At 68.6% G+C, this 57671-nt stretch carries 57 protein-coding genes and 1 pseudogene (2 of these 58 running past the window's edge); 17 read left to right on the forward strand and 41 right to left on the reverse strand.

Translation table 11 applies throughout. The features are described from left to right. The 9 genes from A5767_RS02505 to A5767_RS02545 all read right to left on the reverse strand — a co-directional run. On the reverse strand, positions 1-778 hold the 5' portion of the coding sequence (locus A5767_RS02505; protein ID WP_064851574.1) for an ATP-binding cassette domain-containing protein. The gene continues 200 nt to the left of window position 1, outside the view; only the first 778 of its 978 coding nucleotides appear in the window; it begins with the start codon at positions 776-778; the stop codon falls past the left edge of the window. Positions 779-872: 94 nt separating this feature from the next. Beyond that, entirely contained in the window at positions 873-1709 is an 837-nt protein-coding gene (locus tag A5767_RS02510) for a mycofactocin-coupled SDR family oxidoreductase (protein WP_197483187.1), read from the reverse strand. A 115-nt stretch (positions 1710-1824) separates the two neighbouring features. After that, the gene (locus A5767_RS02515; protein ID WP_064851576.1) at positions 1825-3231 is read right to left on the reverse strand and encodes a DUF2252 domain-containing protein; all 1407 of its coding nucleotides are present in this window, start codon (positions 3229-3231) and stop codon (positions 1825-1827) included. 79 nt (positions 3232-3310) lie between these two features. After that, complete coding sequence (locus tag A5767_RS02520) at positions 3311-4480, reverse strand: lipid-transfer protein (RefSeq protein ID WP_064256762.1); 1170 nt, start codon at positions 4478-4480, stop codon at positions 3311-3313. Next, complete coding sequence (locus A5767_RS02525; RefSeq protein WP_064256761.1) at positions 4477-4881, reverse strand: MaoC family dehydratase; 405 nt, start codon at positions 4879-4881, stop codon at positions 4477-4479. Before A5767_RS02525 ends, A5767_RS02520 begins: the two co-directional genes overlap by 4 nt. Then, the gene (locus A5767_RS02530; protein ID WP_064851577.1) at positions 4878-5897 is read right to left on the reverse strand and encodes a bifunctional MaoC family dehydratase N-terminal/OB-fold nucleic acid binding domain-containing protein; all 1020 of its coding nucleotides are present in this window, start codon (positions 5895-5897) and stop codon (positions 4878-4880) included. The genes A5767_RS02525 and A5767_RS02530 overlap by 4 nt, the downstream gene beginning before the upstream one ends. Before the next feature lie 44 nt (positions 5898-5941). After that, entirely contained in the window at positions 5942-7093 is a 1152-nt protein-coding gene (locus A5767_RS02535; protein WP_006550465.1) for an acyl-CoA dehydrogenase family protein, read from the reverse strand. Further along, the gene (locus A5767_RS02540) at positions 7078-8121 is read right to left on the reverse strand and encodes an acyl-CoA dehydrogenase family protein (protein WP_064851578.1); all 1044 of its coding nucleotides are present in this window, start codon (positions 8119-8121) and stop codon (positions 7078-7080) included. The genes A5767_RS02535 and A5767_RS02540 overlap by 16 nt, the downstream gene beginning before the upstream one ends. A 67-nt stretch (positions 8122-8188) precedes the next feature. Beyond that, positions 8189-10336, reverse strand: coding sequence for an acyl-CoA dehydrogenase (locus tag A5767_RS02545; protein ID WP_064851579.1), 2148 nt, complete (start codon positions 10334-10336; stop codon positions 8189-8191). An 89-nt stretch (positions 10337-10425) separates the two neighbouring features. Here A5767_RS02545 and kstR point away from each other — a divergent pair, with 89 nt between their 5' ends. Both kstR and otsB read left to right on the forward strand, forming a co-directional pair. Beyond that, positions 10426-11085 carry a cholesterol catabolism transcriptional regulator KstR gene (gene kstR, locus A5767_RS02550; protein ID WP_006550468.1) on the forward strand — a complete coding sequence of 220 codons (660 nt, stop codon included), beginning with the start codon at positions 10426-10428 and terminating at the stop codon, positions 11083-11085. 161 nt (positions 11086-11246) lie between these two features. Continuing rightward, complete coding sequence (otsB, locus tag A5767_RS02555) at positions 11247-13823, forward strand: trehalose-phosphatase (RefSeq protein WP_037217223.1); 2577 nt, start codon at positions 11247-11249, stop codon at positions 13821-13823. A 21-nt stretch (positions 13824-13844) separates the two neighbouring features. On the opposite strand, the gene A5767_RS02560 is transcribed toward otsB, so the two are convergent. Beyond that, positions 13845-14951: a LacI family DNA-binding transcriptional regulator gene (locus A5767_RS02560; protein ID WP_033096920.1), complete on the reverse strand. Its 1107-nt coding sequence runs from the start codon at positions 14949-14951 to the stop codon at positions 13845-13847. 169 nt (positions 14952-15120) lie between these two features. Here A5767_RS02560 and A5767_RS02565 point away from each other — a divergent pair, with 169 nt between their 5' ends. The 6 genes and pseudogenes from A5767_RS02565 to A5767_RS02590 all read left to right on the forward strand — a co-directional run bounded on the left by A5767_RS02565 (position 15121) and on the right by A5767_RS02590 (position 20305). Next, positions 15121-16182, forward strand: a complete 1062-nt coding sequence (locus tag A5767_RS02565) for a metal ABC transporter solute-binding protein, Zn/Mn family (RefSeq protein ID WP_064256757.1) — start codon at positions 15121-15123, stop codon at positions 16180-16182. A gap of 26 nt (positions 16183-16208) precedes the next feature. Beyond that, the gene (locus A5767_RS02570; protein WP_006550472.1) at positions 16209-17072 is read left to right on the forward strand and encodes a metal ABC transporter ATP-binding protein; all 864 of its coding nucleotides are present in this window, start codon (positions 16209-16211) and stop codon (positions 17070-17072) included. Beyond that, on the forward strand, positions 17069-17953 hold the full coding sequence (locus A5767_RS02575) for a metal ABC transporter permease (RefSeq protein WP_006550474.1): 885 nt from the start codon (positions 17069-17071) through the stop codon (positions 17951-17953). Before A5767_RS02570 ends, A5767_RS02575 begins: the two co-directional genes overlap by 4 nt. 119 nt (positions 17954-18072) lie before the next feature. After that, positions 18073-18842: pseudogene (locus A5767_RS23615) on the forward strand (hypothetical protein); the annotation flags it as partial. 70 nt (positions 18843-18912) lie between these two features. Then, positions 18913-19671 (forward strand): LamB/YcsF family protein, encoded by a 759-nt coding sequence (locus A5767_RS02585; RefSeq protein ID WP_019290174.1) that lies wholly within the window; start codon positions 18913-18915, stop codon positions 19669-19671. A gap of 25 nt (positions 19672-19696) precedes the next feature. Next, positions 19697-20305 carry a 5-oxoprolinase subunit B family protein gene (locus A5767_RS02590; RefSeq protein ID WP_006550478.1) on the forward strand — a complete coding sequence of 203 codons (609 nt, stop codon included), beginning with the start codon at positions 19697-19699 and terminating at the stop codon, positions 20303-20305. A gap of 30 nt (positions 20306-20335) precedes the next feature. On the opposite strand, the gene mgtE is transcribed toward A5767_RS02590, so the two are convergent. Next, positions 20336-21688 (reverse strand): magnesium transporter, encoded by a 1353-nt coding sequence (mgtE, locus tag A5767_RS02595; RefSeq protein ID WP_024102862.1) that lies wholly within the window; start codon positions 21686-21688, stop codon positions 20336-20338. A gap of 86 nt (positions 21689-21774) precedes the next feature. Here mgtE and A5767_RS02600 point away from each other — a divergent pair, with 86 nt between their 5' ends. Continuing rightward, positions 21775-22647, forward strand: coding sequence for a biotin-dependent carboxyltransferase family protein (locus A5767_RS02600; RefSeq protein ID WP_064851580.1), 873 nt, complete (start codon positions 21775-21777; stop codon positions 22645-22647). Between the two features lie 17 nt (positions 22648-22664). On the opposite strand, the gene A5767_RS02605 is transcribed toward A5767_RS02600, so the two are convergent. The 6 genes from A5767_RS02605 to carD are packed head-to-tail and all read right to left on the reverse strand — an operon-like array spanning position 22665 to position 27830. Then, entirely contained in the window at positions 22665-23708 is a 1044-nt protein-coding gene (locus A5767_RS02605; protein ID WP_033096924.1) for an alpha/beta hydrolase, read from the reverse strand. 44 nt (positions 23709-23752) lie between these two features. Beyond that, positions 23753-24721 carry a 23S rRNA (guanosine(2251)-2'-O)-methyltransferase RlmB gene (gene rlmB / locus A5767_RS02610; RefSeq protein ID WP_006550482.1) on the reverse strand — a complete coding sequence of 323 codons (969 nt, stop codon included), beginning with the start codon at positions 24719-24721 and terminating at the stop codon, positions 23753-23755. Further along, positions 24721-26115 carry a cysteine--tRNA ligase gene (cysS, locus tag A5767_RS02615; protein WP_006550483.1) on the reverse strand — a complete coding sequence of 465 codons (1395 nt, stop codon included), beginning with the start codon at positions 26113-26115 and terminating at the stop codon, positions 24721-24723. Before cysS ends, rlmB begins: the two co-directional genes overlap by 1 nt. Positions 26116-26126: 11 nt before the next feature. Continuing rightward, entirely contained in the window at positions 26127-26603 is a 477-nt protein-coding gene (gene ispF / locus A5767_RS02620) for a 2-C-methyl-D-erythritol 2,4-cyclodiphosphate synthase (protein ID WP_064851599.1), read from the reverse strand. Positions 26604-26608: 5 nt separating this feature from the next. Next, complete coding sequence (gene ispD / locus A5767_RS02625; RefSeq protein ID WP_039583832.1) at positions 26609-27316, reverse strand: 2-C-methyl-D-erythritol 4-phosphate cytidylyltransferase; 708 nt, start codon at positions 27314-27316, stop codon at positions 26609-26611. A 25-nt stretch (positions 27317-27341) separates the two neighbouring features. After that, entirely contained in the window at positions 27342-27830 is a 489-nt protein-coding gene (gene carD / locus A5767_RS02630) for an RNA polymerase-binding transcription factor CarD (protein ID WP_006550486.1), read from the reverse strand. A 276-nt stretch (positions 27831-28106) separates the two neighbouring features. On the opposite strand from carD, the gene A5767_RS02635 reads away from it, so the two are divergent. From A5767_RS02635 to dinB, 3 genes are all read left to right on the forward strand, one after another. Beyond that, positions 28107-28739, forward strand: coding sequence for a hypothetical protein (locus A5767_RS02635; RefSeq protein ID WP_024102857.1), 633 nt, complete (start codon positions 28107-28109; stop codon positions 28737-28739). A 91-nt stretch (positions 28740-28830) separates the two neighbouring features. Next, complete coding sequence (gene radA, locus A5767_RS02640) at positions 28831-30222, forward strand: DNA repair protein RadA (protein WP_006550487.1); 1392 nt, start codon at positions 28831-28833, stop codon at positions 30220-30222. Positions 30223-30279: 57 nt separating this feature from the next. Beyond that, positions 30280-31536, forward strand: coding sequence for a DNA polymerase IV (gene dinB / locus A5767_RS02645; RefSeq protein WP_019290182.1), 1257 nt, complete (start codon positions 30280-30282; stop codon positions 31534-31536). 26 nt (positions 31537-31562) lie between these two features. On the opposite strand, the gene A5767_RS02650 is transcribed toward dinB, so the two are convergent. After that, complete coding sequence (locus A5767_RS02650; RefSeq protein WP_006550489.1) at positions 31563-32126, reverse strand: PaaI family thioesterase; 564 nt, start codon at positions 32124-32126, stop codon at positions 31563-31565. A gap of 93 nt (positions 32127-32219) precedes the next feature. Here A5767_RS02650 and disA point away from each other — a divergent pair, with 93 nt between their 5' ends. Further along, positions 32220-33302 (forward strand): DNA integrity scanning diadenylate cyclase DisA, encoded by a 1083-nt coding sequence (gene disA, locus A5767_RS02655; protein ID WP_006550490.1) that lies wholly within the window; start codon positions 32220-32222, stop codon positions 33300-33302. Positions 33303-33325: 23 nt separating this feature from the next. Here disA and A5767_RS02660 read toward each other — a convergent pair whose 3' ends face one another. Further along, a complete protein-coding gene (locus tag A5767_RS02660) occupies positions 33326-34072 on the reverse strand; it encodes a hypothetical protein (RefSeq protein ID WP_006550491.1) in 747 nt (248 codons plus the stop codon). A 101-nt stretch (positions 34073-34173) separates the two neighbouring features. Then, positions 34174-34803, reverse strand: a complete 630-nt coding sequence (locus A5767_RS02665) for a carbonic anhydrase (protein ID WP_019290184.1) — start codon at positions 34801-34803, stop codon at positions 34174-34176. Between the two features lie 93 nt (positions 34804-34896). Here A5767_RS02665 and A5767_RS02670 point away from each other — a divergent pair, with 93 nt between their 5' ends. Then, positions 34897-35781 carry an A/G-specific adenine glycosylase gene (locus A5767_RS02670; protein ID WP_019290185.1) on the forward strand — a complete coding sequence of 295 codons (885 nt, stop codon included), beginning with the start codon at positions 34897-34899 and terminating at the stop codon, positions 35779-35781. A 45-nt stretch (positions 35782-35826) separates the two neighbouring features. Here A5767_RS02670 and A5767_RS02675 read toward each other — a convergent pair whose 3' ends face one another. Then, positions 35827-36585, reverse strand: a complete 759-nt coding sequence (locus A5767_RS02675) for an alpha/beta fold hydrolase (protein WP_006550494.1) — start codon at positions 36583-36585, stop codon at positions 35827-35829. 33 nt (positions 36586-36618) lie between these two features. Between A5767_RS02675 and A5767_RS02680 the strand changes: the two genes are divergently transcribed. Both A5767_RS02680 and A5767_RS02685 read left to right on the forward strand, forming a co-directional pair. Continuing rightward, complete coding sequence (locus tag A5767_RS02680) at positions 36619-36924, forward strand: antibiotic biosynthesis monooxygenase family protein (RefSeq protein ID WP_006550495.1); 306 nt, start codon at positions 36619-36621, stop codon at positions 36922-36924. A gap of 1 nt (position 36925) precedes the next feature. Beyond that, a complete protein-coding gene (locus tag A5767_RS02685; RefSeq protein WP_006550496.1) occupies positions 36926-37456 on the forward strand; it encodes a DUF1990 family protein in 531 nt (176 codons plus the stop codon). Here the strand turns inward: A5767_RS02685 and A5767_RS02690 are convergent. The 3 genes from A5767_RS02690 to A5767_RS02705 form a co-directional block, all read right to left on the reverse strand. After that, the gene (locus tag A5767_RS02690) at positions 37446-38132 is read right to left on the reverse strand and encodes a DsbA family oxidoreductase (RefSeq protein WP_064851581.1); all 687 of its coding nucleotides are present in this window, start codon (positions 38130-38132) and stop codon (positions 37446-37448) included. The genes A5767_RS02685 and A5767_RS02690 overlap by 11 nt on opposite strands. 59 nt (positions 38133-38191) lie before the next feature. Further along, positions 38192-38632 (reverse strand): OsmC family protein, encoded by a 441-nt coding sequence (locus A5767_RS02695; protein WP_064851582.1) that lies wholly within the window; start codon positions 38630-38632, stop codon positions 38192-38194. A gap of 287 nt (positions 38633-38919) precedes the next feature. Next, positions 38920-39348: a hypothetical protein gene (locus A5767_RS02705; protein WP_019290190.1), complete on the reverse strand. Its 429-nt coding sequence runs from the start codon at positions 39346-39348 to the stop codon at positions 38920-38922. Between the two features lie 119 nt (positions 39349-39467). Here A5767_RS02705 and A5767_RS02710 point away from each other — a divergent pair, with 119 nt between their 5' ends. After that, the gene (locus tag A5767_RS02710) at positions 39468-40094 is read left to right on the forward strand and encodes a TetR/AcrR family transcriptional regulator (protein WP_024102849.1); all 627 of its coding nucleotides are present in this window, start codon (positions 39468-39470) and stop codon (positions 40092-40094) included. Between the two features lie 62 nt (positions 40095-40156). On the opposite strand, the gene A5767_RS02715 is transcribed toward A5767_RS02710, so the two are convergent. The 17 genes from A5767_RS02715 to ftsH form a co-directional block, all read right to left on the reverse strand. Then, positions 40157-40801, reverse strand: coding sequence for an MBL fold metallo-hydrolase (locus tag A5767_RS02715; RefSeq protein WP_064851583.1), 645 nt, complete (start codon positions 40799-40801; stop codon positions 40157-40159). 180 nt (positions 40802-40981) lie between these two features. After that, the gene (locus tag A5767_RS02720; RefSeq protein ID WP_064851584.1) at positions 40982-43525 is read right to left on the reverse strand and encodes an ATP-dependent Clp protease ATP-binding subunit; all 2544 of its coding nucleotides are present in this window, start codon (positions 43523-43525) and stop codon (positions 40982-40984) included. Between the two features lie 270 nt (positions 43526-43795). Next, entirely contained in the window at positions 43796-45226 is a 1431-nt protein-coding gene (locus tag A5767_RS02725) for a phospholipase D-like domain-containing protein (RefSeq protein WP_039584532.1), read from the reverse strand. Positions 45227-45375: 149 nt separating this feature from the next. Beyond that, a complete protein-coding gene (locus A5767_RS02730; protein WP_006550504.1) occupies positions 45376-45735 on the reverse strand; it encodes a histone-like nucleoid-structuring protein Lsr2 in 360 nt (119 codons plus the stop codon). 95 nt (positions 45736-45830) lie between these two features. After that, positions 45831-47297: a lysine--tRNA ligase gene (gene lysS, locus A5767_RS02735; RefSeq protein WP_232333457.1), complete on the reverse strand. Its 1467-nt coding sequence runs from the start codon at positions 47295-47297 to the stop codon at positions 45831-45833. Positions 47298-47395: 98 nt separating this feature from the next. Next, the gene (locus A5767_RS02740; protein ID WP_064851585.1) at positions 47396-47881 is read right to left on the reverse strand and encodes a rhodanese-like domain-containing protein; all 486 of its coding nucleotides are present in this window, start codon (positions 47879-47881) and stop codon (positions 47396-47398) included. A gap of 93 nt (positions 47882-47974) precedes the next feature. Further along, entirely contained in the window at positions 47975-48808 is an 834-nt protein-coding gene (locus tag A5767_RS02745) for a type III pantothenate kinase (protein WP_064256742.1), read from the reverse strand. 2 nt (positions 48809-48810) lie between these two features. Beyond that, entirely contained in the window at positions 48811-49248 is a 438-nt protein-coding gene (gene panD / locus A5767_RS02750) for an aspartate 1-decarboxylase (protein WP_006550510.1), read from the reverse strand. 44 nt (positions 49249-49292) lie between these two features. Continuing rightward, entirely contained in the window at positions 49293-50231 is a 939-nt protein-coding gene (gene panC, locus A5767_RS02755) for a pantoate--beta-alanine ligase (protein ID WP_064851586.1), read from the reverse strand. Beyond that, positions 50224-51159: a Rossmann-like and DUF2520 domain-containing protein gene (locus tag A5767_RS02760; RefSeq protein WP_064851587.1), complete on the reverse strand. Its 936-nt coding sequence runs from the start codon at positions 51157-51159 to the stop codon at positions 50224-50226. Before A5767_RS02760 ends, panC begins: the two co-directional genes overlap by 8 nt. A gap of 159 nt (positions 51160-51318) precedes the next feature. Continuing rightward, the gene (locus tag A5767_RS02765; protein WP_231913101.1) at positions 51319-52440 is read right to left on the reverse strand and encodes a DUF6779 domain-containing protein; all 1122 of its coding nucleotides are present in this window, start codon (positions 52438-52440) and stop codon (positions 51319-51321) included. A gap of 74 nt (positions 52441-52514) precedes the next feature. Next, the gene (locus A5767_RS02770; RefSeq protein ID WP_019290198.1) at positions 52515-52991 is read right to left on the reverse strand and encodes a DUF3180 domain-containing protein; all 477 of its coding nucleotides are present in this window, start codon (positions 52989-52991) and stop codon (positions 52515-52517) included. After that, positions 52985-53527 (reverse strand): 2-amino-4-hydroxy-6-hydroxymethyldihydropteridine diphosphokinase, encoded by a 543-nt coding sequence (gene folK, locus A5767_RS02775; protein ID WP_006550515.1) that lies wholly within the window; start codon positions 53525-53527, stop codon positions 52985-52987. Before folK ends, A5767_RS02770 begins: the two co-directional genes overlap by 7 nt. Then, on the reverse strand, positions 53527-53907 hold the full coding sequence (folB, locus tag A5767_RS02780; RefSeq protein WP_006550516.1) for a dihydroneopterin aldolase: 381 nt from the start codon (positions 53905-53907) through the stop codon (positions 53527-53529). Before folB ends, folK begins: the two co-directional genes overlap by 1 nt. After that, positions 53904-54725 (reverse strand): dihydropteroate synthase, encoded by an 822-nt coding sequence (gene folP / locus A5767_RS02785; RefSeq protein WP_170318478.1) that lies wholly within the window; start codon positions 54723-54725, stop codon positions 53904-53906. The genes folB and folP overlap by 4 nt, the downstream gene beginning before the upstream one ends. A 32-nt stretch (positions 54726-54757) precedes the next feature. Continuing rightward, a complete protein-coding gene (gene folE, locus A5767_RS02790; protein ID WP_006550518.1) occupies positions 54758-55423 on the reverse strand; it encodes a GTP cyclohydrolase I FolE in 666 nt (221 codons plus the stop codon). A 70-nt stretch (positions 55424-55493) separates the two neighbouring features. Next, a protein-coding gene (gene ftsH / locus A5767_RS02795; RefSeq protein WP_064851589.1) for an ATP-dependent zinc metalloprotease FtsH crosses the window boundary here: on the reverse strand, positions 55494-57671 show its 3' portion. 417 nt of this gene lie beyond the right edge of the window; only the last 2178 of its 2595 coding nucleotides appear in the window; its start codon lies beyond the right edge, outside the window; the stop codon is at positions 55494-55496.

The following is a 57671-nucleotide window of genomic DNA, read 5'->3' on the forward strand; positions in this document are numbered from 1 at the left end:
GCTCGACCCTGACCTCCCCGGACGCCACCGATTCGAGCTCGCGAACCGCGCGGTCGCGCTGATCGGTGTCGGTCACGGCGAGTTCGATGCGTTCGCCACCGACGCGGCTCTTGAGCTCGTCGGCCGTGCCGCGGGCGATGACCGCGCCCCGATCGATCACGACGATGTCGTCGGCGAGGCGTTCGGCCTCGTCCATGTACTGCGTCGTCAGCAGCAGCGTCGTGCCGCGTTGCACGAGGGTGTCGATGACGTCCCACAACCCGAGGCGGGCCCGCGGATCGAGACCCGTCGTGGGTTCGTCGAGGAACAGCACCGGAGGATCGGCGACGAGCGCACCGGCGAGGTCGAGGCGGCGTCGCATACCGCCCGAATAACCCTTGACCGGGCGATCGCCCGCTTCTTCGAGATCGAACTGTTCGAGCAACTCGCGTGCCCGGAGGCGACTGCGTTTGGCGCCGAGGTGGTACAGCCGGCCGACCATCTCGAGGTTCTCGAAGCCTGTGAGATATTCGTCGACCGCCGCGTACTGCCCCGATGCTCCGATCCTGGAGCGGAGCTTTCGCGCCTCGGTGAGGACGTCGTATCCCGCCACTTCGGCGCGACCGGCATCGGGGACGAGCAGTGTCGTCAACACCCGCACCGTGGTGGTCTTTCCGGCCCCATTGGGCCCGAGCAGCGCGGTGACCGTCCCCTCCGGCACTCGCAGATCTACCCCGTCGAGCGCTCTGAGCTGCCCGTATGTCTTGATCAGTCCTTCTGCAACTATGGCGTCGGCCATCAGTTTCTCCCCTGACTGTGGTGGTGAGCACAGTGTGCACGAAGAGACCGACACGGTTCGACGGGTTTTCTCATCGCTCCGCCGGGAGGATCGCTCAGCCCGTCACCCGGGCGGCGTTGCCGGCGTCGATCGGCAGCACGGTGCCGGAGATGTGTGCGGACGCCTCGTCGGCGAAGAACAGAACCGCACGGGTGACCTCGGCCGGGTCGAGCCACGGCACCGGTTGTGCGTGCAGGGAGGTGAACACCGGAGCGACATCGTCGGCGGTCGGATATTCGAGGTCGGGCCGCAGCATCCCGTAGAGCGCGTCGTTGTGGATCATCGGCGTGGAGATGTTGCCCGGGGCGACGGCGTTGACGGTGATGCCGTTCTGCGCGAGGTCCAGGGCCGCGCTCTTCGTCAGGCCGATCACGCCCCACTTCGACGCCGCATACGCGGCCATGTTGGTGTTGCCCGCTCGGCCGAGCATCGACGACACCGTGACGATACGACCGTAGCCGCGTTCGATCATCCCCGGCGTGACCGCGGCGACGGTGTTGAACACCCCGGTGAGATTGGACGCGATCGCTTCGTCCCACATCTCCTGCGGCATGCGGTACACCGGTGCCGCGACCGACACCCCGGCATTGGCGACCCCGATGTCGATCCGCCCGAGTTCGGCGTGGGCACGAGCCACCAGCGCGTCCATCGCCGGACGGTCGGCGGTGTCGAGTGTCGCAGAGACGGCGCGGCGACCGGTCGCCTCGACGAGTTGCACCGTCTCCGCGAGGTCCTCCTCGGTCGCCAGCGGATATCCCACCACCGGTGAGTCGGAACACCGGTCGCAGACGACCACGTCGGCGCCTGCCTCGGCGAATGCGACGGCGTGCGAGCGTCCTTGGCCCCGCGCCGCTCCCGTCACGAATGCGACCCTGCCCTCGAAACCCATCATGACGTCCTTCCGTCGGCGCGTGATCGCCTCCCTTGTACCGCGCCGAGCGAAAGGACGGATGGGTGATTCCCGGACAGCGGACATGCCCGGGGAGCAGGCACGAATCAGACGGGGATCAGAGCCCGGTCCGGGCCTTCACCCGTCCCTGTTCGATGGCGTCGTGCAGCGCCTGCAGGTCGCGTTCGTTGCGGTCCGCGTAGGCCACCGCGAACGACGAGACCGCCTCGTCGAACTCCTCGTCCGTGCCGAGATAGGCCGCCAGTGCGATCCGGTCGCCGGCCCGCGCATGGGCGAAGGCGAGGACTCGGCCGCAGAGTCGGCCGTAGAGCTTCAGGCCCTTGGGCACCATCTCCTCGATCACCGCCGAACCCTTGCCGTCGCGGAGCTGACGGATATAGAAATCCCGGTTCACCCCGTCGGCCCCGGCGCCCTGCTGCCAGCCGAGGAAGATGTCGCTCGCCGACTGCATCAGCCGCTGACCGTCGACGACCCGTTCGCCCTCGTTCCGGAAGGTCGGACCGTCGACGTAGTACGACAGCACCGAACGCTGGGCCTCCTTCGCCTGCAGGAACAACGGATCGTCGTCGTCCGCACCGCGCAGCAGGAGGATCCACGCCCGCGTGCCGACACTGCCCACTCCGACGACCTTCCGCGCGGCCTGGACCAGTTCGAACTGTTCGAGGAGGACTCGGCGGTCCCACTGTAGTGTCGCCCGGTACGAATGGACACGGCCGTACAACTCGTCGTAGATCGCCTCGGCGTCGAGGTCGGCGAAGACCTCTTCGACGGGCACGATGAGCGGCGGATCGCTGATGATCCGGCGGTGACCGTCGATGATGGTGGTCAGCTTCTCCAGTGCCTGGAGGCTGTCGCGGCGCGAGGCCTTGTCGAGCGCTTTCCGCGTGCGTTTCTCCATCTTCGCATCCAGCAGGCCACCCAACTCCGCTATCTCGGTCGTGGGATCGAGGTGGGAGTACCGCACGGCCAGATTTCCGAGTTGAGCTTGCCTACAGATCGTCTCGCGGTACTCTGCGGCACATGCCCGGGTGATCTTCCGGCGTTCCTTCGCGGTGAACCCGTTGTCGCGACCGGCGATCTCGAGGCTTGCGACCAGGCGCTTGACGTCCCATTCGAACGGCCCCGGATAGGTTTCGTCGAAGTCGTTGACGTCGAAGGCCGTTCTCCGTTCCGGAGTCGCGAACAGGCCGAAATTGCTCGCGTGGGCGTCGCCGCACAGCTGTGTGTGCAGACCACTGTCGGATGTGCGCGACAGATCGTCGGCCATCACCAGTGCAGCACCGCGGAAGAACGCGAACACCGACGTCGCCATGCGACCGTACCGGACCGGAACGAGCTGGGGGACGCGCGACTGCGCCTGACTCTCGAGCAGCGCGATCGGATCCCGGGACGACTCCCCGAGATCGGCCAGCGACTCGACGGGAGTGCCCCTCCGAGCGGCGAGACCGTTCTGGACCCGCTGTTCGCGAGTCGGATGCACGACATGTCCGTCCGTGACCGACATGGGTCCTCCCACGGGGATATCACCGGAGTGTGGGCCTTCATAGTAGGCAGGCCTGCGGTCCCCTGGGAGGGAAACGGCGTCAGGACCGCGACAGCACCAGCCCTGAGGTCGGAACTCCTGTTCCTGCCGTGACCAGGACGTGGTCGACGTCGTCGACCTGGTTGACGGCCGTGCCGCGGATCTGCCGTACGCCCTCCGCGATGCCGTTCATGCCGTGGATGTAGGCCTCGCCCAGCTGACCGCCGTGCGTGTTGATCGGTAGCCGTCCGCCCACCTGGATGCCGTCGGCGACGAAGTCCTTGGCCTCACCGCGGCCGCAGAAACCGAGTTCTTCGAGCTGCATGAGCACGTACGGGGTGAAGTGGTCGTAGAGCACGGCCGTGGCGATGTCCTGCGGCCCGATGCCCGCCTGCTCCCACAACTGGTCGCCGACGATGCCCATCTCCGGCAGGCCTGTGAGCCCGTCCCGGTAGTAGCTGGTCATGATGTACTGATCGGGTCCGCTCCCCTGCGCCGCGGCCGCGATCATCGCCGGGGTCTGCTTCAGGTCCTTCGCCCGCTCGGCGCTGGTGACGACGATCGCGACGCCGCCGTCCGATTCCTGGCAGCAGTCGAGCAGGTGCAGCGGCTCGGCGATCCACCGCGAGTTCTGGTGGTCCTCGAGCGTGATCGGCTTGCCGTGGAAGAACGCCTTCGGATTCGTGGCGGCGTGCGCCCGATCCGCGACCGCCACGGCGCCGAAGTCGGCGCTCGTCGCACCGGAGACGTGCATGTAGCGTTGCGCGACCATCGCGACGAACGAGGCCGGTGTGCTCAGCCCGTGCGGGTAGGAGAACGCGTTGTCGGTGCCCGACGAATTCACCTGCGCGGCAAGGGCAGTGTTGACCTGCCCGTACCGCGCGCCGGACCGCTCGTTGAACGCCCGGTACGCGACCACCACGTCGGCCACGCCGGTCGCGACGGCCATCGCCGCCTGCTGCACCGTCGCGCACGCCGCACCGCCGCCGTAGTGGATGCGGGAGAAGAACTTCAGGTGCGGAATGCCCACCGAACGGGCCACGGCCACTTCGGTGTTGGTGTCCATCGTGAACGAGACCAGACCGTCGACGTCGGCCGGGGTCAGTCCCGCGTCGTCGAGGGCGGCGCACACCGCTTCGGCCGCGAGGCGGAGTTCGCTGCGGCCGGAGTCCTTCGAGAAGTCGGTCGCGCCGATGCCGACGATCGCCGCTGCACCCGACAGGCCGCTCATGCGGTGCCTCCGATCACGAAAGTGGCTGTGGCCGTGATGTGTTTGCCCAGACTGTTGGTGCCGGTGATGTCGACGGTGACCAGTCCGTCCTCGACGGACGCGACGGTGCCCGAGAGGGTCAGGGTGTCGTAGGCGTACCAGGGCACACCCAGTCTCAGCGAGATCGACTTCACCACCGCGCGGGGGCCGGCCCAGTCGGTGACGTAGCGCTGCACGAGGCCGGTGTCGGTGAGGATGTTGACGAAGATGTCCTTCGATCCGCGCTGCTGTGCCTTGTCGCGGTCGTGGTGCACGTCCTGGAAGTCGCGTGTGGCCAGGGCCGTCGACACGATGAAGGTGGGATCGGCGTGGATCTCGAGGGAGGGCAGGCTCTCGCCCGTCGTGACGGTCGGGGTGCTCACACGTCCTCCTCGATCGGCTTCCAGGCGTACAGCGTCCACGGCTGCCCGCCGGTCTCGTCGTCGCCGGGGAAGTCGAGGAAGGTGACCTCGACCGGCATCCCGATGCGTACCTGTCCAGGGTCGACGTCGCGGAGTTCACCGAGCATCCGGACACCCTCGTCGAGTTCGACGAGCGCGACGACGAAGGGCACCTGCCGCCCCGGCACCTTGGGAGCGTGGTGGACGACGAAGCTGAACACCGTTCCGCGACCGGAGGATACGACGTAGTCGGTGGTTTCCGACTTGTCGAGCCAGAGCGCCGGGACGGGTGGGTGCTGCAGGGTGCCGTCGGGGCGTCGCTGGATGCGCAGTTCGTGGGTGGCCACGCCGTCCCAGAAGAATTGCGTGTCGCGGGAGACGGACGGGCGGAGCATCCGCGTGGGGTCGAGATCGTCGGGTACCGCGGATGTGGGCCGGTCTTCCGACGTCTCCGCGCGCTCGTCCTTCGACGGCGGTGCGAACTTCAGGATGCGGAAGAGCATCTCGGCGACGACCTCGTCGCCGACCTTCCACAGGTTGCGGGTGGTGAAGAACCATCCCTCTCCGAGCCCGGTCCGCTTCGGTCCGACGACGTCCTCGAGGGTGGATTCGATCGTCACCTGCTCGCCGTGGCGCAGGTAGCGGTGGTAGATCTGGTCGCAGTTGGTGGCGACCACCGAGGTGTAGCCGGCGTCGTCGAGGATCTGCGTCATCCGGCCGAGCGGGTCGTCCTTCTCGCGTTCGGCGCCGAGGCCGCGCATCGTCCACACCTGCGCCATCGCTGGCGGGGCCACGAGACCACCGTGACCGGCTGCGATCGCCGCGGTCTCGTCGGTGTAGATCGGGTTGTCGTCGCCGATCGCCTCGAGCCAGTTGCGGATCATCGGCATGTTCACCGGATCGCGGCCGGGTCGCGGCGCGGACGGGCCGTCGCCGCGGACCTTCTCGGCAGCCTGCAGGATCTCCTCGGGGATCCTCCCCCGAACATCTCGTGTCACCGAACCTTGTGTCACCGAATCTCGTGTCACCGAATTCTCCTGCCTCACCGCGGGACCCGCGGCATGCCCAGACCGGCGGTGGCGATCAGTTCGCGCATCACCTCGTTGACGCCACCGCCGAAGGTGATGACGACATTGCGTTTGGCCATCATGTCGAGCCAGCGGAGCAGATCGGCGGTGTCGTCGTCGGCCGGATCGCCGAAGGCACCGACGATCTCCTCGGCGAGGCGCCCGACGCGCTGGATCCGCTCGGTGGCGAATACCTTGGTCGCCGAGGCATCGGCGATGTCGACGGCGTCGTTGCTGCTCGCCGCGACCTGCCAGTTGAGCAGTTCGTTGAGTCGCCAGGTCGCGTGGATCTCGCCGAGTGCGCGTCGCACCTCGGGGCGGTCCCGGAGTTCGTGGGCGCGGACCCATTCGACGAGCCGGTCGTAGATGCCGGCGACGCGACCGGCCGGGCCGAGCATGACGCGTTCGTGGTTGAGTTGGGTGGTGATGAGCTTCCAGCCCTTGTTCTCCTCGCCGACGAGCATCTCGACGGGAACGCGTACGTCGCTGTAGTAGGTGGCGTTGACGTGGTGGGCACCGTCGCACGTGATGATCGGCGTCCAGCTGAAGCCGGGATCCTTGGTGTCGACGATGAGCACGGAGATGCCGCGGTGACGCGAGTCGGCGGGGCCGGTGCGGACGGCGAGCCAGATGTAGTCGGCGTCGTGCCCGCCGGTGGTGAAGATCTTCTGTCCGTTGACGATGTAGTGGTCGCCGTCGCGGACGGCGGTGGTGCGCAGGGCGGCGAGGTCGGTACCGGCCTCGGGTTCGGAGTAGCCGATGGCGAAGTGCACCTCGCCGGCGAGGATGGCGGGCAGGAACTTCCGCTTCTGTTCGTCGGTCCCGTAGACCTGCAGGGTCGGGCCGACGGTCTGCAGGGTGACGCTCGGCAACGGCACGTCGGCGCGGACGGCCTCGTTGGCGAAGATCTGCTGTTCCACGTCGCCGAAGCCGCGGCCGCCGAACTCGACGGGCCAGCCCACGCCGAGCCAACCGTCCTTGCCCATGCGACGCACGACCTCGCGATAGGTGGGGCCGTGCCGCTCCGTGCGCATGATCGCAGCCTCCTCGGGTGAGACGAGGCTGCTGAAGTATCGCCGCAGTTCGGCTTGCAGTGCGCGCTGGTCGTCGGTCAGATCGATGAACACCGGGCCCCCACGAGGTCGAGTCGGTACGAGGCGCCGCCGAGCAACCGGGCGAGGTCCTTGGCGGTCGACGAGTACTTGTGCAGCGGATAGGTCTCGTCCACACCCACGCCGCCGTGCAGGTGGTGCAGCACCCGCATGGCCGGCGGCAGTTCGGCGGCGATCCAGTAGGCGGTGATGTCGAGATCGTCCGCGGCGTCGAGACCTTCGGCCAGGCGCCAGACCGACGACAGCGCCGCGACGTGCAGGGTGCGGGCGGTGACGTAGACGTCGGCGATCTGCTGTGCGACGGCCTGGAAGGTCGCGAGCGGCTTGCCGAACTGGTGCCGCTCGCTGACGTGCTTCGCCGTGAGTTCGGTTGCCCCGGAGAGCAGTCCGTCGGCGAAGGCCGCCACGGCGGCGAGCGCGATCCGGTGGAGCATCGCCACAGCGTCGGTGCCGGATTCGGCGAGCAGGACACCCACGGCGCCGTCGGCGCGCACCGAGAACTCGGGAGAGCCGGTCGAGGTGGGGCTCGAACGCAGGGTCATGCCCACGGCGTCGGGAGCCACCGCGACCACGCCTGCGTCGGTGGGCAGCAGCACCACGCGTGCCCGATCGGCGTAGGGCACGGCGACGAACGAACCGGTGACCGCGTGGCCCCCGTCGGTGGCGACCGCCGTGGCGGCCGGTTGCTCCGGGAAGGCGCGCCCCGGTTCGCCGAGCGCGGCCGTGAGCACGGCTCCTTCGGCGACGCCGGCGAGCAGGTCGTCCTGTTGCTGTTCGGAGGCGAGCGCGAGGATCGGCAGCACGCCCAGGCCGAGGGTGACCAGGGCCGGGGTCTGCGCGGCTCCGCGTCCGATCTCGGTGAGCACGGTGGCGACCTCGCCGAGCCCGAGGCCCGACCCGCCGAGACGCTCCGGCAGAGCGAGCGAGAGCAGGTCGGCGTCGGCCAGCGCGGCCCACAACGCGTCGTCGGTGAGGCCGCGTTTCAGGAGACCGGCCGCCACACCGGCGATTTCCTCCTGTGTCTCGTCACGTGTGAAGTCCACCGTCACCCACCTTCGAATAGAACGTGTTCTAGTTGTAGCACTCCCCGGCGCCCTGCGGAAGGACCGCTCAATCGCGCGGCAGGCCCAGGAGCCGCTCGGCCGCCATGGTGAGCAGGATCTGCTCGGTTCCGCCGGCGATCGTCAGGCACCGGGTGTTGAGGAACTCCCGGGTGAGCGGACCTTCCACCCAGCCGGCCTCGCCCGCGAGATCCATGGCGAGCTCGGCGGTGTCCTGCCGCTGCCGCACACCGATGAGCTTGCGGACGCTGGACGCGGCGCCCGGATCCTGCCCTTCGAGCTGCGCGAGGGTCGCCCGCAGATCGAGGAGCGAACCGACCGTCGCCTCCCCGATCTGCGTCGCGATGCGGTCCTCGGCGACGGGATCGCCGGGGGTCGACAGTTCGAGCAGTTCCTCGATGCGCGGCCCCAGCGACGATTTGCCCCCCATTGCGACGCGTTCGTTGGCGAGGGTCGTGCGGGCCAGCTTCCAGCCGTCGCCGAGATTGCCCACCACGCAGGCGTCCGGCACGAAGACCGAATCGAGGAAGACCTCGTTGAACAACGCGTCGCCGGTGATCTCGCGCAGCGGCGAGATCGTGATGCCCGCCGACTTCATGTCGACGAGGAAGTAGGTGATGCCCTTGTGCTTGGGGACGTCGCGGTCGGTGCGGGCGAGACAGATCGCCCAGTCCGCCTGCTGTGCGAGCGAGGTCCACACCTTCTGTCCGCGCAGCACCCATCCGCCGTCGGCCTTCTCGGCACTCGTGCGCAGCGCCGCGAGGTCCGAGCCGGCGCCGGGTTCGGAGAACAGCTGACACCAGACCACATCGCCGCGCAGGGTGGGCATCACGAAACGCTCGATCTGCTCGAGTGTTCCGTGTGCGAGGACGGTCGGAATCGCCCACCAGCCGATCACGAGGTCGGGACGTTCGATGCCGGCGGCGGCGAGCTCCTCCTGGACGACGAGCTGTTCGGCGGCGTCGGCTCCGCGACCGTAGGGCGGCGGCCAGTGCGGCGCGAGCAGGCCCGATTCGGCGAGGGCGACACGGCGCTCGGATTCGGGTGCGGCGGCGATCTTCTCGACCTCCGCACGGATCCGCGCGCGTTTCTCCTCGTGATCGGACAGGTCGATACCGAGGTGACGGCGCGCGCCGTCGCGGACCAGGGTCGTCAGCCGCGAGCGCCACGCGGCGGAACCGCCGAGCACCTGGCGGGTGGCGACCGCACGGCGGAGATAGAAGTGTGCGTCGTGTTCCCATGTGAACCCGATGCCGCCGAGCACCTGGATCGCGTCCTTGGCGGTCTGCACCGCGGCATCGAGTGCGATCGCTGCGGCGGCCGCCGCCGCGATCGGCAGTTCGTCGGGCTGCGCGTCGACGGTGACCGCCGCATCCCAGGCCACGGCCCGGATCTTCTCGGTGCGGCAGAGCATTTCGGCGCAGATGTGTTTGACGGCCTGGAACGAACCGATCGGTTTTCCGAACTGTTCGCGGATCTTCGCGTACTCGACGGCGGTGGTCAGCGCCCAGCCGGCGAGACCGGCCAGCTCCGCGGCGGCGAGGCCGGCGGTCAGGTCGCGCACGAAGCCGGCCGGGACGGTCGCGACCCGATCGACCGGGACCGTCGCGTCGTCGAGGCGGACGCGGGCCACCGCGCGGGAGGCGTCGATGGTCTCGAGCGGTTCGATGTGCAGACCCGGATCATCGGCCTCGACGAGCGCCCAGCTCTCGACGGCCGGATCACCTTCACCCGCGACACGGACGAGCACGGCGACCCCGGCTTCGGCACCCACGGCCGGTCCGGCCTCACCGCGCAGCAGGACTCCGTCACCCGCCGGCTCCGCGGTCACGGCCGAGTCGAGAGCGAGCGCGGTGGGGACCTCACCCTCGGCGAGCCGTTCCGTCGTCTTGGCGACGGTCTCACCGGCACGGCCGAACACGAGGGCGGCCACGACGGTGGTCAGGATCGGGCCCGGTGCGAGTTCGTAGGCGGCCTGCTCGAGCATGACGGCCAGGTCCACGGTGGTCGCGCCGAGGCCGCCCGCCTCCTCCGGGACGGCGACGCCGAAGACTCCGAGTTCTGCGAGGGAGGACCAGCCGTCGCGCCACGTCGCGTCGCTTGCGCGACGTATCGTCGACATGGGGTCTACGGCACGTGACCAGGCCTGGACAGATGCCTGAACGGCCCGCTGCTCCTCGGTCGTGGCGATACTCACAGCGGTTTCCGCCCTTCCGAATGACATCATTGCTAGAACGTGTTCTAATATGGCACCGATTCAGAGTCAAGGCGTGAGGAAACGAATCTATGGCCACCCCGTCCCGCTCCCGTGCCAACGGACACGGAACTCTGACCGCCCTCACCGAGGACGATCTCAGTTCCAATGCCCAGAAGGAACGGCGCAAGCGGATTCTCGACGCCACCCTGGCGCTCGCGTCGAAGGGTGGTTACGAGGCCGTGCAGATGCGGGCGGTGGCAGAACGCGCGGACGTCGCGGTCGGCACCCTCTACCGATACTTCCCGTCCAAGGTCCACCTGCTGGTCTCCGCCCTCGGCCGTGAATTCGCCCGCATCGAAGGCAAGGGCCGGATCCCACCCGGCCACAGCCCCCTCGAGCGCATGCACCTCATCCTGGGCCTGATCACCAAGGCCATGCAGCGCGATCCCCTGCTCACCGAGGCCATGACACGGGCGTTCATGTTCGCCGACGCTTCCGCCGCCGCCGAGGTCGACCAGGTGGGCACCCTCATGGACCGACTGTTCGCACGGGCCATGAACGACGGCGAGCCCACCGAGGAAGAACTCGCCATCGCACGCGTCATCAGCGACGTGTGGCTGTCGAATCTCGTCGCCTGGCTCACGCGCCGTTCGTCGGCCACCGATGTCGCCCGCCGGCTCGAACTGACGGTGGAGCTGCTGCTCGGCGACGGCTCGCGCGTGCCGAAGACGGTCGCGTCGGAAGCCTGACGGCGCTCGCGTCCGAAGCCCCGCGGCGCTCGCGCCGGAAGCCCCGCGGCGCTCGCGCCGGAAGCCCGACGTCCGATGCGCCGCTTCCTGTAACCGGAAACACGTGGTCGCAATACCCACCGGGTCGGATTCGTGCCCCACTCTGACCTAACGTGGAGCAGGTGAGTGCCCACGATCTTCCGATTGACCTTCGACGTGCTCTGGTGGCTGTCGCGCGGACGCCCCGCCTGCTCGTGGCGACCGACTACGACGGCACCATCTCCCCCATCGTGAGCGATCCCGAGAAGGCCTACCCGCACGACGATGCGGTGCGGGCGCTGCGGGGCCTCGCCGCTCTGCCGTCGACGGCCGCTGCCGTCATCTCGGGACGCGCTCTCAAGGATCTCGCCGCTCTGTCGCGTCTGCCGGTCGAGGTCAAACTCGTCGGCAGCCACGGCTCCGAGTTCGACATCGGATTCGTCCACGAGATCGATCCCGACGCGAGGGACCTCCTCGCCACGATCGTCGAGGGACTGCACTCGGTGGCATCCCGGTTCGACGGCGTGCAGGTGGAGGCCAAGCCCGCGAGCGCCGCGCTGCACGTGCGCAACGCCTCTCCCGCCGATGCCGAGCAGGCCCTCGATCTCGTGCGCAGCGGCCTCGCGCTCCAGCCCGGTGTGCAGGTCACCGAGGGCAAGGCAGTCATCGAGTTGTCCGTGGTGCCCACCGACAAGGGCAAGGCGCTCGACGTCATCCGCCACCAGGAAGCCGCCAGCGCGGCGGTCTTCTTCGGCGACGACGTGACCGACGAGAAGGCCTTCCGTTCGCTGCAGGGCCCGGACGTCGGGGTGAAGATCGGCGACGGCGACACCGCCGCCGAGTACCGCGTCCGCACCAGCGAAGAGGTCATCGCCGCACTCGCGTTCCTGCTCGAGGAACGTCGCACCTGGTTGTCCGGCGCCCACGTCGCGCCGATCGAACGCCTGACCATGCTCGCGAGCCCCCGCTCGAAGGCACTCGTCACCCCCGACGGCACGATCACCTGGCTGTGCCACCCCGAACCCGATTCCGCGGCGGTGTTCGCCCATCTCCTCGGCGGTGACGCAGCCGGTCACTTCACCATCGGCCCGACCCGCCAGGCACTGCCGCTCAGCCAGCGCTACGTCGACTCGACGATGACGGTGGTGACCCGGTGGGCGTCGCTCGCGGTGATCGACTACCTCCCGCACGACGTCGAGGCCGGCCGTACCGACCTCACGCGCGTGATCACCGGGCGCGCGAGCGCGGTGGTGACCTTCGCCCCGCGACCGGAGTTCGGACAGGGACAGGTCACCCTCGAGGTCGAGGACGACGGCATCCGCGTCATGGGCTTCAATGAGCCCTACGTCCTGCGCTCCCCCGGCGTGCGGTGGGACATCACCACGGACGGCGTGCACCAGACGGCCCACGCCGTGGTCAACCCCACCGAGAACGACATCATCCTCGAACTCCGCTGCGGCACCGACGATCTCGATGAGCACCCGGTGCCGGAGGTCGAGCGTCGGGCACAGTCCGAGGCCTACTGGCACACGTGGGCGTCCCAGCTCGAGCTGCCGCCGCTCAAGCCCGATCTCATGAAGCGTTCGGCGCTCACCCTGCGGGGGCTGGTCCACGGTCCGACGGGCTCGATCCTCGCCGCGGCGACCACCTCGCTCCCCGAGGAGATCGGCGGTGTCCGCAACTGGGACTACCGCTACTGCTGGCTGCGCGACGCCGCGCTCACGGCGCAGGCGCTCGTGCGGGTCGGATCCCTCGAGGAGGCCGAGAACTATCTCGACTGGGTCCACCGCGTCCTCGAGACCGTGCCGGGCCCCGAACGTCTGCACCCGCTGTACACGCTCGCCGGCGGACCGCTGCCGCCCGAGGCCGTGATCGACTCGCTTCCCGGATACGCCGGTTCGCGGCCCGTGCGGGTCGGCAACGCGGCGAACCAGCAGGTGCAACTCGACGTCTTCGGCCCGATCGTCGACCTGATCGCCGACCTCGCGCACAGCCGCGAGTCGCGCGGCGTGTCCCACGACCGTGCCCTCACCGACCGGGACTGGGAACTCGTCTGCTCGATGGTCACCGCGGTCGAACGGCGCTGGTTCGAACCGGACCACGGCATCTGGGAGATCCGCCACGCACCCCGCCACCATGTGTACTCGAAGGTCATGGGGTGGCTGACCGTCGACCGGGCACTGACGCTCGCCGAGAAGTTCGGCCGGACCGCCGGCGAGGGCTGGGCGGCGCTGCGCGACGAGATCGCCGAGGAGGTCACCGAGAAGGGCTGGAACGACGAGGTCCAGTCGTTCACCTCGGCCTACGACGGCACCGATCTCGACGCGGCCACCCTGTTCATCGGCCTCACCGGACTCGTCGACCCGCAGGACGAGCGGTTCCGGGCGACCGTGCAGGCCACCGAACGGGAGTTGCGCAGCGGCGCGACCGTCTACCGCTATCACAGCGACGACGGCCTGCCGGGCGCCGAAGGCGGCTTCCACCTGTGCGCGGCGTGGCTGGTCGCGGCCTACCTGCTGGTCGGGCAGCGCAACGACGCCGAGGCGCTGTTCGCGCAGCTGGTCGCGGCGGCCGGACCGACCGGGCTGCTCAGCGAGGAGTACGACCCCGTCGCGGAGCGTGCGCTGGGCAACCACCCGCAGGCGTACAGTCACATCGGTCTGCTGCGCTGCGCCCAGCTGCTGTCGGGCGCGAAGGCCACGGGCGACCGGCAGCACTGAGCTACGAGCGGGGCCGCTCGGTCACTCGGCGTACCACTCGCTCTCGACCCGCCCCGAGGTGGCACCGAACCACAGCTGGGTCCCCAGGGTCTCGAGCGCGGGTACACCGGAGTGCGAGGGGGCGGCGAGGAGCAGTTCGCCTGCGCGCCGCCCCTTGTCCTTCTGCGGTTGCCTCACGGTCGTGAGGCCTTCGCGGATCGCTTCGTCGATGCCGTCGAAGCCGGTGATCGACAGGTGGCCGGGCACGTCGAGACCCATCTGATTGGCCCAGGCGAGAGCGCCGAGCGCGAGCACGTCGGTGGTGCACACGAGCGCGGTGATCCGCGGGTTCATGCGCATGATCTGCGCCGCGGCGGACAGGCCGTCCTCCGCGGTGTGGGTGTAGCGCTCGACGACGGTGAGCGATTCGGGGGCCAGCCCTGCGGCGCTCATGGCGTCCTGGACGCCGCGGATGCGTTCGCGCTGCACGTGGAAGGCGCCGGATTCGAGGGTCGACAGGTCGACGACCCCGTCGTGCCGTTCGCGGCCGAGGCGCATCGACAACATGCCGATCTGGCGGTGGCCGAGTTCGATGAGGTGGGCGGCGAGATCGCGCATCGCCCGCCGGTCGTCGATGCCCACCACCGGGGTGCTCTCGAGCCCGCGCGGCTGGTCGCACGCGACGATCGGGAGGTGCCGTTCGAGCACGGCAGCGAGATAGGGGTCCTCGGCGGGGACCGAGTAGACGACGAAGCCGTCGACGGACGAGCGGTGCACGACCTGTGCGGCCTCGTCGTCGGTCCGGCCCGGTCCGGCGGGGATGAGCAGTAGTCCCTGTCCGGCCGCTTCGCAGGCCTCGGACAGTCCCGACAGGAAACTCATGGCGGCGGGATCCCGGAAGGAATAGCTCAACGCTTCGGTGAGCAGGACCCCCACCGCTCCTGCCTTGCGGGTGCGCAGCGACCGCGCCATCGGATCCGGGCCGGCATATCCGCGTCGTTTGGCGACTTCGAGGACACGTTCGCGTAGCTCGGCGGACAACTGGTCGGGGCGGTTGTACGCGTTCGAGACCGTGGTGCGGGAGATCTTCAACTCGGCGGCAATCGACGCCAGGGTCGCCTGTCGGCGCGGCTGACGAGACCTGGACATGAGAGGACCGTAGTCCTGTGTCCATGGTCACGACCACCCAGGGATGGTAGGAGGGCTCGGTGTCGTCCGCTAAAGTGGAACGGTAACGGTTACCAATAACGTTTGGGTCGGTCGCTCGGTCGTTCCGGACCCCGTTCGTCGAAGACCGCCGATCCTCAGGAGAAGAACTGTGCGACTGTCCTCCCGCACGGCCCTCGCAGCCGCCGCCGTAGCCTGCGCGACCGCCCTCGCCGCGTGCGGCACCGATACCTCCGGCGCCGACGACGACGAGATCAGCGTCGTCGCCTCCACGAACGTGTGGGGGTCGATCGCGCAGGCGGTGGCCGGAGACCGCATCGAGGTCCGCTCGCTCATCACCGAACCGAACGCCGACCCGCACTCCTACGAGGCCAGCCCCCTCGACGCCGCGGCGATCTCCGACGCCTCGCTCGTCGTCTACAACGGCGGTGGCTACGACCACTTCGTCGACGACATCCTCGGCGCCACCGGGGACAAGCCTGCAGTCGTGGAGGCCTTCGCCCTGTTCGAATCCGGCGCGTACTCGGATCTGCACGCCGGACACGATCACGGCGACGAGGACGGCACCGACGACGCCATCGAGAGCGACTCGGAGACAACCGTTTCCGAGGACCACTCGCACGAGAGCGGTGAGGTGTCCGACGCCGGCGACGGGCACTCGCACGAGGGTCACGACCACGGCGGCATCAACGAGCACGTCTGGTACGACCTCGCGACCGCCGACGCCGTCGCGCACGCCGTCGCCGAGCAGCTCGCCGAACTCGACCCCGACGGCGCCGCCGTCTACGAGGCCAACGCCGCGGGCTTCCACGAGAACCTGCACTACGTCGCGGATGTTGTCGACAAGCTCGCCGACACACACGGCGACGCACCCGTCGCCCAGACCGAGACGATCGGCCACTACCTCGTCTCGGCCGCGACGCTCGACGACATCACTCCCCCGGACTTCACCAACGCCATCGAGAACGGCACCGATCCGTCCCCGGCGGCGATCGCGGCGACACGGCAGTTGTTGGTCGACAAGCAGGTTCGCGTCCTGATCTACAACCCGCAGACCGAGGACCGGATCAGCCGCGAGATGCGCACGGCAGCAGAGTCGTCGGGCGTCCCCGTGGTCGAGGTTTTCGAAACCCTGCCCGAAGGTGTCGACTACATTCAGTGGCAGGCCCGGACCGCCGAGACCCTCGCCGCCGCGCTCGAGACCGCCTCCTGACCATCCGATCGAGAACACGGACTCCGGTGACACCTCCTCCATCCGACCGCACGCCCACAGTCGAACTCCGCGATGCCCGGCTGGCATTCGGCGATCGGGTCCTCTGGGACGGACTCGACCTCGTCGTCGAACCCGGCGAGTTCCTGGCGGTGCTCGGACCGAACGGTGCCGGCAAGACATCGCTGCTCAAGGTGCTGCTCGGCCAGCTCCCGCTCACCTCCGGAACCGCGACCATCGCCGGGCAGGCCGTCCGGACCGGGAACTCGCACGTCGGATACGTGCCGCAGCAGAAGTCTCTCGACGAGGGCGTCCCGCTGCGGGGACGCGATCTCGTGGGCCTCGGCATGGACGGACATCGCTGGGGCACCGGCCTGCGCACGCGCCGGCGGCGCCGCGTCGCGGTCGACGACGCGATCGCTCAGGTCGGCGCAGAGACCTATGCCGGAGCCCCGATCGGCACGCTCTCCGGTGGTGAGCAGCAGCGGCTGCGTATCGCGCAGGCGCTCGTGGGAGATCCGCGCGTACTCCTGTGCGACGAGCCGCTGCTCAGTCTCGATCTCGCCAACCAGCACCTGGTGTCGGCGCTCATCGACCGCCGCCGCCGCGACCACGACACCTCCGTCCTGTTCGTCACCCACGAGATCAATCCGATCCTGCCGCTGGTGGATCGCGTGCTGTACCTCGTCGACGGCCAGTTCCGCATCGGCACCCCCGCCGAGGTGATGACCTCGCAGGTGCTTTCCGAGCTCTACCGCACCGACGTCGAAGTGCTCGAGATGCGCGGCCGCCTGGTGGTCGTCGGCACCGGCGACGCCATCGACGCGCTCGGCAGCGCCGGCGGACTGCGCCCCGGGGAAGGCGTCCACCACGATCACGAGGATCACGAATGAGCAGCAAGTTCACCGACGCCCTCGGGCGGATGTTCGACGTGGAGACCACCGTCGAACTCCTGCAGTACGACTTCGTGCAGCAGGCGCTCGTCGCCGGTGCGATCCTCGGTCTGCTCGCCGGCGTGATCGGCCCGCTGATCATCAGCCGTCAGATGGCGTTCTCCGTCCACGGCACCTCCGAACTGTCGCTCACCGGTGCCGCGGCGGCGCTCATCATCGGGGTCTCCGTCGGGATCGGTGCGGTCGCGGGTGCCGTGATCGCCGCGATCCTCTTCGGGGTCCTGGGGACACGTGCCCGCGAACGCGACTCCGTCATCGGCGTGGTGATGGCCTTCGGACTCGGTCTCGCCGTCCTGCTGCTGTGGGCCTACGACGGACGCACCGGCGCCGCCTTCTCGCTGCTCACCGGTCAGATCGTGGCGCCCGGCGGTACCGGCATCGCCCTGCTCGCCGCGTGCGCTGCCGTCGTGATCCTCACGCTGCTGGTGATCTACCGTCCGCTATTGTTCGCCAGCACCGACCCGGAGGTCGCGGCTGCACGCGGCGTCCCGGTGCGCGCATTGTCGATCGTGTTCGCGGTGCTCGTCGGTGTCACCGCCGCACTCGGTGTGCAGATTGTCGGCGCGCTGCTGGTGATGGCACTGCTCATCACCCCGGCCGCCGCGGCGGCCCGGGTGGTCAGCGGGCCGCTCGCCGCCACGGTGCTGTCTGTGGTCTTCGCGGAGATCTCGGCGGTCGGCGGCATCCTGCTCGCGCTGGCGCCGGGCGTGCCGGTCTCGGCGTTCATCACGACGATCGCGTTCGTCATCTACATGATCTGCCGCGTGATCGGCACCGCCCGCAACCGACGTGGTTCCGGGCGGGTCGCCGCAACTGCCTGATTCACGGCCCGTCGGGACGTGATCTTGACGCGCTCCTCGACGTCCGCCCAGTTTCCCGAGGTTGCTCCAGTAACGGGACGTCACAGACATCGGGGGTGGAGAGTGCAGCACGTCACGCGTCGTTCCTTCGCATCGACAACCCCGACAAGCGGTTCCTGTGGCACCGGTCGAACCCCGAGGTGTTCGGTCGTCACCTCGCCTTCGAGCCCTACACCGGTCTGGTCGAGGCGTGCGTCGGCGAGAACATGACGGCCCTGTGCGCCGCCGGTGTCGGCGGCGGGTCGCTCGTCTACCAGGGCATGACGCTGCAACCCGACGAAGCGGTGTTCAACGCCCACTTCCCGAACGAACTCGACTGGGCGCGCATGGACCGCGTCCACTACCCGCGCGTCGCGCAGATGCTGCACCTGGCCGTGGCGCCCGACGAACTCGTCGACAGCCCCAACTACGCGACCTCGCGCATCTTCGCCAACCGTGCGCGGAAGGCCGGCTTCCCGATCGACAAGATCCCGATGCCGATCGACTGGGACTACGCGCTCGCCGAACTCCGCGACGAGATGGCCCCGGCTACACCGACGGTTCGGGTGCGATGGGTGTCAACAACGGCGGCAAGCACTCCGTCGACGTCACCTACATCGCGGAGGCCGAGGCGACCGGTCTGGTCACCGTCGCGACGCAACACGAGGTCACCGACATCCAGGCCTCCATTCCCGGCTTCTACGGGATCGACATGCGCAGCACCGTACTGGTGGGCTACGGCGTCAGTGAGGGTCGCGGGCACTTCGTCTACGACGCCGCTCGCGACGACGCCGGCCTGCGCTGGCCGCACGAAGGGGACGCGGTGCTGCAGACGGGTCACATCGACCCCACCGTGCGCCGCATCGCCGGCGAACGCGCCCTCGACGACATCGTCGTCCGCGACGTCGGAACGGTCTTCTGAGCGGGCATAGACTCGGGTCGTGACCCGCATCGACCTCAACAGCGACCTCGGCGAGAGCTACGGCCGGTGGCGTCTCGGCGACGACGAGACCATGCTCGACATCGTCACCAGCGCCAACGTGGCGTGCGGATTTCACGCCGGCGACCCGGCGACACTGCTGCATACGTGCCACGGCGCCGCGAAGCGCGCGGTAAGGATCGGTGCCCAGGTCGGCTACAACGACATCGGCGGTTTCGGCCGCCGCTTCATCGAGGTGCCGTCGGCGGATCTCACCGCCGAGATCATCTACCAGATCGGCGCGCTCGACGGTCTCGCCCGGGCGGCCGGTTCGTCGGCGAGCTACGTCAAACCCCACGGCGCGCTGTACAACGCGATCGTCCATCACCGCGAACAGGCCCGTGCGGTCGTGGATGCGGTACGCGCCTACGACGCCTCGCTGCCCGTCCTCGGACTGCCCGGCTCCGTCTTCCTCGAGGAGGCCGAACGGGCCGGACTGAAGGTGGTCGCCGAGGCGTTCGCCGACCGCGCCTACACCCCCGAGGGCACGCTCGTCTCCCGACGCGAACCCGGTGCGGTACTGCACGATCCGGAGGAGGTCGCCGAGCGGGTCCTGCGCATGGTCACCGAGGGGGTGGTCACCGCCGTCGACGGCAGCGACATACGCGTGAACGCGCAGTCGGTGTGCATCCACGGCGACTCCCCCGACGCCACGGCGATGGCCGTCGCCGTGCGCCGCCGCCTCGACGCCGAGAAGATCGACATCCGGGCGTTCGTGTGAACGCCCGACACCGCGAGGTCCACCGATGAAAATCCTTCGTGCCGGAGACAGCGCCCTGCTCGCCGAATTCGATTCCCTCGACGAGGTTCTCGCCCACTTCCGGGCACTCGACCGCGAGCGGCCGCGTGGCGTCGTCGATCTCGTGCCGGCGGCGCGGACACTGCTGGTGTGCTTCGATCCGTCGGAGACCGGCGCGCAGGTCGTGCACAAGTGGGTCACCACCACCCCACCGGTGTCCGGGGACGACGTCGACATCGAGGAGGTGACGCTCGAAGTCCGGTACGACGGCGTCGATCTCGAAGAGGTCGGCGAGTTGACCGGCCTCGGCGCGGACGGCGTGATCGCCGCCCACACCGGCAGCCTCTGGACGGTCGCCTTCGGCGGGTTCGCGCCCGGCTTCGCGTATCTCACCGGCGGGGATTCTCGATTGCACGTGCCGCGTCGCAGTTCACCGCGCACCTCCGTCCCGTCCGGCGCCGTGGGACTGGCGGGTGAGTTCTCGGGCGTCTACCCGCGGAAGTCGCCCGGAGGATGGCAACTCATCGGAACCTCCGATGCCCCGCTGTGGCAACCGGACCGGACTCCTGCGGCGCTGCTGCGACCGGGATGTGCGGTGCGCTTCGTCGCGATCTGAACCGTCCCCGGATCCACTGCGCCGCTGCGCTCAGATACCGAGCACGGCCTTCGCGACGAGGAAATAGATCACCAGGCCGGTCGCGTCGACGAAGGTCGTGATGAACGGATTGGAGAAGACCGCGGGGTCGGCGCGGATCGATTTGGCCACCAACGGCATCGCACCACCGACGGTGGCGGCGAGGGTGCAGATGCTCACCAGCGTCAGCCCGATCACCGCGCCCACCGACGAGTCGTAGACCAGGGACGTCAGGACGAACGCGACCGAGCCCAGCAGGACACCGAGGGACAGACCCACCCGGAGTTCGCGGGCGATCACCCCGCCGATGTCGCGTGGCGTCACGTCGTCGAGCGCCAATGCGCGGGTGACCGTGGTGGCGGCCTGGTTTCCGGTGTTGCCCCCGGTGCCGATGATCAGCGGCACGAACAGCGCCAGGGTGACCACCTGATCGAGGGTCGACTCGAACACCTCGAGGACCTGGACCGTGAGGGTCGCGCCGAGTGCCAGGAAGAGCAACCACACCACCCGCGAGCGCACCAACTGCCCGACGGGTGTCGCGAGATAGGGCCGGCGCAGCGGCTCGGTACCGCCGATGCGCGCCTGGTCCTCGCTGTCGGCGGCTTCGAGGATCCGCAGGGCGTCGTCGACGGTCAGGATGCCCACCAACCTGGTCTCGCTGTCGACGACGATCAACGCCAGCAGTTTGAGTTCGGCGCAGCGGCGCGCGGACTCCTCGGCGTCGTCGGTCACGCGCGCCCAGTAGGGCTCGTTCATGATGTCGGCGAGCACCGTTCCCGGCGCCGCAGTCATCAGCTCGCGCAGACCGACCACCCCGACGAGCACACGACCGTCGTCCACCACCGGCAGCGTGTACACCGTCTCCGCGTCGTCGAGCCGACGACGCACGGCGTCCATCGCCTGCTCGACGGTCATGTCCTGCCGCAGCGACACGAAGGCCGGGCTCATCCGCCGGCCGATCGACCGCTGCGGATAGCCGAGGATCGTGGCGGTCACCTCGCGGTCGGCGGGCGGCAGGCCGCGCATGAGGGTCGACGCGACCGTCGCGGGCAGTTCGTCGAGCAGTTCCACCCGGTCGTCGGGTTCGAGGTCGGCGAAGATTGCGGCCACCTGATCGTCGCGCAACCCGCGGAGCAGTTCGCTCTGCATGCTCGGGTCGAGCTGTTCGAAGACGTCGATCGCCCGGTCCTTGGGCAGCAACCGGTAGAGCACTGCGCGATCCGTCCGACCGAGCCGTTCGAGCACGTCGACGACCTGTTCGACGCTCAGTTCCGCGACAGCGTCGTGCGCGGCCTGAAGGTCGTCGGCCTCGACGGCCTTCTCGATCAGTCGCGTCGTCGCCGCCCGGACGTCTGCTTCATCCATGATCGTCACCTCCTTCCTCATGATCTTCAACCTAACGCGATCGTTCGGCCGGAGTGCGGACGTGCGATCGAAGCCGGTGAGTGAGAATGAACATCGTGGCGTGGTTCGAGGTGCTCTCCGGCGGAATGCTCACGACGGTCCAGGATCGCGGACGTCCCGGTTACGGTTCCTCGGGCCTCACCCGGTCCGGTGCCGCCGACCGGCGCGCACACGACGCCGCGAACCGGCTCGTGGGGAACCAGCCGGACGCGGCGACACTCGAGGTGACCGGCGGCGGTCTCGCCGTCCGCAGCGTCGGCGAGACGATCGTGGCCGTGACCGGTGCCCGCGCCGACGTGACCGTGTGCGACCGGCCGGTCGGCGACTGGGCGCGCATCACCCTCCGCAACGACGACGTGCTGCGGATCGGCGTCTCGAACGAAGGCCTGCGGATTTACCTCGCGGTACGCGGCGGCATCGATGTGCCGGAGGTGCTCGGCAGCAGGTCCACCGACATCCTGTCGCACACCGGACCGTCACCGGTTCGCGCCGGCGACAGTCTGCTCGTCGGGGCGATGTCGGGCCCCCTGCCCGACGAGGAGCAGTTCCCACCACCGCCGCCGATGGACGACCCCGCGGAGATCCGGGTACGGCCCGGCCCGCGCGACGACTGGTTCACACCCGGATCACTGCGGGCACTGTTCCACGAGACCTGGACGGTGACATCGGAACTCGATCGGGTGGGCATCAGGTTCCACGGTCCGGGTCGCCTGCACCGTGCACGGCACGAGGAGATGCCCAGCGAGGGCATGGTTCCCGGGTCGCTGCAGATACCGCCGGACGGGCATCCGGTGCTGTTCCTCGTCGACCATCCCGTCACGGGCGGTTATCCGGTGGCCGCGGTGGCGGTCGCCGCCGATCTGCCGGTCGCGGCGCAACTGCGTCCCGGACAGCGGGTGCGGTTCGTGCCGGTACGGTGATCGCTGCTGGGTGACCGTCAGGCGCGTGACGGCACGGAGGTGTCGTCCTCGTCGGTCGGGTCGGTAGCCGTCACCCGACGTACGAAGGTGATCGCCTCGTCGAGTGCGTGTGTCGCGGGCGGAGAGATGCCGGGCAGGCTGAGATAGCCGTGCACGGTGTCGGGATAATCGGTCTCCGCGACGTCGCCGCCCTTGGCCCGCAATGCTTCGGCGTATCGAACGGCGTTGTCGCGCAACGGGTCGTGCCCGGCGATCTGGACGAGGGCCGGTACGACGGCACCGGCGAGCGTGCCGCGCAGGGGAGCCGCGGTCGGCGCATACGGATCGGCTCCGGCCAGATACAGGCGCACGAACGCCCGCATACCGCGGGAGGTGAGCACGGGAGCGTTCGCGAACTGCCGCTCCGACGGGAACTCCTCCTCCATCTCCGTCGCCGGATAGATCAGCACCTGACCGGCCGGCAGCGGACCACCCGAGCGGCCGGCCACGTCGGCGACGACCGCGGCGAGATTGCCTCCGGCACTGTCACCGGCGACCACGACGCGGGACGGATCACCGTCGAGTTCCGCAGCGTGTGCGACGACCCACCGGAACGCCGCCCAGCAGTCCAGCACCGCTGCGGGATAGGGATGTTCGGGGGCGAGCCGGTAGTCCACCGACACCACGACGCTCGGGGTCCGCGCGGCGGTGTGGCTCGCCCACCACTCGTTCTGCTCCGGATTGCCGAGCACCCACCCGCCGCCGTGGAACAGCAGCACGACCGGCAGCGGACCGCTCGTTCGCGCCGAGGGCCGATAGATCCGCAGACGGGTCCGGACCGGGGAGTCCTCGGGGGCGAGATCGTCGATCACCTCGTGCTCGAGATCGACCCATCGGTCCTCGATCCGCACGCCGGGATGCGTCCGGCCCGAGATCAGCCGTCCGACCGGGGACGACAGGAGCTTCGTGCGCGCAGCACGACGTGCCGGGATCTCGTCGACGGACGCGTCGGCAATGGACTTGTCGGCGAAGCGTTCGAGGAAGGCGAACACCTTCGTACGGAACGGCAGGGATGCGACCACGAGGACAGACTAGGCCCTCGCGACCGCAGCTCGGGCAGACTCGATCAGACCCGACGCTGCCGCGCGATGTCCGCGAGCACCACGCCCGCCGCGACGGAGGCGTTGAGCGACTCGACGTCTCCGGCCATCGGGATGGAGAGAACGGCGTCGCAGGTCTCCCGCACCAGGCGCGAGAGTCCCTTGCCCTCCGACCCCACGACCACGACGACGGGATCGGTGCCGTCGAAATCGTCGAGGTTGGTGTCGCCACCGGCATCGAGACCGACGACGCGGACACCGCGGGACTGCCAGTCCTTGAGCGTGCGCGTGAGGTTGGTGGCACGCGCGACGGGCAGTCGCGCTGCGGCACCGGCGCTCGTGCGCCATGCCACGGCCGTCACCGACGCCGAACGGCGCTGCGGGATGACCACACCGTGGCCGCCGAAGGCCGCGACCGAACGGATCACCGCGCCGAGATTGCGCGGATCGGAGATGTTGTCGAGGGCCACGAGCAGCGGACGCTCGTGGTTCTCCGCGGCGCGGGCCAGCAGGTCGTCGGGGTGCGCGTAGCGGTACGGCGGCACCTGCAGGCCGATGCCCTGGTGCATCCCGTTCGACGACAGACGGTCGAGTTCGGAACGCGAGACCTCGAGGATCGAGATGCCCATCTCGGCCGAGCGCTGCACGGCTTCCTTGAGCCGCTCGTCGGCCTCGGCGCCGAGGGCGACGTACAGAGCGGTCGCGGGCACACCGGCACGTAGGCACTCGACGACCGGATTGCGGCCGAGCACCATCTCGGGCCCGTCCTCGGCCTTGCGACCGGCCGCGGGACGACGACCGCCACCGCGCGGGTCGGCGGCCTTGGCCGCGGCCCGGGCACGCCGTGCGGCGGGGTGGTAGGGCCGGTCCTCGGCCTTGGGGGTGGCGCCACGCGCTTCGAGCCCGCGTCGCCGCTGCCCGCCGGACCCGACGACCTGCCCCTTCTTCGTGCCGCCCTTACGAATAGCGCCGCGACGCTGGGAATTGCCTGCCATCACTGTCCTGCTTTCAGAGACCACTCGGGTCCGTTGGGCGTATCGGTCACTTCGACCCCCGCGGCTGTGAGGCGGTCCCGCACCTCGTCGGCCACCGCCCAGTTCTTCTCGGCCCGGGCGGTCGTGCGGCGTTCGAGATCCGCGCCGACCAGCACGTCGAGTGCCGCGAGTGCGGCCGACCCTGAATCGTCGGTGGAGCACCAGTGCTCGTCGAGCGGGTCGACACCGAGGATGCCGAGCATGCTCCGGACCTGCGAGGCGATCTGCACGGCCGTGTCGAGATCGCCGTTGTCGAGCGCCTTGTTGCCCTTGCTGCGCTTGCGGTGTATTTCCGCGAGCGCCTTGGGCACACCGAGATCGTCGTCGAGAGCCTCGGCGAAGGCCTCGGTCCACTCGCCCACGGGCACCTCGCCCGCGCGGTCGCGGGTCTTGAGCACGAACGACTCGAGTCCCCGGTACGCTGCGGCCGCTTCGGCGAGCGCGTCGTCGGAGTATTCGAGCATCGAACGGTAGTGGGCGCTGCCCAGGTAGTAGCGCAGTTCCTGTGGCCGGACGCGGGCGAGCACGTTGGGGATCGACAGCACGTTACCGAGCGACTTCGACATCTTCTCGCCGCCCATCGTCACCCAGCCGTTGTGCAACCAGTAGCGGGCGAAGCCGTCGCCGGCGGCGCGGGACTGCGCCATCTCGTTCTCGTGGTGCGGGAAGACGAGGTCCATGCCTCCGCAGTGGATGTCGAAGGTGCCGCCGAGATAGAAGCCGGCCATCGCGGAGCACTCGAGATGCCAGCCGGGGCGACCACGTCCCCACGGGGTGGGCCAGGACGGCTCACCGGGCTTCTCGGCCTTCCACAGCGTGAAGTCGCGGGGGTCGCGCTTGCCGAGTCCGGCGCTCTCACCCTGGTGGACGTCCTCGATGCGGTGTCCGGAGAGGGCACCGTATTCGGGGTAGCTCAGCACGTCGAAGTAGACGTCGCCGTCGGCCGCGTAGGCGTGCCCGGCGTCGATGAGGCGCTGGATGAGTTCGACCATCTGCGTGATGTGGCCGGTCGCGCGAGGTTCCACCGAGGGAGGAAGCACACCGAGCGCATCGTAGGCGCGGTTGAAGGCCCGCTCGTAGGTCGCGGCCCACTCCCACCACGGCCGACCTGCCTCTGCCGCCTTGCGGAGGATCTTATCCTCGATGTCTGTGACATTTCTCACAAACAAGACATCGAGACTCTTGGTAGCGAGCCACCGGCGGAGCACGTCGAACGCAACGCCGCTGCGTACGTGCCCGATATGGGGTTCGCCTTGGACGGTGGCCCCACACAGGTACACCGAGGCCTGGCCGGGGACCAGCGGTTCGAAATCCCGCACGGCCCGCGATTCGGTGTCGTATAAGCGCAAGGTCACGACCGTCTATCCTACCGCTCGTCCTGCTGGGCCAGGACCAGTGCGGTCGCAACCGCCGCCACACCTTCTCCCCGGCCGGTGAGCCCGAGTCCGTCCGTGGTGGTCGCCGACACGGAGACCGGACCGCCGAGCGCCTCGGACAGCACCGCCTGTGCCTCCTCGCGCCGCGGCCCGATCTTCGGGCGGTTCCCGATCACCTGGACGGCGGCATTGCCCACCACCCAGCCGGCGTCGTCGAGCAGGCGACGTACCTCGCCGAGCATCGCGACACCGGAGGCGCCGGCCGTCTCCGGTCGGCCCGTGCCGAAGACCGATCCGAGGTCGCCGAGACCGGCGGCCGAGAGCACCGCATCGCACAGCGCGTGCGCAGCGACGTCCCCGTCGGAGTGACCCGCGCACCCGTCGGCGCCCTCGAACAGCAGACCGGCCATCCAGCACGGCCGTCCGGCCTCCACGGGATGCACGTCCGTTCCGATGCCGACACGCACGATGCTCACATCTCCTTCTCGGTGCGGACGCCGGACGCGAGCACGGTCCGTGCCAGCACCAGGTCCAGTGGGGTGGTGATCTTGAAAGCGAGAGGGTCTCCCACGACGGTGGTGATCCGCTCCCCCAACCGCTCGACGAGTCCCGCGTCGTCGGTCGCGTCGGCGGCGTCGCGGTTGGCCCGCTCGAGCAATTCGACGTCGAATCCCTGCGGCGTCTGCACCGCGCGGAGGGTCGACCGGTCGGGAGTCCCGGTGACGACTCCGTCCTTGTCGACACTCTTGATGGTGTCGACGACGGGCAGGACGGGGATCACCGCGTCGCTGCCGGCCCGCAACGCATCGACGACCCGGACGAACAGCTCGGCCGGGGTGAGCGCACGCGCGGCGTCGTGGACGAGCACGAACCGCGCGCCCGATGCCGCCGCAAGACCGGCGCGCACCGAGTCGGCGCGTTCGGCGCCACCCGCGACGACGGTGACCCGGTCGGCGAACGACTCGCCGACGAGCCGGTCCGCGGGCGTCGCAGCCAGTTCGGGCGGCGCGACGATCACCACTCGATCGATGACCGCTGAAGCGAGCATCGCCTCGACCGAGCGGTCGAGCATCGTGCGGCCGTCCAGTTCCACGAACGCCTTGGGCAGTGGTTCTCCCAGGCGAACACCGCGGCCGGCCGCCGGAAGGATTCCGACGACCGGCCCGTTGCGATCGCTCATGTGCAGTTTGCCGATGTCTCGCGCGTCAGGAAGCGGCGGCGAGAACCTCGTCGAGCATGGTCTCCGCCTTGACGTCGTCGGTGCCCTCGGCGAGCGCGAGCTCACCGACGAGGATCTGACGTGCCTTGGCGAGCATCCGCTTCTCACCTGCGGACAGGCCGCGGTCCTGCTCCCGGCGCCACAGGTCGCGCACAACTTCTGCGACCTTGTTGACATCGCCGGAGGCCAGCTTCTCGAGGTTGGCCTTGTACCGCCGTGACCAGTTGGTGGGTTCTTCCGTGTGGGGTGCGCGCAGCACCTGGAAAACCTTGTCGAGGCCTTCCTGCCCGACGACGTCGCGCACTCCGACGTACTCCGCGTTCTCTGCAGGTACCCGGACCGTCAGGTCGCCCTGCGCGACTTTCAGAACCAGATATTCCTTCTGCTCACCCTTGATGGTGCGTGTTTCGATTGCTTCGATCAGCGCCGCACCGTGGTGGGGGTATACGACGGTGTCTCCGACCTTGAAAATCATGTGTCCCGTGCCCCTTTCGATTCTCCCAGTTTAACACGTGACCACATCACCCTCCCGTCAACGATGCAGGTCAGGGGCACCGAGCACTGAGCGTAGGGCTTGACAGGCAGTTGCTTCCGTGTATCGGGTGACCTCCGACACACCCGCCCGTGGGCGCCTGTCGATCTCGTCTTCCGCGCGCGAATCCGCACGAGATCCGGCCCCGACGTACACAGCGCACACGGGAACTACTACTCTGCCTAGTGGATTGCGAGCCTTACTCGAGTGGAGGAACCCGTGACTGCTCTCAAAGCGCCGACTCGCCGAGTCGTGACCGCTCTCGCCCTTGCCGCGGGAGCGGCGCTCACGATGTCCGCGTGCAGCGCCGGTCAGATCACCCAGACCTCGACCCAGGTCGCGGCCATCAACGGTTCCAACGTGGACGCCGGCAGCCTCGCGCTGCGCAACGTGCACGTGATCTACCCGAACTCCGAGGAGTACAGCATCGAGCCCGGCGGCACCGCCCAGCTCGGCTTCACGATCGTCAACCTCGACCCGTACGTCGGCGATCAGCTCACCGGTATCTCCACCGATTTCGCAGCCTCGGTCACCGGTGCCCGCCTCGAGATTCCGCCGCAGTCCTCCGTGGTCGCCGGTGTCTCCGAGGAGAACGCCGCCCTCGTCGAGGAGGTCGACGAGTCGCCGCGTCCGAACAGCACCGAGGAGACCCCCTCCCCGGCCCCGGCAGGCGTCGTCAACAACGTCGAGCTCGTGAACCTCTCCGAGGGTGTCCGCCCGGGCCTGACCATCCCCGTGACCTTCACGTTCGCCGAGGCCGGCGACGTGACCCTGTCCGTGCCGATCGACGCCGGCCCGGAGCTCCCCCGCGACGAGTCGGAGCTCTCGCCGATCGTGGGCGAAGCACACTAGGACTTCCTGCTGGAGGGCCCCGTCGAGCACAGCTCGGCCGGGCCCTCCTCGCATCCGCTCCGGTGTCGGTGCGACCGACTATCCTCCGGCCGTGGCAAAGACCAAGACCCTCTACCGCTGTTCCGACTGCTCGCACACCGTCGCGAAGTGGGTCGGGCGCTGTCCCGAATGCGGAACGTGGGGGTCGATGGACGAAGCACCCGTCCAACCGGTCGCGGTCGCCTCGCGGTCGGGTACCTCGCTCGCCCGCGCCGGTGCCGCCGCCGTGCTGCCGAGCACCCCGGCCACCCCGCTGTCGCAGATCGACGGCAAGGCCACCCACGCGAAGCCCACGGGCATCCCCGAGCTCGACCGCGTCCTCGGCGGCGGTGTCGTACCCGGTTCGGTCGTCCTGCTCGCCGGCGAACCCGGTGTCGGCAAGTCCACGCTGCTCCTCGAGGTGGTGCACCGCTGGGCGTTGCGCGGCGAAGCCGATCGCGCGCTCTACGTCACCGGCGAGGAGTCGGCCGGTCAGGTGCGCCTGCGCGCCGACCGCACCGGCGCCGTGCACGACCGGGTCTATCTTGCCGCCGAGAACGACCTCGCGACGATCTTCGGGCACGTGGAGCAGGTCAAGCCCACGCTGCTGGTCGTCGACTCCGTCCAGACGATGCTCGCCGCCGACGTCGACGGCGTGACCGGCGGTGTCACGCAGGTCCGCGCAGTCACCAGCGCCCTGACCTCCCTCGCGAAGTCCAGCGGCATCCCGGTGCTGCTCATCGGCCACGTCACCAAGGACGGCGCGGTCGCCGGTCCGCGTTCCCTCGAGCACCTCGTCGACGTGGTGCTGCACTTCGAAGGCGACAAGCACTCCACGCTGCGCATGGTGCGCGGGGTGAAGAACCGGTTCGGAGCCGCCGACGAGGTGGGCTGCTTCGAACTTGCCGAGGACGGGATCGTCGGCGTCAGCGACCCGTCGGGATTGTTCCTGCAGCACCGCGACGAGGCCGTGCCCGGCACTGCCGTCACGGTCACGATGGACGGCAAACGCCCGCTCCTCGGTGAGGTCCAGGCGCTCGTGGTGCCCACGCACAATCCTTCACCGCGACGCGCCGTGAGCGGTCTCGACTCGGCGCGGGTGGCGATGGTGCTCGCGGTGCTCGAGCGTCGCTGCGGGCTCGGCCGGCTCGGTAACTGCGACGTCTACGCCTCCACCGTCGGCGGTATGCGGATCACCGATCCGTCCGCCGACCTCGCGCTCGCACTCGCCGTCGCCTCAGCCGTACGCGACCAGCCCGTCCCGGCCGGCACCGTGCTGCTCGGCGAGGTCGGTCTCGCCGGGGAGGTCCGTCGTGTCGTCGGTGCGGGTCGCCGACTCGCGGAGGCGAACCGGCTCGGCTTCGACCGCGGGGTGGTTCCGCGCGATGTCGAGGGTGTCCCGAAGGGCATGAAGAAGTTCGAGGTGTCCAACGTGGCGCAGGCACTGTCGACCCTCACACGCTGACCTGCGGACATGTCGGCAGCGCCGATCTGCCGAGGTGTCGGCGGCCGGTGCGAACATGTGTTCGTGTCCGATGCGACGGTGCTGCATGCCGATCTCGACGCGTTCTACGCGTCGGTGGAGCAGCGCGACGATCCGTGGCTGCGCGCCAAACCGATCGTCGTGGGCGGGGGCGTCGTACTCGCGGCGAGCTATGAGGCCAAGGCTCACGGCATCGTCACCGCGATGTCGGGCCGAGCCGCCCGCGCCCTGTGCCCGGGACTGATCTCGGTGCCTCCCCGCATGGAGGCCTATGCGCAGGCCTCGCGCGACGTCTTCGCGATCTTCGATCGCACCACACCGATCGTGGAGGGGATCTCCATCGACGAGGCGTTCCTCGACGTCTCCGGTCTCGGGCGCATCGCAGGCAGACCCGTCGACATCGCCGCACGCCTGCGCCGCACGGTCGCCGAGGAGGTGGGGCTGCCGATCACCGTCGGTGTCGCGCGCACCAAGTTCCTCGCCAAGGTCGCGAGCGGGGTGGCCAAGCCCGACGGACTGCTCCTCGTCCCTCCGCACGCCGAACTCGAGTTCCTCCATCCGTTGCCGGTGGAGCGGTTGTGGGGCGTCGGCAAGGTGACGGCGGCGAAGTTGCACGCGCACGGTCTGCGGACCGTGGCCGATGTCGCCGCCCACTCCGAGTCCGATCTCGTCTCGCTGCTCGGACGCACGGCGGGACGCCACCTGCACGCGCTCGCGATCGGTCACGATCCGCGTCCGGTCCGGCATCGGCGGCGCAGTTCGATGGGCGCGCAGCACGCGCTCGGCCGCGGACCCCACAGCCTCGAGTCGGTCGGCGAGACGCTGCAACTGCTCGTCGACCGCGTGGGCCGGCGGATGCGCCGGGCCGGACGCCTCGGCCGCACGGTGGTCCTGCGGATGCGCTTCGCCGACTACACCCGCGCGACACGCTCTCACACGCTGCCCGGGGCCACCGCACGCACCGATCTGCTGTCGGCGGCGGCGCACGACCTGCTCGAGCAGACCCGACCGCTCATCGCCGAGCGCGGTCTCACGCTCATCGGGATCGCGGTGACGAATCTCGTCGGTGAAGGCGTCGAGCAACTCGAGCTGCCGTTCGACGAGCCGGTCGAGGCCGCCGGGGACAGTACTGCAGACACGCGAACGCAGCACCGCGCCGTCGACCGGCATGCCCTCGATGCCGTCCTGGACGATCTGCACTCCCGCTACGGCGCGGGCGCGGTCACTTCCGCGGCGTTGCTCGGACGCGACCACCGGCCGGGTGTTCCGCTGCTCCCCGACGGACCGGAGACCTGAACGCGAAAACCCGGAGGGCGGAGATGTCAGACGGCGGAGATGTCGTGTTCACTCTGCGGGATGCCGTCGGCGTAGTCGCGGCCCTTCGCGAAGTGCTCGTGCCCGACGACGACGAACAACCCGACCGACGACGCCACCACGACGTCCGGATCGGCCGGCGGACCGGCGACGATGCGCGCCTCCGCACTGGTGTAGACCTTGCGCCGCACCAAGCCGTCGACGCGGGCGCGGAACTCGAGCACCGAGCCCAGGGGGATGGGACGGGCGAAGTCCGTCTCGAAGTGCCCGGTGACGACGGCGGTCCGCAGGGCGGCGTTGCACGCCATTCCCTGGACCTCGTCGAAGGCCGTCATGAGGATGCCGCCGTGGATGAATCCCGGTCCGCCCTGGTAGCGCGTGGCGACGTCGAGACGGCCGAGCACCTCGAGGCCCTCGCCGATCGTGAACTCCATCGCGAGGCCGGAGGGCTGGTCGTCACCACACCCGAAGCACTTGTTCCAATGCTGCGGTACCGGCGCACCCGGGCCGGGATGATCTTCCGGTAGATCGGGAACGACGAGGTCGTCGGGCAAAGTCCAGGTGCTGCGCATAAGCAAGTAATGTAGTTGCGCGGTCGGGGCGCCGATCCACGAGTCCGCGCATTGTGACGACGACCGCAGACCGCACAGGGGAAGGAAGTCCAGATGACCGAGTCGGCGCCGGCATCGACGCTGAGCGACACCATCGCTCGTCTGGCGCCCGGCACCGCGCTACGCGACGGTCTCGAACGCATCCTCCGCGGCCGCACGGGCGGCCTGATCGTCCTCGGTTTCGACGACAAGGTCGCCGAGCTGTGCGACGGCGGTTTCGAACTCGACGTCGAGTTCGCCCCCACCCGACTTCGGGAGCTGTCGAAGATGGACGGCGCCGTGGTCGTGTCCACCGACGGTTCGCGCATCGTGCGTGCCAACGTGCAACTCGTGCCCGATCCGAGCATCCCCACCGTGGAGTCCGGCACCCGGCACCGCGCCGCGGAACGCACCGCAATCCAGACCGGATATCCGGTGGTTTCGGTCAGCCAGTCGATGAGCATCGTCAGCGTGTACGTCGACGGTCGCCGCCACGTCATCAACGACTCCGCGACCATCCTGTCCCGGGCCAACCAGGCCGTCGCGACACTCGAGCGCTACAAGGCCCGCCTCGACGAGGTGACCCGGCAGTTGTCCGTGGTCGAGATCGAGGACATCGTCACGCTGCGCGACGCGCTCACCGTGGCGCAGCGGCTCGAGATGATGCACCGCCTGTCCGTGGAGATCGAGCAGGACGTGCTCGAACTCGGGACCGACGGTCGCCAGCTGGCCCTCCAGCTCGAAGAACTCGTCGGCGACAACCAGCTCGCCCGGCAGCTCATCGTGCGGGACTATCTTGCGGGCGAGCACGTCCCCACCCAGCAGGAGGTCGAGCAGGCGCTCGAGCGTCTCGCACACCTGACCGACGTCGACCTGCTCGACCTGACGAGCCTCGCCCGCGCCTTCGGCTATTCGGGCACCATCGAGGCCCTCGACACCTCGATGAGTCCCCGCGGTTATCGCGTGCTCCATCGGGTGCCGCGCCTGCAGGCCCGGCAGATCAACCGGCTCGTAGGTGCGTTCGGCACACTGCAGGGCCTGCTCGCGGCCACCGCTGCCGATCTGCAGGCGGTCGACGGGGTCGGCGCCCTGTGGGCCCGGTACATCCGCGAGGGACTGTCGCGGCTCGCCGAAGCCGCGATCAACCACTACGACTGAACAACTACCGGACGAGCAGCAGGTCAGGGCGTGATGTTGAACGGCTCGGGCGCGCTGCGCAGGCCGCCGAGCTGCCCGACCACGGTGTACGCGCCGGGACCGACCGGTTCGCGCGGCGCCTGGCAGCCGGGCTCGGAGGTCGTCGCCGACCACTTGACGGAATAGGCGGCCTGGTCGCCCGGAGCGAGCGACCGGATGTCGGCGGTCGATTCGGGGAAGCAGTCGGTGTTCGCCCAGAGTCGCTCGTTGCCGTCGAGGCTGTAGACGAGCACCTGCTGAAGGCCCGCACCGAGGTCGCGTTCGCACTGCGACGTGCCGATGTTGGTGATGACGATCGTGAAATCGGGTTCGGAACCGACCCTGTAGTTCGGCTCGTCCGCCGTCACCCGCACGGCGAGCGACTGATCGGAGCACTGCCCCGGCGGAACCGGAGCAGCGGAGGTGGTGGCGGACGTGGACGTGTTGTCCTCGTCGTCCGCGTCCTCCGAGGCCGAATCCCCTGCACTACGCGTCCCGGACGAACCCGAGGATCCACCGCTCCGGGTGGTGCTCGCGGACGCCGCGTCGGCGGACGCATCGGCCGCCGTCGTGGTGGCGGAGGTCGTCACCTCCGCTGCTGCGGGTTCGGGATTCTGATCGGGGTCGTCGCCGCCGGTCAGCGCCACTACGAGCCAGATGACCAGAGCCAGCACGACCACCGAGACTCCGATCGCGAGAATGCGTCGTCGCCAGTAGATCTCGGGGGGCAGAGGACCGGTCGGTTCAAGCACGCCCCCCACGGTATGTGCCACAGGCTGCGCACGGCTACACCGCCGTCGGCGTGTCGCTGTGACCTGCAGTCACATCGTTGTGACCGCAGGTGCACCCGTCTTCAGTTGTCGGAGACCTCGCCGATGTCTCCGAAGTGGCCCCGCAGACTCACCTTGCCGTCCTCGAGCTTGTAGGTGACGCCCACGATGGCGCAGCGGCCGTCGGCGATGCGGTCGGCGATGATCCGCGAACGATCCGTGAGCAGCTTGCCCGTCTCGACGACGTGGCGCCCCTCGAGTTCGTCGACGGTGGACAGACCCTCGGCCCTGCCCATCAGGATCGAGGGAGCGACACGCTCGACGAGGCTGCGGATGTGGCCGCCCGGCACCGTGCCCTTGTCGAGGGCATCGATGGTCGCCGCCACGGCACCACAGCTGTCGTGACCGAGGATGACGATGAGCGGAACGTTGAGGATGTCGACTGCGTACTCGATGGAACCGAGGACGGAACTGTCGATGACGTGACCCGCGGTACGGACCACGAACATGTCGCCGAGCCCCTGGTCGAAGATGATCTCTGCGGCGACGCGGGAGTCTCCGCAGCCGAACAGCACGGCGGTGGGGTGCTGGCCGTTGACGAGTTCGGCGCGACGATCGATTCCCTGGCTCGGGTGCAGCGGCGTGTCGCTGACGAAACGATGATTACCCTCGGTCAGGGCTTTCCAGGCGGAGATGGGATTGGAGTTCGGCATGCGTACATTATTCACCTGCGCACATGTCCGATTTCGTTCGACATCTCCTCAGCGGATCCCCACACCCGACCCCGTGACCGGAGGAGACCCGAGATGTCCGTGGACGCACCGTCGTTGCTGCGCTGGTATGCCGCGCAGGCGCGCGACCTGCCGTGGCGCCGCGACGGGGTGACGGGCTGGCAGATCCTCATGTCCGAGGTCATGCTGCAGCAGACGCCGGTCGCCCGAGTCGCTCCGATCTGGGAGGAGTGGGTGCGGCGCTGGCCCGTGCCGTCCGCGATGGCCGCCTCGAGCCAGGCCGAGGTGCTGCGGGCGTGGGGCAAGCTCGGCTATCCGCGCCGCGCGCTGCGCCTGCACGAGTGCGCCGGCGTACTCGCCGCCGAGCACGACGACCGGGTTCCCGAGGACGTCGACGTCCTGCTGACCCTGCCCGGCGTCGGCGCCTACACCGCCCGCGCCGTGGCGTGCTTCGCATACGGACAGCGTGTGCCGGTGGTGGACACGAACGTGCGTCGTGTCGTCGCCCGCGCCGTCCACGGTCGGGCGGAGCCAGGAAACCCTTCGACCACAAGGGATCTCGCCGACGTCGAGGCTATCCTTCCGCGTCAGCGTTCACGTGCGGCGACCTTCTCCGCGGCGCTGATGGAACTCGGTGCGACCGTGTGCACCGCTCGCACGCCCGACTGCGGACGCTGCCCGCTGCCCGAGTGCGCATGGGTACAGGCCGGGCGGCCCGCCCACGACGGACCACCCCGGAAGGTGCAGAAGTTCGCCGGCACCGACCGGCAGGTGCGCGGCCGGTTGATGGCGGTGCTGCGCGAGAGCAGCGTCCCGGTGGAGCGTCCCGTCCTCGACAGCGTATGGACCACGGATCCGGGCCAGCGCGACCGCGCCCTGCACTCACTGCTCGTGGACGGTCTCGTCGAGCAGACCGACGACGGCCGTTTCGCGCTCGCCGGCGAGGGATCGACGTCCTAGATCCGGCTTACCGACAGTGCTACTCGAGTCGGCTCGCCGACAGTGCTACTCGAGTCGGCTCGCCGACAGTGCGTGCGCGGTGAGGAAGTGTTCCACTGCGGTGCGGAACTCGTCGGGCCGGTCGTCGTGCACGAGATGCCCGGCGCCGTCGACGAGGACGTGGTCGGTGCCGGGTCGCGTCACCATCCGCCGCATCTGCCCCTCGGGGGTGATGGTGAACTCGCCTTCGAGCAGCAGCGCGGGCACGCGGATCGAGTTCCACTCGTCCCAGAAGTGCCGCGACCCCCACTCTTCCGAGATGTCGCGGAAGGTCTCGACCTCGCCGTGCAGATACCAGCCGTCATCGCGGCGGACGAACGAGTCGAGGAAGTAGCGACCCGCGACGGGCCCGAAGAAGTCGAACACCGCATCCCCGGTGGGGAACGGTTGCGGCCACTGCGCGATCATCGCCGCCCAGTTCGCGGCCGTGCGTCCCCGGAAGTCGGGCGCCATGTCCTCGAGCACCAGCGCGGTGACCCGCTCGGGATGGGTCGCAGCGAAGCACCACGCGTGCAGGGCACCCATCGAATGCCCGATCACGACGAGCGGTTCGGTGATCCCGGTGAGATGGGTTTCGAGATCGGCGACGAACGCCTCGGTGGTGAGTTCGTCGGGAGCGGGACGACCGTGACCAGCGGCGTCGAAGGTGTACACGTGTCCGTGTTCGCGCAGCCACGGCACGTGACGACGCCACGTGCGGGCGCTGCCCATGAGACCGTGCAACAGCAGGATGGGTCGTCCGGTTCCGCCCTCGTCGTGCAACACAATCGACCAAGTTAGCGGAGTAGGCTCTCGCGCATGGCAGTCGTGAAGATCAACGCAATCGAAGTTCCCGAAGGCGCCGGCCCCGAGCTGGAGAAGCGATTCGCCAATCGGGCGCACACCGTCGACAACTCCCCCGGCTTCCTGGGCTTCCAGCTGCTCCGCCCCACCGCAGGCGAGAACCGGTACTTCGTGGTGACTCAGTGGGAGTCCGAGGAGGACTTCGCCGCGTGGCGCGACGGCGACGCACGTGCTGCCCACGCGGGTGAGGCGAAGAAGCCCGTCGCGACCGGCGCATCGCTGCTCGAGTTCGAGGTCGTCCTCGACGTCAAGAAGTCCTGAGATGTCCGCGTCCGGCGGGTCCGGGCGTGAGTTCACCTATGCGGAGGTGGGAGCGAGCCTGCGTGCCTTCCGGGACGAGGCACCGCTCCCCTCCGGTTATCGACATCTGAGGGTCGAGAGCGAACTGGGCCGCGGCGACACCGTGTTCGAGGTCGCCGCTGCCCAGTTGTTCTCGTGGGACATGCACCGCGGCGCGGGCATACGGATCCCGCCCGGCACGCCCCTCGCAGTACCCGGCGTCGAAGTGGATCTCGGCTTCGGTCTCGGACCGGTGCGCGCGTCGGCGCGGTGCCGCGTGATCGAGATCGTCGACACCCCGGACATACGCGGGTTCACCTACGGCACACTCCCCGGTCATCCCGCCAGCGGCGAGGAGACCTTCGTCGTCGAGCGCACCGTGGACGGACGGGTGCGGGGAACGGTGCTCGCGTTCTCCCGCCCCGCCCGCTGGTACACGAAGCTGGCCGGTCCCGTCGGGCACCTGCTCCAGCAGCAGATCGCGCGACGTTATCTCGCGGCACTCACAGCTTGACCGTCACATCGTCGACGGCCCTGCGCAGGAACTGACGGAAGACGTCCACAGGCTGCGCACCCGACACCGCGACGGCGCGGTTGGCCACGAAGAACGGCACCCCCTGCACGCCGATCCGTCGCGCGTCGAAGAGATCGGCGGTCACGGCGTCGGCCGCCGCTTCACCGGCGGGATCGTCGCCGTCGAGCGCCGCGCGCGTCGACTCCGGATCGAGCCCGACCTCGGCGGCGACCTTCACGAGGACATCCGCATCGTCGATCACCTCGCCGTCGACGAAATGCGCACGGAACAACGCTTCGAGCACCTCGTCGCGCTTGTCGCCCGCCAGATGCACGAGTCGGTGCGCATCGAAGGTGTTGGCGGCGACGACGTTGTCGAAGTCGATCTCGAGTCCAACGTCGGCAGCGGTGTCCGAGACCTGCGCGAACATTTGCCTGACCTGCTCGGCCGGCATCCCCTTCATCGCGACGAGCGCCTCCACCTCGGGGACCCGTCGCCCGACCGGCGTGTCGGGCGAGAGCTGGTACGACCTCCAGGTGACCTCGATCCGGTCGCGGTCGTCGAAGGACTCGAGGGCCTCCGCGAAGCGCCGCTTGCCGATGTAGCACCAGGGGCAGGCGATGTCGGACCAGATCTCGATGTGAGCGGTGGGGAGAAGTACGTCAGGCATGCTCATATTCGATTACAACCCGGCCCTGACGTGCTCTGTTCCCGGCCGATCGGTCCACGAACCCGTCAGCTCTCGAGCGCGGCGTCCAGGGAGATCTCGACGCCGGTGAGTGCCTTGCTCACAGGGCATCCGGCCTTCGCGTCCTCCGCGGCCTTGACGAAGCCGTCGGCGTCGAGGCCGTCGACCTCGCCCCGCACCTTCAACCGGATTCCGGTGAGTCGAAATCCGCCCGCCGGATCGGGCCCCAGCGAGACGTCGGCGGTGACCTCGAGGCTCTGCGGCGTGCCGCCCGCCTCCGCGATCAGCGCGGACAACTGCATCGCGAAGCACGACGCGTGTGCGGCGGCGATGAGCTCCTCGGGGCTGGTGGTGCCGTCCGCGTTCTCCGCCGAGCGTTTCGGGAACGACACGTCGAACGTGCCACGGCCCGAGCTGGTGAGCTCCACCTGACCGGAGCCCTTCTGCAGATCCCCGTTCCATGCGGTCCGTGCGGTACGAGTGGGCATGACCTCTCCTTCTCTGGGTGCGACAGTGCTTCACGAAGACAGTGCTTCACGAACCACACTTGCAGAGTCGTCGTGGTGGCGAGGGCCGTTCGCGCCAGAGCGTTCCTGATGTCCGGATCAGGCCGATCGCGCCCTGAGTTCGCGGTCGCGCTCACGGATCGACTGCACGGCTCCGTCCCGTTCGTAAGGCCGCACCTCGAGCCGCCGCTTCACCTCTGCGATCTCCCGCATACGCTCGGCGTGACCCCGCCGGGCGGCGCGTCCGGCGCCTCCGGGCACCAGGACATTCAGGTCGCGTAGGAGGTTGCGCGCGAACCACACCGGGTGCTCATCGGCATCCGCACGATCGCCCGCGCGGCGAGATCGAGCTTGTCGTAATCGACCCGGAACGGCACGCCGTCGAGGGTGGCGATGAACGCTGCCATCTCGGGCGCGGAATCGTCCACGGTCTCGATGCCGTGTTCGAGTGCCTGTTCGAACTGCGTGCGGATGCGGAGCCGGTCGCGGCGTATCGCGGCGACCAGATCGTCGGCCACGGGATCGCAGGTGTGCGCGAACTTGGCGAATGCCCGGGACTGGGCCCTGGTGGGCCGCACCGAGTCGCCGACGAGCAACGACATCGCCAGACGCGGGCCGCCTTCTCGCAGGATCGGCTTCGGTGCGAGTCGATCGGTTCGGTCGTGCAGGTGGGCAGTCGACGATGCATCGATCGTCACGTTTCCTCCTCGTCCGGATTCGGGGACCGACCATGACGAAGATTCCACAATTAGTACACACTTAATTCCGGAATTGGTCGATTCCGGAAGTCTGGTCGTGTTGTGCCACACTCGACGATGTGTCCGAGCCCGAAGCCACCCGCGCGTATCGCGGCGTCGCCCCGGCCGACCGGCGCGCCGAACGCCGCAAGCGTCTCCAGAACGCGGTGATCGACGTCGTCGCCGACGAGGGCTGGTCGGCGACGACGGTACGGAAGGTCGCGGCCACCGCGGGAGTCGGCCCCCGCTTCTTCTACGAGAGCTTCACCGACATGACCGACCTCGTCACCACCGCCTACGACGAGCTCGGCGCGACCCTGCTCGAACGCGCCGTCGACGCCATCGCGGCGGCCCCCGACGAGCTGCACGCCAAGGCACGCGCCGCGGTGGGAGCGATCGTCGGCGCCGTCGAACGCAACCCCCAGCAGGGTCGCTTCCTCATCTCCGACGCGCCCCCGCTCGCCGAGCGGAAGAGCGCGTTCATCCGGTCCGCCGCCGACGAACTCGCCAAGCAGAGCGACGCGGTGGGCACCCGCCTCGACTCCCGGCAGGCCGAACTGCGTGCGGTGGTCGTCATGGCCGGCGCCGTCGAGCTCGTCCGCGGCTGGCTCGACGGCACGCTCGACATCCGTCCCGACGAACTCACCGAGATCGTCGCCAGCACCCTGTCGACACTCACCGCGCACATGCCGACCATCGGCAGATAAGCAGGCGGCAAGGTCGGCCGCGACCCGCGGAAGGGCAGATCGGCCGGAAAGAAGATCTCTGCTCAGCCCTGCCCCGCGGCAGACAACCCGCTCAGAGCCTGGTCGACGTGGGCGGGCCACTCCCGGGCGTCGATCCGATGCACGCCCGCCTCCCCCGCGAACGCACTCGAGACCACCACATCGGGTTCCGTCTTCGCCAGCAGGCGCAGACTGTCGGCGAGCACACGGGCGTCGCTCATCCCCTCGATGTAGCCGGCCCGCCACGTCCCCGAAGCACCGCGATACAGCGTGTCGCCGGTGAACAGGTAGCGGGTCCCGTCCGCGCCGGGCACCAGATAGCAGGTGCTGCCCACCGTGTGCCCGGGTGTCGGAACGATCTCCACCCCGTTGTCGTCCACATGACGTTCCGTCAGCGGGACGTCGATGCGGGCGTGCCGGCCGACCACGTCGGCCTCCGCCGCTGCCACGTGGAGTCTCGGCCCGAAGCGCTCGGCGATCCTGCCGAGCATCGGACCGGCCTCGTCCTGGTGGGACAGGTACTGGTCGGTGATCCCCCCGAGGCGGTCCAGTTCGTCGAAATCGGCCTCACCCGCGACCGAGTAGAAGAGCACGTTGTTCGTCCCGGTCCACAGATAGGCATGCGTCCTCAGCCCCGGGAACGGATTGTCCTCCTGCGTCTCCCACAGATCGGGCAGTACTTGCCGCATCGCGATACCTCCTGGTCGTCGTCCGTTCACCACCCCACCGTGCAACCTCGAGCCGACTGAAGGTCAAGTGCGTCGGACGACGAGAGGGGCGACACCCTCTCGGGTGCCGCCCCTCTCGGTACAGCAGGTGCCTGCATTCACAGGCTGCAACACGTGCCTGTATTCACACGCGTCGAGCGGTTATCCGGCTTCGGACTCACCCTCGCTGGACTTCGCCAGCGCGACCGCCGGGGTGTCCGGGACCTCGGCCGGCTTCTCGCTCGGCGTGAACGTGAACTTCGCGTTCTCGCCCGCACCCTCGCCGTCCCAGCCCTCGACGTCGACGAGGACGATCTGGCCTGCGCCGATCTCGCCGAACAGGATCTTCTCGGAGAGCTGATCCTCGATCTCGCGCTGGATCGTGCGACGCAGCGGACGTGCGCCGAGCACCGGGTCGAAGCCGCGCTTGGCGAGCAGCGACTTCGCCTTCTCGGTGAGCTCGATACCCATGTCCTTGTTCTTCAGCTGCGTCTCCACACGTCCGACCATGAGGTCGACCATCTGGATGATCTGATCCTGCGTGAGCTGATGGAAGACGATGATGTCGTCGATACGGTTGAGGAACTCGGGCCGGAAGTGCTTCTTCAGCTCGTCGTGGACCTTGTTCTTCATCCGCTCGTAGTTCGACGCCTCGCCCGTTCCGGCCGAGAAGCCGAGCCCGACGGCCTTCGAGATGTCGGCGGTGCCCAGGTTCGACGTGAAGATCAGCACGGTGTTCTTGAAGTCGACCGTGCGTCCCTGACCGTCGGTGAGGCGACCGTCCTCGAGGACCTGCAGGAGGGTGTTGTAGATCTCCTGGTGGGCCTTCTCGATCTCGTCGAACAGAACCACGGAGAACGGCTTGCGGCGCACCTTCTCGGTGAGCTGGCCGCCCTCTTCGTATCCGACGTAGCCGGGAGGTGCACCGAACAGGCGCGACGCGGTGAAGCGGTCGTGGAACTCGCCCATGTCGATCTGGATGAGCGCGTCGTCCTCGCCGAACAGGAAGTTCGCGAGGGCCTTGGACAGCTCCGTCTTACCCACACCGGACGGACCGGCGAAGATGAACGAACCGGACGGACGCTTCGGGTCCTTCAGGCCGGCACGCGTACGACGGATCGCCTTGGCGACGGCCTTGACGGCGTCCTCCTGGCCGATGATCCGCTTGTGCAGCTCCTCCTCCATGCGGAGCAGACGCGTGGTCTCCTCCTCGGTGAGCTTGAACACCGGGATACCGGTCCAGTTGGCGAGGACCTCGGCGATCTGCTCCTCGTCGACCTCGGCGATGACGTCGAGATCGCCCGCACGCCACTGCTTCTCGCGCTCGGCACGCTGCGCGACGAGCTGCTTCTCCTTGTCGCGCAGGCTCGCGGCCTTCTCGAAGTCCTGCGCGTCGATCGCCGACTCCTTCTCGCGACGGGCATCGGCGATCTTGTCGTCGAACTCGCGCAGGTCCGGCGGCGCGGTCATGCGACGGATGCGCATGCGGGCGCCGGCCTCGTCGATGAGGTCGATCGCCTTGTCCGGCAGGAAGCGGTCGTTGATGTAGCGGTCGGCGAGAGTTGCCGACGCGACGAGCGCCTTGTCGGTGATCGAGACGCGGTGGTGCGCCTCGTAGCGGTCGCGCAGACCCTTGAGGATCTCGATGGTGTGCTCCACCGTCGGCTCCCCGACCTGCACCGGCTGGAAGCGGCGCTCGAGAGCGGCGTCCTTCTCGATGTACTTGCGGTACTCGTCGAGGGTCGTCGCACCGATGGTCTGCAGCTCACCGCGGGCGAGCTTGGGCTTGAGGATCGACGCGGCGTCGATCGCGCCCTCGGCAGCACCGGCACCGACGAGCGTGTGCAGCTCGTCGATGAACAGGATGATGTCGCCGCGGCTGTTGATCTCCTTGAGGACCTTCTTCAGGCGTTCCTCGAAATCGCCGCGGTAACGGCTGCCGGCGACGAGCGAGCCCAGGTCGAGCGTGTAGAGCTGCTTGTCCTTGAGGGTCTCGGGGACTTCACCGTTGACGATGGCCTGCGCGAGACCCTCGACGACGGCGGTCTTGCCGACACCCGGCTCGCCGATGAGCACCGGGTTGTTCTTCGTACGACGCGACAGCACCTGCATGACGCGCTCGATCTCCTTCGCCCGGCCGATGACCGGGTCGAGCTTGCCTTCGAGAGCTGCCTGCGTGAGGTTGCGGCCGAACTGGTCCAGGACGAGCGACGTGGACGGAGTGCCGGTCTCGCCACGGCTCGTGCCGGATTCTGCGGGCTCCTTGCCCTGGTAACCGGACAGCAGCTGGATGACCTGCTGACGCACCCGGTTGAGGTCGGCGCCGAGCTTGACGAGCACCTGCGCCGCCACGCCCTCACCCTCGCGGATGAGACCGAGCAGGATGTGTTCGGTACCGATGTAGTTGTGTCCGAGCTGGAGCGCTTCGCGAAGGCTCAGCTCGAGGACCTTCTTGGCACGAGGAGTGAAGGGAATGTGCCCCGAGGGCGCCTGCTGACCCTGGCCGATGATCTCTTCGACCTGGCTGCGCACACCTTCGAGGGAGATACCCAACGACTCGAGCGACTTCGCCGCCACACCCTCACCCTCGTGGATGAGGCCGAGGAGGATGTGCTCCGTGCCGATGTAGTTGTGGTTGAGCATCCTGGCCTCTTCTTGAGCCAGGACAACGACGCGCCGCGCGCGATCGGTGAACCTTTCGAACATCGCACTCCCTCACACTCTCCGGCCGCCGGTCCGGTACGCCGATCGTCCCGCACCCTGCTGCCGCTCTTAAGCTCCGGCACTCGAGTCGTTCGTCGGAACCTTTCAGAGGTTCCAAGCTCCCACTCCACACTCTAGTGGCCGTGGTATCGACTCGCTTTCCCTCTACCCTTCGGAAGGCGGCGAGAAAACCCGGTTTCAGAAGTCAACGCTGCACGTGGCGGATACGTTTCCGCAAGCTGTACGCCACAAGCGAACAGAGGCTGTGGGGGATCAACGGGCGAAGAATCGCTCGATCCTGCGTCCGAAGCTCCGCGAGGCGCGTTCGGGATCGGCCAGAGCACTTTCTGCGAGGACACTGTCCTCGTCCGACACCGTACCCGGTTCGAACGGCCGCAGCGAACGTCCCGGACCGCGCAACCGTTCGATGGCGGAGATGAGCGAACCACCGTCCTTCGTGGCCTCCGCGATCACCTCGGGGTCGACGTCGAGATGTTCCGCCACCAGGATGTTGCGCAGCTCGACGGCGGCGCGGCCGACCGCGTCCCCGGGTTCGGCGGACTCGATGGCCAGGTCGCATTCGGTGTCGAAGCCCATCGAACGGTTGTTCAGGTTCGACGACCCGATCCGCAGCAACGTCTCGTCCATGACGACGACCTTCGCGTGCACGTAGATCGGCTCCCCGCCGGCGGTGACGGGATAGTAGGCGGCGAAACGGCCGTGCACGTCGGCCTCCCACAGCATGTGCAGCAGGGCCCGCCGGGCACCGTCCATGGCCTTGCGTTCGAGCCAGCCGTCGGCGTTGCGTGGGATCACCACCACGATCTCGGGGCCGTCCGGTTCCTGCAGTCGCTCGGCGAGAGCCTCCGCGATCCTGCGCGAAGCGAGGTACTGGCTCTCGAGGTAGAGAGTGTGCCGCGCCTTCTCGATCACCGACAGGTACAGCGCCTCGATCTCGTGGACGCCGTCCTTCCCGTCGTAGGCGGGCAGCGTGCGCGCGATGCCCACGTCCACACCGCGGAGGGTCGGCTCGAGATCGTCGGGCCAGATCGGCTCCGGCTCCGGCACGGGATCGAGCTCCTCCCCCGTGGCCGCCTTCCACCGGGCGCGGGCCTGGTCACCGAGGGCCCGCGCGGCGTCGCCGTCGACGGCGGTCGTCACGTCGTGCCACGGTCCGTAGCGTTTACCGCTCGGCTCCCGCCGGTATTTGCTCCGGTCCGGATGATCCGGGGTGTCCCAGCGGTCGACGGTCATATCGATACCGCCACAGAAAGCGATGCTGTCGTCGACGACGAGAATTTTCTGATGGTGCGCAGCGCCCACGGGATGCGCCCCGTCGATTTCGAAGTGCAGGCTCGGGTCGGTGAGCCAATCGAGCACGAACACCGGCGTCATTCCGCGTGCGAGGGCACTGAACGCACCGATGTTCCACTTGAGCAGATAAATATCGAGACCGGGTCGACGTTCGGGAAGCCATTCGAGGAATTCACCGAGTTTGTTCGGTCCCTCGAGAGTTGCACCCTCGGGTTCGAACTTGATCCGGGTGTCGAAATCCCACCCGATCAGCATGATGCGTTTTTCCGCCCGGAGCATCGCCGCCTTGGCGTGACGGAAATAGTCGGCGGCGTCGACTATGCAGGTCAACCTCTCCGCTCGCGCAATTCGCCAGCAGGTGGAACCTGGTTCGAGCACGGTCTCGGCCATGAGCGGATGCTACTCCCCGACCGCATCGTGCCGGGTCGTCCGCACGATCGACGTGTGTGACAGGCGCCACTGTGCCACAACCCAACCCGTCCACCGACGACTGTGGGGCGCCGTCCACTGATGGACGACGCCCCACGGACGAGGATTCGTCAGTGCGCTTTGTTGTACGCCTCGACGATCTCCGCAGAGATTCGGCCACGGGCCGACACCGGCAGATCGTTGTTCCGTGCCCATTCACGGATAGCGGCCGTCTGTTCGCGACCGGCACTTCCGGATCCGCTCTTGCGCGCAGCCGGCGCAGTTCCGGCAGCGGTCTTGCTCCGCTTGCGGCCGCCGACCTTACGAGCGTGTTCGATCCAGAATTCCAACTGCTCGCGCAGCCGTGCCGCATTGTCCTCGGAAAGGTCGATCTCGTACGTCACTCCGTCGAGACCGAACTCCACCGATTCGTCCGCCGCCGACTCCTGATCCACATCGTCGATCAGGGTGACAGTGACTTTTTTCGCCATGTGGTGTAAATCCTCTCAAATGCGCTTCCCCCCGCGGGACGGGCACCACACTACCCGCCGATTAACGCATCGCAATATGGAGCGGCGAAATCCGATTAACGGGTGTTCGGTCGAACAATCGGGAACAGGATTGTTTCGCGGATTCCCAGACCGGTAAGTGCCATCAACAGACGGTCGATTCCCATTCCGGTACCGGTGGTCGGCGGCATTCCCTGTTCCATCGCGGCGAGGAAGTCCTCGTCGAGAGCCATTGCCTCGTCGTCCCCTTCCGAGGCCAGACGCGCCTGGTCGACGAAACGCTCGCGCTGGATCACCGGATCGACGAGTTCCGAGTAACCCGTGGCGAGTTCGAAACCTCGGACGTACAGATCCCATTTCTCGGTGACCCCGCGCACCGTGCGGTGATCGCGTGTCAACGGCGACGTCTCCACGGGGAAATCACGCACGAAGGTCGGCTCGTGCAGCTGGTCGCCGCACATGTGCTCCCAGAGCTCCTCGACGAGCTTGCCGTGACCCCAGCCCTTGCCCTCGGGAATCTCCAGACCGACACGATCCGCGAGAGCCGTCAATTCCTCCAGTGTGGTGTCGGGGGTCACGTCCGTGCCGATCGCCTCGGACAGCGAGGGATACATTTCGAGAGTTTTCCATTCACCCCCGAAGTCGTATTCCGTACCGTCGGCGAGCGTCACCACATGGGTGCCGAAGACCCCGAACGCGACCTCCTGGATGATCTCGCGGATCATCCGCGCCGAATCATCGTAGGTTCCGTACGCCTCGTACGTTTCGAGCATCGAGAATTCCGGCGAGTGCGTCGAGTCGGCACCCTCGTTACGGAAATTGCGGTTGATCTCGAAGACCTTCTCGATACCGCCGACGACGCAGCGCTTGAGGAACAGTTCCGGCGCGATACGCAGGTACAGATCGATGTCGAGTGCGTTCGAGTGCGTCACGAACGGGCGGGCCGCCGCACCGCCGTGCAGGGTCTGCAGCATGGGCGTCTCGACCTCGAGGAAGCCGCGACGCTCGAGCGCGTTGCGCAGCTCGCGCACCACCGCGACACGCATGCGTGCATTGCGACGTGCTTCGGGACGCACGATGAGGTCGACGTAGCGCTGACGCACCCGCGCCTCTTCGTTCATCTCCTTGTGCGCGACCGGCAGCGGACGCAGCGCCTTCGACGCCATGGTCCACGAGTCGGCCATGACGCTGAGCTCACCGCGACGGGAGCTGATGACCTCGCCGTGCACGAACACGATGTCGCCGAGGTCGACCTCGGACTTCCAGGCGGCGAGCGCCTCCTCGCCGACGCCGGCGAGGCTGAGCATGACCTGCAGCTGGGTGCCGTCGCCCTCCTGCAACGTCGCGAAGCACAGCTTGCCGGTGTTGCGCGAGAACATCACGCGGCCGGCAACGCCCACGACGGTGCCGGTGGCGGTGTCGGGCTCGAGGTCGGGATACTCGGCGCGGATCTCCGCGAGCGTATGGGTGCGCGGGATCTCGACGGGATAGGCCTCCGAACCCTGTGCCAGGAGCCGTTCGCGCTTCTCGCGGCGAACCCGCATCTGCTCGGGGGTGTCGTCGGGCTGCTGAACGGTGGCATCACTCACGGGTAACCAGACTATCGGACACCCGAGGTCACCATTCCTGCAGATGCGCGCTTTCAGTGAGCGGTGACCCGCGCCACGTCCTGCGCGACGTGCTGGGCCTCGGCGACTGCGCCGACCAGGCGGGCCGCGCGGATGGCGTCGTAGCCTCCGACGAGGTGGGTGACCCGGCGCAAACCCTGCGCGTGCAGTTCGGTGACCACACCGTGCGAGCTCGCGCCGTCCGACGAGACGAGGATCCATTCGACGTCGCGGTCGACGGCGAGGGCGAGACGGCCCGGGCCGCCCGGATCGAGTCGCTCGGCGACGAGATCGGCGGAGATGGCCAGTGCACCGGGAAGTGTTCCCTGAGCGGCACGTTCGGCGTTCGAGCGGATGTCGACGATGACGGCGCCGCGGGCGACCGCTGCGGACAGTTCGGTGGGGTACGTGCGCTCGACGGCGAGCCGGTGGAAGGCGACCGGAGCAGTAGCGGTAACCGTAGAAGCGGCAACCGGAGCAGCGGTGGAAACAGAAGTGGTGGAAAGAAGCGCAGCGCGCATGAGAAAACTCCCAGGAATGTGTTATCGGTCGAGGCGGCGGTCAGCCTCGACAACACTCCTGGGTGCTCATGCAACGGATCACGAGGAACATCTTTACACAGAATGACGCTCAGCGGAACCCGCAGTTCCGCGTGCCGCTCGTCTCACCTGGTTCCGCTCGTACACCAGACGCAGCCCCTCGAGGGTCAGATCCGGCTCGTGGTGCTCGAGGGTGCGCGACTCCGGCATGATCAGCGGCGCACTGTCGCCGGTGCCGATGACGGCCACGTCGTCGCCGTCGAAACCGGGCACCTCGGCGCAGATGCGCCGCACGATGCCGTCGACCATCCCGGCGAACCCGAAGACGGCCCCGGACTGCATGCACTCGACGGTGTTCTTTCCCAGAACACCTCGGGGACGGAGCAATTCGACCTTCCGCAGTGCCGCCGACCGCGACGCCAGCGCATCCATCGAGATCTCCACACCCGGAGCGATGGACCCGCCGAGGAACTCCCCCTTGCCCGACACGACGTCGACGCACGTGGAGGTCCCGAAATCCACGACGATGCACGGGGATCCGTAGAAGTGGTAGGCCGCCAGACTGTTGACGATGCGGTCGGCGCCGACCTCCTTCGGGTTGTCCACGAGCAGCGGCACTCCCGTGCGCACCCCCGGCTCCACCACTACGTGCGGCACCGACGACCAGTAGCGGTCGAGCATGACGCGCACCTCACGTAGCACCGACGGCACGGTCGACAACGCCGCCACCCCGGTGACCTGCTCGGCAGATTCGCCGAGCAGACCGCGGAACAGCAGGGCGATCTCGTCAGCGGTCATCCTGGGGTCGGTACGGACGCGCCAGTCGCGCAGCAGCCGCGCGTGCGAGCCGCTGCCCGCGAACACCCCCAGGACGATATTGGTGTTGCGGACGTCGACGGTGAGGAGCACCTCTAGACCAGGGACGGGGAGTCGAGAGTCGACAGCATCCGCGGCGTGATCAGCCCCGAGCCCTCGGGAGCGTGGGCAGGATCGTTGCCGAGCTCGACCTGGCGGTTGTCGGCGTCGACGAAAACCACGCGCGGGTCGTAGTCCTTGCACTCCTGCTCGTTCATCACGCCGTAGGCGATGAGGATGACGAGATCGCCGGGGCTGACGAGACGTGCTGCGGCACCGTTGATCCCGATGACGCCCGATCCACGCTCACCGGCGATGACGTACGTCTCGAGCCGGGCGCCGTTGTCGATGTCGACGATGCAGACCTGCTCGCCCTCGAGCAGATCCGCGGCGTCCATCAGATCCTGGTCGACGGTCACCGAACCGACATAATGCAGATCCGCGTGGGTGACGGTGGCGCGGTGGATCTTCGACTTCATCATGGTGCGGAACATGCTCGTCCTCGGTTTCTTTCTCGTTTCCGAATTCGATCGGTGGGTCAGCGGTTCGTCAGGTTGTCTTCGGCGCCGGGATCCACCGGACCGGTGGCTCGTTCGAGGAAGCCGGTGCCGACGGCGACCCCGACGTTGTCGATGAGGCGTGTGGAGCCGAGTCGTGCGGCGACGAGCAGTCGGCCGTCGCCGCGTTCGGGTGCCGGCCCCAGATCGGCGCCGCGCACCTCGAGATAGTCCACCTCGATCTGCGGACTCTGCGCGAGCACGTCGCGTGCCGTGGACAAGATCGCCTCGGCTCCGCCCGCTGCGGCGTGTGCGCCGGCGACGAGCGCCGCAGACAGCGTGGTCGCGATCTCGCGCTGCTCGGGGTCGAGATAGCGGTTGCGGGAGGACAGCGCGAGCCCGTCCTGTTCGCGCACGGTGGGAACGCCGAGGATGCGGATGTCGAGATTCAGGTCGGCGACCATCTGACGGATCAGAGTGAGCTGCTGGTAGTCCTTCTCACCGAAGAACGCCGTGTTGGGACCGACGATGTTGAACAGCTTCGCGACGACCGTCAGCATGCCCGCGAAATGACCGGGACGCGCAGCACCTTCGAGCTCCGACCCGAGTGGACCCGGGTGGATCGTGGTGCGCGGGCCCTGCGGGTACATCGCCGAGACCGTCGGCACGAAGGCGAGTTCGACGCCCGCTTCGCGGAGCAGTTCGAAGTCGGCGTCGAGAGTGCGCGGGTAGGCGTCGAGATCTTCGTTCTTCCCGAACTGCAGCGGGTTGACGAAGATCGACACGACCACGACGGCCCCGGTGAGCTTGGCCTGGCGCACGAGTTCGAGGTGACCGGTGTGCAGCGCACCCATCGTCGGTACGAGTGCGACGGTGCGGCCGACGCCGCGCAGAGCCCGGGTGACCTTGGTCAGGCCTGCGGGATCGTGGTGAACGGTCAGTTCACCTCGCACGTATCCGCGCTGTCCTGCTTCACTCACCGTATTCAGCTCCTTCGAGAATTGCCATCAGTTCCGGCTTCGACCCGGTCCGTTGCGCCGATCGCAGCGACAGCGCGCGGTACCCGGCGGCGATCAGCGGGTCGACGGCCTCGAGCGCACGCAGGTGCGCGGCCACGGCGTCGGCATCGCCGCGCGCGACCGGCCCGGTGAGGGCCGAGGGCCCGCGCCGCAGCACGTTGTCGAGCGCTGCGGAGAGCAACGGCTGCAACACCCGTTCGGCGACTCCGTCGGGGGCGTCGTCGACGAGTTGCTGGCCGAGCAGTTCCTCCCCCTGCAGGGCGCTGCGCAGTGCCTCGACGGCGTCGGCGACCAGCGTGACCAGGTGGTTGCTGCCGTGTGCGAGCGCAGCGTGGTAGGTCATGCGCATGGACTCGGGGACGCGGACCGGCTCGCCGCCGATCTCGAGGACGAGGGACTGCGCGATGGCGTAGCCGATCTCGTCGGCGGCCGTGATGCCGAAGCACGCGGAGGAGAGCCGGTCGATGTCCTCGTCGTGGCCGGTGAAGGTCATCGCGGGATGGATCGCGAGCGGCACGGCGCCCTGCTCGGTCAGCGGCTCGAGGATCGCGGTGCCGTGAGCACCGGAGACGTGGACGACGATCGTGCCGGCGGCGACCGAACCGGTGGCTGCGAGGCCCTTGACCAGGGACGACAGTTCGGTGTCGGGAACGGCGAGAAGAAGGAGGTTGCAGCGGCCGGCAACCTCGTCGACCGGCAGGATCTGCGAATCCGGCAGGCGCGTGGCGGCACGGTGCCGCGAGACGTCGGAGACGGCCGAGCAGGCCACGACGACATGACCAACGCGTTCGAAAGCTGCGCCGAGTGCAGTGCCGACCCGTCCGGCGGACACGATTCCTACCGACAGGCGCGCAGGCGCGGGTGCGTTGGTGATCCCGAAGGAATTCACGGGAGTCCTCTCGTTCGTTCCAGTCCCGCTCAGCGGGTACCGGACGTTCCGCTCGACAATAGCGCGCGTTTTCCGGGGCTCGCCACGGTCGGGCCGAGTGATCTGCGCCTCATCGTCCGAGGTGGGGCGGGTGCGACCTGCCGCGCGATCGCCCCGCGATCAGCGCTCGGCCGACAACGACGCGAGGATCTCCGCGACCGTCCGGCCCTCACCGTCGGCGCGACGGCGCCGGGAGCGACGTCCGGACGATTCGTGGTCGTCCTCGTCGTCCTCCTGGGTCGTTTCCGCAGCTCCATCGGCCTTCGCGGCGGTGTCCTTCCCCTCCGCGGGGTCATCGCCCTTCGTCTTCGCTCCGGCCCCGTCTGCGTCCGTTTGCGGGTCGGGATCGGATCCGGACTCGTGCTTGCCGGGCTTCTGCGGCTCCGGCTTCCCGTCCGCCGCCTTCTCGGCGCTCGCGACCTTCGAGTCCCCGGTCTTCGGGTCCCCCGTCTTCGTGTCTCCGACCTTCTGATCCTCGACTTCCGCGTCCTCGATCTCGGCGTCCTCGACGTCCGGTCCTGCGGCCGCTTCTCCAGCCGTCGCCTTCTCGACCGTGACCTTCCCGGTAGCGGACTTCCCCGTCGCAGAATCAACCTTCGCCTGTTTCTCGGCACGCGGTTCTTCGACATCACCCTTCGCGGACGTCTTCTCCGACGCCTCCGCCGCCCGCATGGCCGCCTCGACCGACTCGGTCTCCGCGGTGACCGGCTCGTCGTCGGGAGAGGCGAAGGCCGGTCCCGACGGACGCGGAGCGGACACCCGCGCCGCCTCGCTCAGTCCACGCAGCTTCTCCGCCTGGCCCTCGAGGGCGACGACATCGTCGGGGAGCCGGCCGTCGAACAACATCTCGAGCGTGCGGCGCAGGGTGGCCAGCTCGGTGCGCAGGGCCGCCATCTCCCCGGCGTCGAGCTTCAGATCGGCACGGACCTTCTCCTCGACGGTCAGCTCGTACTCGCGCCGCGCCGCGATCTCCCGTTGCAACTGCAGTTCGTAGACCGTCTTCAGGTCGTCGGCCTTCGCCCGATCGAGCGCCGATTCCCGGCGGTACTTGTTCATCGCGATGGCTCCGACAGTGGCAGCCCACAGGGCGACGACCACCGCGACACGCAGCAATTGCACGCTCTCACTGAAGATCAACAGCAGCGAGGCGATCATCGCCAGAGCGAGCAGACCGGCCACGATCATCGAGCCGGTACTGCGCCACGGACGGCGATTCCTGTCTGGTCGCGCCGAGGTTGCCATGACCATCAGGGTACTTGGGTGGGTCCTCGAATCGGAGCCGGACGACACGCCCTTCCCCACCCCGAAATCCGATGTCAGAGCGCCGGTTCGTTCGGTTCGTCGGGGTCTTCCGGTGTCCGGCAACAGTATTCGAGCCACAACGCGGCCGCCGCCAGCGCTATGCCGGCGAGGGCTCCGACGAGCACCCCCGACGTGTCGTCGGTGGCGGCCTGCACCACGCCGCGTTGCGGTACGAGATACAGCAGGAAACCGGCCCACACTCCGGCGCTCGCGGCACCCACCAGTGCGGACGCCTTGGCGAGCGCGACCGCGCGGGCGGCGGTGATGGGATGCAACCTGCCGGGGCCCTCACCGATCTCGTGCTTGCCGACCCGCGACCGGATCATGAACGCCAGGATCACCTCGATGACCGCGACGGGATACAGCGAGGCTCCCGCGTAGACGGGGATGGGCGGCAGCGAACCGTACATTGTGCGGACGAGCAACCACGCGACGATCGCTGCCAGCACGGCCAGCGCCAGCAGATCTCGGATCCGGGTCTGTTTCAGCACTCGGCGTGTCCCTGGGTCTTCGGCCCGGCCAGCGTCAGGTCGGTGCGGTGCACACCTTCCCGTTCGGCGGCGTCGAGTTCGTCTAGCCAGTCGCCGATGCCCAGCCGCCGGCCCTCGGCGGTGAGCACGGCCTCGGGTTCGACGTCGAGCCACGGGACGAGCACGAACGCCCGCTGGTGTGCGCGCGGGTGCGGCAGGATCAGTTCCCGATCGTCGCTGCGCACCTCACCCTCGCCGCTGACGCAGGTCACGACGTCGACGTCGAGGCTGCGCGGACCCCAGCGCTGGATCCGGACGCGTTCGGCGGCCTCCTCGAGTTCCTGGCCGAACCGCAGCCAGTCGCGCGGACCGAAGGCGGCATCCTCCGCGACGACGACCGCGTTCAGGAAATCCTCCTGTTCGACGCCGCCCCACGGTGCCGTCGAGTACACCGCCGAGACGGCGACGGCCCGCTCGCCCAATGCGTCGACGACCGACCGCAGGTGCGCGAGCCGGTCGCCGATGTTCGATCCGATGGACAGCACGGCACGACTCATCAGGCGCTCCCCGTCGCATCGCTGCGGGAGCGGTCGATCACCACGGCGACGTCGCCGAAGGTCAGCGGGATCGGCGCCGACGGCTTGTGGAGCGTGACCTCCACCCGGGCGACACGCGGGTCGGTGAGCACCTCGTCGGCGATCTCCCCCGCGACCGTCTCGATGAGATCGCGGCCCGGACCGGCGATGATCGCCGCGGCTCGCTCGGCGAGTTCGCCGTAGTGCAGCGTGTCGGCCAGCTCGTCGGATGCCGCGGCCGGCGCGAGATCGAGCCACACGACGATGTCGACGACGAAGTCCTGACCGTCCCGCTTCTCGTGCTCGAAGACGCCGTGGTTGCCGCGGACCGTCAGTCCCCGTAGTTCGATGCGGTCGCTCACGCGTGCACTCCTTCCGCGCTGCCGCGCTGCCAGGCACGCACCACCGCGAGCGCGTCGCGGGATGCCTGCACGTCGTGGACGCGTACGCCCCATGCGCCGTGTGTGGCGGCGAGCGCCGAGACGACGGCCGTGGCGACCTCACGACCCGAGGGCGGGCGGACCGTGCCGTCGGGCGCCGCGAGCAGCGATCCGAGGAATCGCTTCCGGGACGCCCCGATGAGCACCGGGAAACCCAGTTCGGTGAGTTCGGGCAGGCGCTGCAGCAACTGCCAGTTGTGGTCGGGTTCCTTCACGAAACCCAAACCGGGATCGAGCACGATCTTGTCGGAGTCCACGCCTGCGGCCACCGCGATGTCGACCTGCGTGAGCAGCTCGTCGCGGACCTCGCGGACGACGTCCTCGTAGTGCGTCGAACCACCCGCGTGGACGAACTCGCCGAGGGGACGCCAGTGCATGAGGATCCACGGCACCCCGGCCTCGGCGACCACCGCGGCCATGTCGGCGTCGGCGCGCCCACCCGAGACGTCGTTGATCATGGTCACCCCGGCCTCCACGGCCGCCTCGGCGACCGAGGCGCGCATCGTGTCGACGCTCGTGGGGATGCCTGCCTCCGCCAGAGCGGCGATGACCGGGGCCACGCGGGACGCCTCGACCTCCGGGTCGACGCGCACGGCCCCGGGCCGGGTGGACTCGCCACCCACGTCGACGATGTCGACGCCGAGCTCGCGCAGCTCGAAGCCGCGGGCTATCGCGGTCTCGCAGTCCAGATATCGACCGCCGTCGGAGAAGGAATCACTGGTGACGTTCAGTACGCCCATCACGACAGGCCACTGTTCGGCGGGGAAGACGGTCACCGGCGCAGGATCAGGTCCAGGGCCTCGGCACGCGACGCCGAACTGGTCTGGAACAGCCCGCGCACGGCGGAGGTGGTGGTGCTGGCACCGGGCTTGCGGATGCCGCGCATCGCCATGCACAGGTGCTCCGCCTCGACCACGACGATCACGCCGCGCGGCTGCAGCTTGCGCATCATGGCGTCGGCGATCTGGCGGGTGAGGCGTTCCTGGACCTGCGGACGCTTGGCGTAGAGGTCGACGACACGCGCCAGCTTCGACAGACCCGTGACGCGGCCCGTGGGGCCCGGGATGTATCCGACGTGGGCGACGCCGTGGAACGACACGAGGTGATGTTCGCACGTCGAGTACATCGGGATGTCTCGCACGAGGACGAGTTCCTGATGACCTTCGTCGAAGGTCGTGTCGAGGACCTCGTCCGGGTCGGTGAACAGTCCCCCGAACACCTCGCGGTAGGCACGGGCCACCCGGGCGGGAGTGTCGCGCAGGCCCTCGCGGTCCGGATCCTCACCCACCGCGATCAGCAGTTCACGCACGGCCGCTTCGGCTCGGGCCTGGTCGAACGTACGACCCGCGTCCACGCTCAATTCGTGGGTCGTCACATCCTCCGGGTCGGAACCCGTATCCGACTTCAGGTGGTTCACCGACACCCGCTCGCCCTCCACTCTTCGCTCACTCGTCTCCATCGGAACCGACGGCCCCGATGCGCGCCCCGTACCGACTCACCGACACGGATCAGTGCCGGCCGGCCGGGCCTTCCCACCGCTGTGTGGGAGGGGGTTCGGGAGCGCCGTAACCATCGCGCGGTTGCGAGTCTCCCACGTGGTTCTCACCACGGTGCGCATCTGCCGCACCGTCTTCGCCGGAGTCCGACGGACGGTCGGCGTCCTGCGGCTCCTGCGGACGCCCGACACCCTGCGTTTCCTGGGCCTGTTGTCCGTAGCTGGGCTGTCCGTAGCTCTGGGGGTTCTGCCCCTGATGGCCCTGCGGATATCCGTATCCCTGAGGCTGTCCGGGGCCCTGCGGCCCGTGACCCTGCTGTTCCTGCGGGGTCTGCTCGCGCGGCGGCCAGCCGGGAGCCGACCATCCGGCGGGAGCACCGTAGTCCGGACGCGTCGCGTGCCGCGGACCACCCGGATACGGGGCCGTCGGCTGGAAGCCCGGAAGCGGCTCGGAGGCCGGGACCGGCTGCGACTGCTGTTGGGGTTGCGGCTGCTGTTGGGGCTGGGGCTGCTGTTGGGGCTGCGACTGCTGTTGGGGCTGGGGGTAGCCGTTCGCCGGCTGGTACTGCGGCTGCGCGCCGGGCTGGTAGCCGGCGGGAGCGGGCACCTCGCCCTGGCCCGGATACTGCGGGTGCTGATGCGCCGGCTTCGTCAGCGACGGCGGTTCCGGCGGCCACGGCTCGCCACGCTCGGCCGCGAGCTCGGCGGGCGTCTTGATCGGCGGCTTGTCGGACGGGACCCGATCACCGAAATCGTTGAAGGTCGTGATCCGCGGACGCTTCTTCACATCGGCCAGGATCCGGTCGAGATCCTTGCGGGTCAGCGTCTCGTGCTCGAGCAGCTCACCCGCCAACACGTCGAGGGCGTCGCGGTACTCGTTGAGGATCGCCCACGCCTCGGTGTGCGCGGCCTCGATGAGGTTGCGGACCTCCTCGTCGATCTCGCGTGCCACTTCGTGCGAGTAGTCGGACTGCACACCCATCGACCGGCCGAGGAAGGGGTCGCCCTGCTCCTGGCCGTAGCGGACGGCGCCGAGCTTCGCGCTCATGCCGTACTCGGTGACCATCGCGCGCGCGATCTTCGTGGCCTGGTCGATGTCGGACGAGGCGCCGGTGGTGGGCTCGCGGAAGACGAGTTCCTCCGCGGCACGACCGCCCATCGCCATGACGAGGCGCGCGATCATCTCCGAACGCGTCATCAGGCCCTTGTCGTCCTCGGGCACCGTCATCGCGTGACCGCCGGTGCGGCCGCGGGCGAGGATGGTGACCTTGTAAACCGGCTCGATGTCGGGCATCGCCCACGCGGCGAGGGTGTGACCACCCTCGTGGTAGGCCGTGATCTTCTTCTCGTGCTCGCTGATGATGCGGCTCTTGCGGCGGGGACCGCCGATGACACGGTCGACCGATTCCTCGAGGATCGCCTCGGTGATCACCGTGCCGTTCTCACGGGCGGTGAGCAGCGCGGCCTCGTTGACGACGTTCGCGAGGTCGGCACCGGACATGCCCACCGTGCGCTTGGCGAGCGCACCGAGATCCGCGTTGGGATCGATCGGCTTGCCCTTCGAGTGCACGGCGAGGATCGCCCGGCGACCGGCGAGGTCGGGGTTCGTGACCGGGATCTGACGGTCGAAACGGCCGGGACGCAGCAGTGCCGGGTCGAGGATGTCGGGGCGGTTCGTCGCGGCCATCACGATGATGCCGGAGCGGTCGCCGAAGCCGTCCATCTCGACGAGCAGCTGGTTGAGGGTCTGCTCACGCTCGTCGTGACCACCGCCGAGGCCGGCGCCGCGCTGGCGGCCGACCGCGTCGATCTCATCGACGAAGATGATGCAGGGAGCGCTCTGCTTGGCCTGCTCGAACAGATCGCGCACGCGGGAGGCGCCGACACCGACGAACATCTCGACGAAGTCCGAACCGGAGATCGTGAAGAACGGGACGCCCGCCTCGCCGGCGACGGCACGCGCGAGGAGGGTCTTACCGGTGCCGGGAGGACCGTAGAGCAGTACGCCCTTGGGGATCTTCGCGCCGAGCGCCTGGTAGCGCGCCGGGTTCTGCAGGAAGTCCTTGATCTCGTAGAGCTCCTCGACGGCCTCGTTGGCGCCGGCGACATCGGCGAAGGTCGTCTTCGGCATGTCCTTCGACAGCTGCTTGGCCTTCGACTTGCCGAAGCCCATCATGCCGCCGCGACCACC

This window comes from Rhodococcus sp. 852002-51564_SCH6189132-a (assembly GCF_001665495.1).
In the GTDB taxonomy this organism is placed as follows: domain Bacteria; phylum Actinomycetota; class Actinomycetes; order Mycobacteriales; family Mycobacteriaceae; genus Rhodococcus; species Rhodococcus pyridinivorans.

Excerpts from the sequence above, each read along its gene's own strand:
- A5767_RS02510 (WP_197483187.1), bottom strand. The coding sequence starts at position 1,709 with ATGATGGGTTTCGAGGGCAGGGTCGCATTCGTGACGGGAGCGGCGCGG.
- A5767_RS02515 (WP_064851576.1), bottom strand. The coding sequence starts at position 3,231 with ATGTCGGTCACGGACGGACATGTCGTGCATCCGACTCGCGAACAGCGG.
- A5767_RS02520 (WP_064256762.1), bottom strand. The coding sequence starts at position 4,480 with ATGAGCGGCCTGTCGGGTGCAGCGGCGATCGTCGGCATCGGCGCGACC.
- kstR (WP_006550468.1), top strand. The coding sequence starts at position 10,426 with ATGGCCACCCCGTCCCGCTCCCGTGCCAACGGACACGGAACTCTGACC.
- A5767_RS02560 (WP_033096920.1), bottom strand. The coding sequence starts at position 14,951 with ATGTCCAGGTCTCGTCAGCCGCGCCGACAGGCGACCCTGGCGTCGATT.
- A5767_RS02575 (WP_006550474.1), top strand. The coding sequence starts at position 17,069 with ATGAGCAGCAAGTTCACCGACGCCCTCGGGCGGATGTTCGACGTGGAG.
- A5767_RS02590 (WP_006550478.1), top strand. The coding sequence starts at position 19,697 with ATGAAAATCCTTCGTGCCGGAGACAGCGCCCTGCTCGCCGAATTCGAT.
- mgtE (WP_024102862.1), bottom strand. The coding sequence starts at position 21,688 with ATGGATGAAGCAGACGTCCGGGCGGCGACGACGCGACTGATCGAGAAG.
- A5767_RS02600 (WP_064851580.1), top strand. The coding sequence starts at position 21,775 with ATGAACATCGTGGCGTGGTTCGAGGTGCTCTCCGGCGGAATGCTCACG.
- rlmB (WP_006550482.1), bottom strand. The coding sequence starts at position 24,721 with ATGGCAGGCAATTCCCAGCGTCGCGGCGCTATTCGTAAGGGCGGCACG.
- ispD (WP_039583832.1), bottom strand. The coding sequence starts at position 27,316 with ATGAGCGATCGCAACGGGCCGGTCGTCGGAATCCTTCCGGCGGCCGGC.
- carD (WP_006550486.1), bottom strand. The coding sequence starts at position 27,830 with ATGATTTTCAAGGTCGGAGACACCGTCGTATACCCCCACCACGGTGCG.
- A5767_RS02650 (WP_006550489.1), bottom strand. The coding sequence starts at position 32,126 with ATGCGCAGCACCTGGACTTTGCCCGACGACCTCGTCGTTCCCGATCTA.
- disA (WP_006550490.1), top strand. The coding sequence starts at position 32,220 with ATGACCGAGTCGGCGCCGGCATCGACGCTGAGCGACACCATCGCTCGT.
- A5767_RS02665 (WP_019290184.1), bottom strand. The coding sequence starts at position 34,803 with ATGCCGAACTCCAATCCCATCTCCGCCTGGAAAGCCCTGACCGAGGGT.
- A5767_RS02670 (WP_019290185.1), top strand. The coding sequence starts at position 34,897 with ATGTCCGTGGACGCACCGTCGTTGCTGCGCTGGTATGCCGCGCAGGCG.
- A5767_RS02680 (WP_006550495.1), top strand. The coding sequence starts at position 36,619 with ATGGCAGTCGTGAAGATCAACGCAATCGAAGTTCCCGAAGGCGCCGGC.
- A5767_RS02685 (WP_006550496.1), top strand. The coding sequence starts at position 36,926 with ATGTCCGCGTCCGGCGGGTCCGGGCGTGAGTTCACCTATGCGGAGGTG.
- A5767_RS02690 (WP_064851581.1), bottom strand. The coding sequence starts at position 38,132 with ATGAGCATGCCTGACGTACTTCTCCCCACCGCTCACATCGAGATCTGG.
- A5767_RS02695 (WP_064851582.1), bottom strand. The coding sequence starts at position 38,632 with ATGCCCACTCGTACCGCACGGACCGCATGGAACGGGGATCTGCAGAAG.
- A5767_RS02715 (WP_064851583.1), bottom strand. The coding sequence starts at position 40,801 with ATGCGGCAAGTACTGCCCGATCTGTGGGAGACGCAGGAGGACAATCCG.
- A5767_RS02720 (WP_064851584.1), bottom strand. The coding sequence starts at position 43,525 with ATGTTCGAAAGGTTCACCGATCGCGCGCGGCGCGTCGTTGTCCTGGCT.
- A5767_RS02725 (WP_039584532.1), bottom strand. The coding sequence starts at position 45,226 with ATGGCCGAGACCGTGCTCGAACCAGGTTCCACCTGCTGGCGAATTGCG.
- A5767_RS02730 (WP_006550504.1), bottom strand. The coding sequence starts at position 45,735 with ATGGCGAAAAAAGTCACTGTCACCCTGATCGACGATGTGGATCAGGAG.
- lysS (WP_232333457.1), bottom strand. The coding sequence starts at position 47,297 with ATGCGGGTTCGCCGCGAGAAGCGCGAACGGCTCCTGGCACAGGGTTCG.
- A5767_RS02740 (WP_064851585.1), bottom strand. The coding sequence starts at position 47,881 with ATGCGCGCTGCGCTTCTTTCCACCACTTCTGTTTCCACCGCTGCTCCG.
- panD (WP_006550510.1), bottom strand. The coding sequence starts at position 49,248 with ATGTTCCGCACCATGATGAAGTCGAAGATCCACCGCGCCACCGTCACC.
- A5767_RS02765 (WP_231913101.1), bottom strand. The coding sequence starts at position 52,440 with ATGGCAACCTCGGCGCGACCAGACAGGAATCGCCGTCCGTGGCGCAGT.
- folK (WP_006550515.1), bottom strand. The coding sequence starts at position 53,527 with ATGAGTCGTGCCGTGCTGTCCATCGGATCGAACATCGGCGACCGGCTC.
- folP (WP_170318478.1), bottom strand. The coding sequence starts at position 54,725 with ATGGGCGTACTGAACGTCACCAGTGATTCCTTCTCCGACGGCGGTCGA.